The sequence below is a fragment of the Allobosea sp. P2_A10 genome (genome assembly GCF_056405115.1).
This window is the reverse complement of sequence record NZ_JBFUCS010000007.1, coordinates 116832-174502: the sequence shown is the minus strand read 5'-3', so window position 1 is coordinate 174502 and position 57671 is coordinate 116832. Positions and strand designations below refer to the sequence as shown.

Genomic DNA, 57671 nt, shown 5'->3' with positions numbered 1-57671 from the left:
GGTTGCTGATTTCAACGTGAGAGTCGAATCATGCTCGTTTCCGGATGTTTTCTTGTCCGTCTCCGCCGAAACAGTTCCTGATCGGCGTTCCGCACCAATCGGGCTGCAACAGTCTCGACAATGCGGGCGAGGCGGCCCCGTCAGGTCGGGAACGCGCGCTCGAGAGCCGTTCTCACGACCCCTCGCTGCATTCCGTCAGGGTCCGGTCGCCGATCCAGTGCGTGCGGCATCTGGCTTTCTCGATCCGCTGTCGAGGCGGTTCGACACGACGCTCGTCAGGCTGCCGCGCGGGCGTCTGCCGGGAGATGCCCGCGTCGTCGCCGGGCGATACGCAGCCGCCGATCGTCAGGATCGCGATCATCCCAAGGAAACGCTTCATCGGTTCCCTCTCACGGCAACGGACGGGCCGTTGGCTTCAATCCGTCCGGCGCGAGGCGGCCATCCCGACCTGCCACGAACAAGGTAGCAGCGCGCCCCGGCCTGCCTTTGCGCGGCGCAACTACGCCCGCAACAGACGATAACGGCGGTGCTCCATGCAGGCGTTGACGACGAGCACATAATCTTCCATCGCCCGCGCGCCAGCTTCAGCCGCATTGCCGGCCGTATTCGCCCCGGCCGACTGAACCGCGTTCGATGCGCCCGCCAGAATATGAGCCTGCCGAAAGCCGGGAACCGGAATCAGGCTGGCGATTGCGCCTGCCGCCTGAATGGCAGCGCCCGTCGCCTGTTGTTGCTGCGCACGCCGGGCGGCCGCCTCCTGCGGGGCCGCCTGCCCCCTGCATTCCTGGAGATCCTTCCTGAGCTTGGCCATGTTGACACGATTGGTATCGATCAGCGGCTCGTACAGTGGAGCAACGGCCGGCTCGTCGGGAAGATCGGATGGCGCAACGCGCTGCCCGGATGACGCAAGGACAGGCGGCGATTGCGGCGCCAGAACCGTTTCCGCTGTCTGGCTCGTCTGGTTACAGGCAGACAGAGCAACGCCCAGCAGAACTACCGTGATCGATTTCATATTCGCTCCCCCGAGGACCGCCGCATATTTGCGTGCGCGGGGCGTGATCAAGCATGACCAAGCGGAATCCGCAAGCGTTATTGCGCAAGGTCCTCCACTCACGCCGCGCCCTGACAATACCACAAGAATTGGTCATCGGTGGTACGAATTTCTGCTGGTGAGACGCGCTGGCTAATACGACGAAGTTGCCGCACTACTTGGGTTGTCTGTCAGGGAACGATCCGACCGTGAACGCGGCTGCCGTGAACCGTCGGGCATGAGCAACTCGCACCGATAGGCATCGCGCTCCTGCTCACGCAGATCTGCTTGCGCACCCGGCAATGCCGGCCCTTCGCTCTGCGTTCCATGACCCTGTAGCCCGGCGCGGGCCTGGCGTCGGGCGGTGTCCGCGCTCCATAGCCGCCGCCATTGCCCACAGGTGCTCCGGCGCCTGGAATGCCCGCGCCATCCGAACGCAATCGAAGGTCCGGCACATTGTCTGTGATCGAGGGAGGGCCAAGTCCCTGTCTTGGACCACCAGGCGTAAGCGGGCCGTTTCCAGGCGTTCCGACGATCTGCGCGACAGCAGGAAGCGCGAAAAACGCGAATAGCAGGAGGGACAATCTGGCGGTCTGGCTATACATCGACATCCCTTGGTCCGCCCGCGCGAGACCGGTTTTGGAGCGGCTCGAAGGTGACGCTTCAGCGCTCCAACTCCGGGCGGAACCACAAGATCCGGCCCATCGCGATTTCCGGCTCAGAAACGCGTCATTCGCCATTTCGCATCTTGAGCAGCAAACCAGCTATTCGACCCTCGTCAAGCGAGCCTGCCGCATTGTCCAGAAGCCGGCCGCGATCAGGACGGCGCCCACGCCCAATGCCGGCAGAAATACGCGAAGGGAATCCGCGGACAAGTCGAGCCTGACAGTCGCGCATCCGGATGTATTCATCTCGCATCCGAAGCCGCCGAGCAGCCACCAGCGTCAGCGCGACAATGACCAGCCCAGGAGACAATGCGAGGCGGTTCCACATCGCGTGAGGCCATGATCGTCACGACGGCGAGACAACGCGGGAACGAAATCCAGCGAGCTCCAACGAGCAATCCGCAAGATTCGACGCCTACGGCGCAGGCCGCGCGAATCTCGGACGCTTCCAAGTTATCTTGTCGATTTAGCGAGGAGAGATGGTGGAGCCAGGCGGAATCGAACCGCCGACCTCTTGAATGCCATTCAAGCGCTCTCCCAACTGAGCTATGGCCCCACTGATGGACTGATTTGGGGATCAGTCCGGGTCGTTCCTGCCGGCTGCTCGCGCTCCGCAAGGCGGAGCATGTCGAAGCCGGCTCGCTGCCTTGGCAGCGGCGAAGCGCTCTATAGGCGGGCGGGCACCAAGACTCAAGCGCCGATTGCAGCCTTCGCGACATTCATTCCAGGCGCCCGCATTCACGGCGCCGTGGCTGCCGACGCGCGAAAGCGTCAGACGTCCTCGTCGCCCTCGATGTCGCCGTCGATCAGGTCGGCGACGTCGTCATCGCCTTCCTCGTCCTCTTCGAGGAACGTGTCGTCATCTGGCGCGACGTCGTCCTCGACCTCGATGTCGTCCTCGCTGGTGACGACGGCTTCCTTCTCGGAAGCCTCGGCGTCGGCCTCGTCGAGCGAAACGAGCTCGACGGCGCCGTCGGCGACCTCGGCCTCTTCCTCGTCATCGGCGGCTGCAGCGGCGGGCTTGGCCGCTGCGGCGGCCTTCGCCTGCGGCTCGAACACCGAGCGTGGATAGGACTGCCCCGTATAAGGCGAGACGATCGGATCCTTGTTCAGGTCGTAGAATTTGCGACCCGTCGTCGGGTCGACACGTTTTGTACCAAGTTCCGGTTTCGCCACTGCGTCGGACCTTCAATCATTCATGTTCTGAAAAGCAGGCGCGTCCGTTAGTCGGGGCAGGCGGCGCTGTCAAATGTTGATTTCATCGCTGTGCGCGGGTGACGCAGGCGAAGCGCTCATGCTAGGCAGCCTGCCTCCCTGTCGAGCAGCCGATCGAGTCCGTTTCCGTGTCGCATCATGACAACCCGCTTCCCGTCACGGCCCGCGCCAGAGGCGCGCTGAAAGGCCGCGTCCGCGTTCCCGGCGACAAATCGATCTCGCACCGGGCAATGATCTTCGGCCTGCTGGCGATCGGCGAGACGACCGTGTCGGGGCTGCTCGAGGGCGAGGACGTGATGCGCACGGCCGCCGCGGCGCGGGCGCTCGGCGCCATCGTCCACCATGACGGGCCAGGCGCCTGGCGGATCAGGGGCGTCGGCGTCGGCGGCTTGCGCGAACCGGCAAGCGTACTCGATTTCGGCAATGCCGGCACCGGCTCGCGCCTGATGATGGGCGTCTGCGGCGCGCACCCGATCACCACGACCTTCGACGGCGACGCCTCGCTGCGCAAGCGCCCGATGCGGCGCATTCTCGATCCGCTCGAACTCATGGGCGTCACGATCGTCTCGCAGGAAGACGGTGGCCGCGTGCCGCTGACCCTGCGCGGGCCGAAGGAGGCCGTGCCGATCACCTATCGCACGCCGGTCGCATCGGCGCAGATCAAGTCCGCCGTGCTGCTGGCGGGCCTCGTCGCGCCGGGCGAAACGACGGTGATCGAGGTCGAGGCGACGCGCGATCACACCGAAAAGATGCTGACGCATTTCGGCGCCGATGTCCGCGTGACGCCTGAAGGCGAGCATGGCCGTCGCATCGTGCTGAAGGGCCAGCCCGAATTGCAGGCCGCGCCGATCGTGGTCCCGACCGATCCGTCCTCGGCCGCCTTCCCGCTGGTGGCGGCGCTGATCGTGCCGGGCTCCGATATCGTGCTGGAAAGCGTGATGACCAACCCGCTGCGCAGCGGGCTGCTGACCACGCTGCGCGAGATGGGCGCCGACATCACCGTCGAAGCCGAGGCCAATGAGGGCGGCGAGGCGGTGGCGACATTGCGCGTGCGGGCGTCCAGCCTCAGGGGCGTCACGGTGCCGCCCGAGCGCGCGCCGGCGATGATCGACGAATATCCCGTGCTGGCGGTGGCCGCGTCCTTCGCGACGGGCACGACGCGGATGCGCGGGCTGCAGGAGCTGCGCGTCAAGGAATCGGACCGGCTGGCGGCTGTCGAGGCCGGCCTCAAGGCGGCCGGCGTCACCTGCGCCATCGAGGGCGACGACCTCGTCGTCGAGGGCTCGGGCGGCGCGGTCGCGGGCGGCGGCATGGTCGCGACCCATCTCGACCACCGCATCGCCATGAGCTTCCTGGTGATGGGGCTGGCGACGCAAAAGCCGATGACAGTCGATGACGGCGCGATGATCGCGACGAGCTTTCCGAGCTTCATCGCCCTGATGAACGGTCTCGGAGGCGAGATAGGATGAGCCCCAACGACGGGCAAGGCCGGTACGTCATCGCCGTCGATGGCCCCGCCGCCTCGGGCAAGGGCACGCTGGCGCGCCGGCTGGCGACGCATTACGGCCTGCCCTATCTCGATACCGGCCTGCTCTATCGCATGGTCGCAAGGGCCATGCTCGACGCCGGACACGACATCCACGACACCGCCGCGGCAGCGGCGACCGTTGCCGGTTTCGACGAGACAGCGTTCAGAGAAGAGAGCCTGCGCGGGCGCGAGATCGGCGAGGCGGCCTCCGTCGTCGCGGCGATGCCGGCGGTGCGCAGCGGCCTGATCGCGAGGCAGCGCCATTTCGCGGCGCAGGCCGGTGGCGCGGTGCTGGACGGGCGCGACATCGGCACCGTGATCTGCCCGCAGGCGCGCGCCAAGCTCTTCGTCACGGCGACGCCGGAGGTGCGCGCCGCGCGCCGGCACCGCGAACTGGCGAGCCGCGGCGAGCCTGCCACTTTTGAGGGCATTCTCGCCGATATCCGGCGGCGCGACGCGCGTGATTCGGGCCGCAGCGATGCTCCCCTCAAGCGGGCCGACGACGCCGTCCTGCTCGACACTTCGGCGCTGACGATCGAAGAGGTCGTCGCCGCCGCGATCGGCATCGTCGAAGCCCGGCGCGCGGCCTGAGCCACGCAGGCACTGGAAACACCGCTCCAGCGTCACGCGATTGCGATGATTTCAGCCTCCACCTGCCCAGCTTTCGCCCTTGGCGGAACAGCAAAGCCGGCGCACACTGCCGTTGCGACAGGGTGATGGAGGTGACGATGCGGCGCTGGCTGTTCGGTCTCTTGAGTCTCACGGCCATGGGCCTGCTGATCGGCTCCGCGCCGAGGGCGCAGACCGTGGCGACGCCGGGCGAGGAGGTCGATGTCGCGCTCGTTCTGGCGCTCGACGTGTCCTATTCGATGGATCTCGACGAGCTCGCCTTGCAGCGCAACGGCTATATCGAGGCGTTCCGCTCGAAGCAGTTGCACGACGCCATCGCCAAGGGCGCGATCGGCAAGATCGCGGTCGCCTATTTCGAATGGGCCGGCAGCGACTTCAAGCACATCGTCAAAACCTGGACGATCATCGACGGCCCGCAATCGGCGATGGCCTTCGCCGAGGAACTGGGCGAAGCCCCGACGCGGCGGGGGCGACGCACATCGATCTCGGCGGCGATCGATCTTGGCGTGAGCATGCTCGAACAGTCCAACGTCCTGGCACTCCGCAAGGTCATCGACATCTCAGGCGATGGCGCCAACAATGACGGCCGAGCCGTCACGGCGGCCCGCGACGAGGCCGCCGCCAAGGGCATCAACATCAACGGCCTGCCGATCATGCTGAAGCAGGCCAGCTATTTCGACATCGACAATCTCGACGTCTACTACAAGGACTGCGTCGTCGCCGGCATCGGCGCCTTCGTCATCCCGATCCGCGAGCGGCATCAGTTCGTCGATGCGACCCGCACGAAGCTCGTGCGCGAGATCGCCGAGATGCCGCTGGATGGCGAGGCGGTCGTCCAGAAAGCTCAGTCCAGCGGCAACAACGCGAGTTGCCTCGCCGGCGAGCGGCAATGGCGCGACCGGATGGGGAACTAGGTTCCCCGCGGTTTCGCGCGCGTCGTCGGCAGGGCTGCGGCGGGGTCGTCGGGCCAGAGATGGCGGGGATAGCGCCCCTTCATCTCCGATTTCACCGCCGCCCATGAGCCGCGCCAGAAGCCCGGCAGGTCGCGGGTGATCTGGATCGGCTTGTGGCCGGGCGAAAGCAGCTCCAGCACGAGCGGCACCCGCCCGCCGGCCAGCGCGGGATGGACGCTCAGCCCGTAGAGTTCCTGCACGCGAACCGAAATCGTCGGGCCGGCCTCGGCGGCATAGTCGACCGCCAGATGCGAGCCTGTCGGAGCAGCAAAATGCGTCGGAGCCTCGGCGTCGAGCCGGCGCTTGAGATCCCAGGGCAACAGACCGGCGAGCGCGGCATCGAGATCGCCGGGCTCGATTGCGGCCAGCGATGCGCGGCCGACGATGTGGGGCGCGAGCCAGTCCCCGGGAGCCACCGCAAGGCCGGCGTCCGACAGGTCGGGCCATGGGCTGTCGACGCCGTCGGCCTGCCGCAGAAAGCCGGCGCGCTCGCGCAGTTGCGCCTGCGCCTTCGTCCAGGGCAGCAGGCCGATGCCGAGCCCGGCGATGCCGCCTGCGAGTATTTCGGCGTTGCCGGCGCTGGCAGCGGCGGGCAGCGGTCGCTCCGACAGCGTCAGGGCGCCATAACGCCTGACGGCGCGGGCTCGCAACGCACGGGCTGCCCGGTCGAACAGCGTTTCGACGCGTTCCTCCAGGCCAAACGGCGCCAGCCCCTGCGCCACCAGCCAGAGCAGATCGTCCTCGGCAATGGCGGTGGCCGCCATGATGCGGGCCTGCTGGGCCGCGCCGGTCATCTCGGCGATGACGAGCCAAGGCTCGCGCACCAGACGCTGCGACGGCTCCAGCCCCGCGCCCCGGCCATTGGCGAGGAGATACTGGCCCGAGCCGGGGTTGCGCGCCTTGGCGACGCGGTCGGGATAGGCCAGCGCCAGCAGCAGACCGGGCGACAGCGCCATCTTCTGCTGAGCCGAGATCGTGCGCTCGGCCGAGCGCGCCCAGCCTTCGGCGAGACGACGCATATCGGCGGCGCGCCCGCCACGTTCGCGGCCATAGCGCTCCAGCCGCTCGGCGACATCGATCATGTCGCCGCCGAGACCGCGCTCGACCAGCAGCGCCGCGAGGTCTGCAGCCGGGCCGGCCTGTCCGAAACCTGCGGCCACCACGACCATGCGCGCCAGACGCGGCGGCAGCGGCAGGGCCTGGAGCGCCTTGCCCTGCGGCGTGATGCGGCCGTCGGCGTCGAGCGCCGTCAGGCTCGCCAGCAGCGCGCGCGCCTCCTTCAGGGCAGGCGCGGGCGGCGGATCGAGGAAGGCGAGGCTGGCGGGATCGCTGACGCCCCAGGCGGCGCAGTCGAGCAGCAGGGGCGCGAGATCGGCGGAGAGGATTTCGGGCCGCGCGAAGGCTTCGAGCGCGCCGGTGCCGGCCTCCTCCCAGAGCCGGTAGCAGATGCCGGGCTCGGTGCGGCCGGCGCGGCCGCGACGCTGATCGGCGGCGGCGCGGCTGACACGACGCGTCTCCAGCCGGGTCACGCCGATATCGGGCTCGTAGACCGGCACGCGGGCAAGCCCTGAATCGATCACAACGCGGACACCCTCGATCGTCAGCGAGGTCTCGGCGATCGCGGTCGCCAGCACGACCTTGCGCCGGCCATTGGCCGCCGGCAGCACGGCGCGATCCTGCTCGGACTGATCGAGCGCGCCATAGAGCGGCGCGATCTCGACGGAGGCATCGCGGATGCGCTCGCGCAGGCGCTCCTCGACGCGCCTGATCTCGCCCTGCCCCGGCAGGAAGACGAGAAGCGAGCCGGGCTGCTCGTTCAGCGCCTGCAGGACGGCATCGGCAACCTGATCCTCGATGCGCTTGAGCGCGTCGCGGCCGCGATAACGCGTCTCGACGGGAAAGGCGCGGCCCTGGCTCTCGATGACGACAGCGTCGCCGAGCAGTCTGGCGACGCGCGCGCCGTCCAGCGTCGCCGACATCACGAGGATGCGCAGATCCTCGCGCAGGCCAGATTGCGCGTCGAGCGCCAGCGCCAGCCCGAAATCGGCATCGAGCGAGCGCTCGTGGAATTCGTCGAACAAGACGGCTGCGACACCGTTCAGCGCGGGATCGTCGAGGATCATGCGGGCGAAGACGCCCTCGGTGACGACCTCGATACAGGTTTTCGGCCCGATCTTCGAGCCGAGACGGACGCGCAGGCCGACGGTGTCGCCGACGCGCTCGCCCAGCGTCTGCGCCATGCGGTTGGCCGCGCCGCGCGCCGCAAGCCTTCGCGGCTCCAGCACGATCAGCTTGCCACCTTGCGTCCAGGGTTCGTCGAGCAGCGCCAGCGGCACGCGCGTGGTCTTGCCCGCGCCGGGCGGCGCGACGAGGACGGCGTTGCTCGACGCGCGCAGCGCGGCGGCAAGCTCGGGAAGAGCCGCGTCGATGGGCAGGACTGTGTCGAAGGCGCGCATGACCTGGCGATGTGGCTCACGCTGCGCCGAGGCGCAAGCGCTCACGCCGCCTGCTTCAGCCCGACCTCGAAGGGTGAGAGCGCGACCGTGCCCGCCTTGACCGTCACCAACGTGTTGCAGGGCAGGGCCTGCCAGCAATCGCGCGCCGCATCGACGGGTTCGGACGCGATGACGACGCTGTCGCCGCGATCGCAGAGATAAAGCGTCGGTGGCTTTGCGTCCGACGACCAGCGCACGGCGTGCATCGTCTCGCCATCGGCGAGCGCGGCGGCGCAGCGCAAGGGCTCGCGGATGCCGGCCGCCCGCATCAGGGACAGCGCGTCGGTCAGCGCGCCGGCGAGCGCCGCGCCGGGCGAGGCGCCTTCAGCCATCCGCGCCAGAACGAGCAGGAAGATCGCTTCCGAATCGGTCGTGCCGACGCGCGCGTCGTAGAGCGCGTCTGGGATCAGCGCCTCGAGCTTGCGGCGGATCAGGCCGTAGCCGCCGATCTGGCCGTTATGCATGAACAGATGCCGGCCATGGGAAAACGGGTGGCAGTTCGCCCGCGTCGTCGCCGTGCCGGTCGCGGCGCGGACATGGGCGAAGAACAGATGCGAGCGGACCTGACGCGCGATCGAGAGCAGGTTCTCGTCCGACCATGCCGGCCTGATCTCGCGGTACTGGCCGGGCTCGGCCTTCTCGCCATACCAGCCGACGCCGAAGCCGTCGCCATTCGTGCCGGTCTTGGTCTCCTCGGCATGGAGAGACTGGTGGATCAGCGAATGGACGGGCGCGGCGACGAAGTCTTCAAGAAAGATCGGCGCGCCGGCATAGGCGAGAAAACGGCACATGGTCGGTCCCGAATCAGGCTGCGGGCGGGACGCCGCAAGGAGGAGATTATTCTACAAGGATGAATGGCGCGATAACGGGACCGCCGGACGCTTAGGCCGCCGGCTCCTTGCAGGCGAAATCGACCTTCGCATTCTTGCTGCTCTTGCCGACCCTGACCTCGATCGAGAGCGGCGCGCAGGTGGCGTTGTCGAGCAGGAAAGCCTTGTGGATCCGGCCGGTCTCGCCGAACAGGAAGCCGCCATAAGGCCGGCTGAGCAGGACCTTCTCGCCGGTCTTGCTCTTCTGCCTCACGGTCACGACGACGAGATCGCGGGCGATCTTGACCGATGACTTGGAGTTTTTGGGGCCGGTCATGACCAGCGTTATCAGGACAGCGTCGGCAGGCTCGGCGATTTCTCCCTCGCCGGTGAGCGTGTCCTGGAAGGTCCTGTCGGCTCCGACGAGATTGTCCGACAGCTTGCCCGAGCGCTCGAGCACGAGTTGTGCCCTGATCTCGGCGATGGCGACCTGCGCCTGGGCTGCTCCGCCGAGCGCCGGAAGCAAAATCAGGCCGGCCAAAGCGGGAACGGCGCGCAGGCCGGACAGGAGCAATCGCGGCATCGAATTTCCCTTCGATTTTTTATCGTTCAAGCCGCAGCTAGACCGATTTGGCCGGCGGTTGCTAGCCCGGCGGGCATCGTTTACCCAGCGATATGAACCGGGCATGACGCGCGCGCGCCGGACAGGCGGGAGATGGAGCCTTGAAGACGATTTTGACGCGGATCGGCGTGGTTTTCGCGCTGTGTCTGGCTTCGAGCGCGGCGCTGGCCGCCGGCGATATCGGCGGCGCGACCCTGAGCGCCGCATGGGCTCTGCCGTTTGCCGGGATGCTGCTCTCGATCGCGCTCGGGCCGGTGCTGTTCCCGCATTTCTGGGAGCTGAACTACGGCAAGTTCGCCGCCTTCTGGTCCGTGCTGACGCTGGCTCCGCTGATGCTGTCGCGCGGTTTCGATCCGACCTTTGGCGCGCTGCTGCATACCGGCCTGCTCGACTATGTGCCCTTCATCATCCTGCTGTTTGCGCTGTTCACCATCGCCGGCGGCATCCTGATCATGGGCAATCTGCACGGCACCCCGCTGACCAACACGGTGCTGCTGGCGATCGGCGCGTTCCTCGCCAGTTTCGTCGGCACGACGGGCGCCTCGATCATCATGATCCGCCCGGTCCTGCGCGCCAATGATTCCAGGCGCCACAACGTCCATGTCGTGGTGTTCTTCATCTTTCTGGTTTCGAACATCGGCGGCGCGCTGACGCCGCTCGGCGATCCGCCGCTCTTCCTCGGCTTTCTGCGCGGCGTCGATTTCTTCTGGACGACGACGCATCTCGCCCATGAGACCGCCTTCGTCTTCGCCGTCGTGCTGGCGGTGTTCTACGTTCTCGACGTCTGGTTCTACCGCAAGGAGGAGGGCATGCCTGCGCTGAAGGACCCGACGCCCGACCGTGCCATCAAGCTCTACGGCAAGATCAATATCGCCCTGCTGGGTGGCGTCATCCTCGCCATCCTGCTGTCGGCGAACTGGAAGCCGGGCATCGCCTTCGAAATCCACGGCATCAGGCTCGAACTCCAGAACATCGTGCGCGACGCGATCCTGCTCGGGCTCGCCGGTCTCTCGCTGAAACTGACGCCGGGCCCGGTGCGCGCCGGCAACGAGTTCTCCTGGGGGCCGATCAAGGAGGTCGCGAAACTCTTCGCCGGCATCTTCATCTGCATGATCCCGGTGCTGGCGATGCTGCAGGCAGGTAAGGCCGGCGCGTTCGCCTCGCTGGTGGCGCTGGTCAGCCAGCCCGACGGCAGCCCCAACATCGCCGCCTATTTCTGGCTCACCGGTGCGCTCTCGTCCTTCCTCGACAATGCGCCGACCTATCTCGTCTTCTTCGAGCTTGCCGGCGGCGACCCCCAGAAGCTGATGAACGCTGGCGCATTGACGCTGGCCGCGATCTCCTCGGGCGCGGTCTATATGGGCGCGAACTCCTATATCGGGAACGCGCCGAACTTCATGGTCTACGCCATCGCCAAGGACCGGAAGGTCGCGATGCCCAGCTTCTTCGGCTACATGCTCTGGTCGGGCGCGGTGCTGATCCCGACCTTCGTGCTGGCGACGTTCGTGTTCTTCAGATGAGATTGCGCCGTTATTCTCGGGCTTGACCCGAGGATGACGCGACCGGACGCTGGTTTTCGAGATGGTCGGGGCAAGCCCGGCCATGACGCGGCTGTTACGGCCGCCCTGCCAGGACGCCCTCGCGAATCTTCCGCGAAAACTCCCGATCATCCGGCGAAATCGCCCGCGCCTTCTCGCTGATCTTGCCCTGCCGCACCAGTTCGTCGAGTGGGATGTCGCCGCGCAGAGCGCCGATACGCTGTAGATAACCCGGCAGATAGCCAGAGAGCACCACGCGCGGATCGAGCGGCAGCGAAAAGCGCCAGCGCGGCGCGACCGAGCCGACGAGGTGATAGACCACCGTCGTGCAATTGGTCGTCAGCGTGTTGTACCAGCGCGGTTTGGCGGCGAGCCGGTTGATGTCGGCTGCATAGGCGAGCAGCACGTCGCGCGCCTGCTGGGGCGTCGCCGCCAACCGGAACAGCCGAACATCCTCCTTGCGGGCGTGGCTGCGCAAGGCGACGATATCGCGCTCGTCGGCGGCGACATAGGCCATCTCGTAGATGCGGAAGAAGCCGGCGAGCGACGACCAGTCCTCGCCTTTTTCGCGGCGGACCTCGATCGAGAAGGTGAGCGGGAGCTGATCCCTGAAGGTGAAGCTGACCAGGAGATGGGCGATCGCCTCGCCCGACCAGTAGGACAGGAACAGGTCCGCGCCCTCGATCCCGCCAAGATCGTAGCGCCGCGTCTCCCAGTTCTGGTCGTAGTCGGCCTCGCTTCGCCAGCGGAAGTTTCGGAGATTGGTGACGGCGATGGTCTCGCCCTCGCGCGCAATCTGCGGCAGGCGGGCGAGTTCTGGAATCCAGTTGCGGTCATGCGACGGTGACAGGCCGTTCCACCAGCCGAGCAGGCCGAGGAAGATGATGGCGAAGGAGAGCGGAAGGCGCGCGGCGCCTGTCCAGATACCGATCGCGCCGGCAAGGCCCGCGAGCCCGAAGCCGATCGCGGCGACCATCGCGATCGTGCCGGACAAACGGAAGAACAGCAGGCCAGCACCCCACAGGCCCGCCGCCACGACGGCAAGCGTCGCCAGAATCTGCAGCGCAACGAAAAAGAGGCGGCTCATCGCCGCCTCTCGTAACAGATCGCGATGCCTACGCCAGTCACGCCGCCAGGGAATTCGTCGGCGCGGCGGCCTTCACCGCATCGTCGACATGACCCTCGAAGCGCTTGAAATTCTCGCGGAACATGCCGATCAGGTTCTTTGCGGTCTCGGCGAAAGCCGCCTTGTCGGCCCAGGTTTTCACCGGATAGAGGATGTGCGGCTCGACGCCGGGCACCGAGGTCGGCACCGCGAAGCCGAAATAGGGGTCGCGGCGGAAATCGGCGCGGTTGAGCGAACCATCCAGCGCAGCGGTCAGCAGGCGGCGGGTGACGCGGATCGGCATGCGCCGGCCGACGCCGTATTTTCCGCCGGTCCAGCCGGTGTTGACCAGCCAGCAATCGACGTGGTGCTTGGCGATGAAATCGCGCAGCAGATTGGCGTATTCCGACGGATGGCGCGGCAGGAAGGGCGATCCGAAGCAGGTCGAGAATTCCGGTTCGACGCCGACGAGGCCGCGTTCGGTGCCGGCGACCTTGGCGGTGTAGCCGGACAGGAAGTGATACATCGCCTCGGCCGGGGTGAGCTTGGCAATCGGCGGCATCACGCCGAAGGCGTCGGCGGTGAGCATGACGATATTCTTGGGAACGCCGGCGCGGCCGGTGCGCGAGGCATTGGGGATAAAGTCGAGCGGATAGGCCGAGCGGGTGTTCTCGGTCTTGGTCTGGTCATCGAAATCGACGACGCGGGTGTATTCGTCGAGCACGACGTTCTCGAGCACCGTGCCGAAGCGCTGCGAGGCTGCGAAAATCTGCGGCTCGGCCTCGGCCGAAAGCTTGATCGTCTTGGCGTAGCAGCCGCCCTCGAAATTGAAGATGCCGTTCTTCGACCAGCCATGCTCGTCGTCGCCGATCAGCGTGCGGTCTGGGTCGGCCGAGAGCGTGGTCTTGCCGGTGCCCGACAGGCCGAAGAAGATCGCCGAATCGTCCTTCGAGCCGACATTGGCCGAGCAGTGCATCGGCACCACGCCCTTGGCCGGCAGGGTGTAGTTCAGATAGGTGAAGACCGATTTCTTCATCTCGCCGGCATAGGCCGAGCCGCCGATCAGCACGATCTTGCGGGAAAAATCGATCGCGATCACGGTCTCGGAGCGGCAGCCATGGCGCTTGGGGTCGGCCTTGAAGCTCGGCAGGTCGACGATGGTCAGCTCAGGCACATAACCCGCGATATCCTCGGCCTCGGGCCGGATCAGCAGGTTGCGGATGAACAGCGAGTGCCAGGCGAACTCGGTGAAGACGCGCGCCCTGACGCGGTGGGCCGGATCGGCGCCGCCATAGAGATCCTGCGCGAACAGCTCCTTGCCCTCGGCATGGGCGAGGAAATCGGCGAGCAGCGTCTCGAAATGCTCCGGCGACATCGCGCCGTTGTTCTCCCACCAGACCGTGCCCTCGGTCAGGGCGTCGCGGACGACGAACTTGTCCTTGGGCGAGCGGCCGGTATGGGTGCCCGTGTCGGCGCAAAGCGCGCCACCGGCGGCGAGCCCGGCCTCGCCACGCTGCAACGCCTGCTCGTAGAGCTGCGGCGCCTGCAGGTTCCAGGCGACCGATTTCAGCTTGCGGAAGCCGAAGCTCTCGACGCCATGCGCTGTGTTGAACTGACCGATGGTCTGCACTGGAATCCTCCCGACGCGCGCCAGAACTAAAGGCGCGGCGTTATGTTGAAATCACACGGCATGAATCCGATGCCGCAGACGAGATGGGTCTTAAAAATTCAGTGGCAGGGTCTTTAGGCCGATGATGACGCCGGCTCAAGCGTCCGGAAAGGCGCGGGGACGAAGAAACTCCTTTAAATCGGTTGAATAAGATCGACGTAGTGAATCGGCGATCAGACCAGGGCGCGCGCCTGTGCGGCGAGTTCGGCAAGCGTCTTGCGCAGGGCTCCGGGGCTCGTCACCCGCTCGGGAAAGGCCAGCCGCTCGGAGCGATCGCCGCAGACGAGGTCAATCCCGTCGGGATCAAGCCCCGACGTCCGCCAGCGCCCCTCGGCTGCGCCGAGCAGGCGCGTGGCATAAAGCGACAGCGCGTCGGCGTGATCCTCGTTCATATGCGCGACCGCGCCGCCTTCAGCCTCGATCAGCGCTTCGCAGCCGGCGAGATCGAGCAGAATGTCGCCGGTCTTCAGATCGGCGGCGCGGGCAAAGCCGCCATTGGGATGGAAGCCCTCGACCGCCAGCCGGAACAGGTCGAAATCGGGGAAGTCGGCGTAAAGCTTCGATTTGGGGTGGCGGGCGAGAAAGCGCCGGCGGGCATTTGGATCATCGCTTCGCTCGATGCGCCCGACCACGCTGAGCCGGCGCGAATTGGCCATCGGGTCACCCTTGCCCAGCGCCGCAAACAGGATCGAAGCACGTGGATCGGCCTCGAAATTGCGCCGGTGCAAGGACAGCCGCGACGCCAGCAACAGCGGCGTGCCGTCGACATCGGTCGCGACATTGACGAGCGTCGCGAGCGGAAAACCGCTGGCCGGATCGAGCGTCGCCAGCGCGCCGGTGCGGCCGGTCCGCAAAACCTGCCGCGCCATCGCCACCGCGTCGAAGGCTGCCGGCGCCGAGCCGCCGAGTTCGAGGCCCCGCGGCGTGATCGCCGGTTCCGACACGACCTCTGACATCCCGTTGCCTCCGGCTGTTCGCGATCAGGATGGCGGCCCGCAGATGGCGGTTCGAGGCGCGGGAACAGCCCGCAGGGAGCTTTTGCGAGCGCGCTACGTTAAGCCATAGCGAAACCGCCACGCCGCCGCTAGATTGCAGCCATGCTTTGGCCGCTCTCTGACCCGAGTGGACATTTCATTGCAACGAGCCGAAGAGGCCCCGACAATTATGCCAACCATTGCGCTGGTCGATGACGACCGCAACATCCTGACTTCGGTCTCCATCGCGCTTGAGGCCGAGGGCTACCGGATCATGACCTATACGGACGGTGCATCGGCGCTCGACGGGCTGAAGCAGAACCCGCCAGACCTGGCGATCTTCGATATCAAGATGCCGCGCATGGACGGCATGGAGCTGCTGCGCCGCCTGCGCCAGAAGTCGGATCTTCCCGTGATCTTCCTGACCTCGAAGGACGAGGAGATCGACGAGCTCTTCGGCCTGAAGATGGGCGCCGACGATTTCATCCGCAAACCCTTCTCGCAGCGCCTGCTGGTCGAGCGCGTCAAGGCGATCCTGCGCCGCGCCGGCGCCAAGGACCCCGGCGCCGCCCCACGCAGCGAGGACGCCAAGGCGCTGGAGCGCGGCCTGCTGCGGATGGACCCCGAGCGCCACACCTGCACCTGGAAAGGCGAGCCGGTGACGCTGACCGTGACCGAGTTCCTGATCCTGCAGTCGCTGGCGCAGCGGCCGGGCGTGGTAAAGAGCCGCAACGCCCTGATGGACGCCGCCTATGACGACGAGGTCTATGTCGACGACCGCACGATCGACAGCCACATCAAGCGCCTGCGCAAGAAGTTCAACCAGGTCGATGTCGACTTCGACATGATCGAGACCTTGTACGGCGTCGGCTATCGCTTCAAGGAAGGCTGAAAATTCAGGCGCTCTGGTTGCAGCCTCAGCCCTCATCCTGAGGAGAAGCCACCGGCTTCGTCTCGAAGGATGTTCAGTGTGCGCTGGTGCATCCTTCGAGACGCCGCTTCGCGGCCCCTCAGGATGAGGGCTGAGGGAAACCGACGAGCAGGACAGGGCGCTCCAGGACCAGATGGCGACGATCGAGGACGAGCGGAGAGCGGAGGCCCGTCCGCAGCGCCTGACGCCGGCGCTGCGCAAGCGGCTGTCCGCGTTCGGCCGGCGCAGCTTGAGGGCGATCTCCTCGCGCGCCGCCTCCAGCCTGACGCGGCGCATCGTCGTGCTGAACCTCGCCGGGCTCGTGGCGCTGCTGCTCGGCTTCCTCTACCTCAACCAGTTCCGCGAGGGGCTGATCGAATCGCGGGTGCAGAGCCTGCTGACGCAAGGCGAGATCATCGCCGGCGCGATCTCGGCCTCGGCCACGGTCGAGACCGACACCATCACCATCGACCCCGACAAGCTGCTGCAATTGCAGGCAGGCGAGAGCGCCGGCATTGCCGAGGACCCGCTCGATTTCTCGATCAACCCGGAAAAGGTCGCCCCGCTGCTGCGCCGGCTGGTGACGCCGACCAAGACGCGCGCCCGGGTCTACGACAAGGACGGGCTGCTGACGCTGGATTCGCGCAATCTCTATTCGCGCGGCGACGTGCTCCGGCTCGACCTGCCGCGCGTCGGCGAGCCCGACGAGCCGCCTTTGCTCGAGCGCACCTGGAACCTGCTGCGCAACCGGCTCGGCCGCGCCGATCTGCCGACCTATGACGACTTCGAGAACGCCAACGGCAAGTCCTATCCGGAGGTCGCCCGCGCGCTCAATGGCATCGCCGCAAGCGTCGTGCGCGTCAACACGCGCGGCCAGACCATCGTCTCGGTTGCGGTGCCGGTGCAGCGCTTCCGCGCGGTCAAGGGCGCGCTGCTGCTCTCGACGCAAGGCGGCGACATCGACGCGATCATCGCCTCCGAACGCTACGCCATCTTTCAGGTCTTCGCGGTCGCCGCCGGCGTGATGATCGTGCTGTCCGTGCTGCTGGCGGGTACCATCGCCGAGCCGATCCGCAGGCTGGCGGACGCTGCCCAGCGCGTCCGCAAGGGCGTGAAATCGCGCGAACAGATCCCCGATTTCGCCAGCCGGCACGACGAGATCGGCCATCTTTCCGGCTCGCTGCGCGACATGACCAAGGCGCTCTACAGCCGGATCGAGGCGATCGAGAGTTTTGCCGCCGATGTGGCCCATGAGCTGAAGAATCCGCTGACCTCGCTGCGCAGCGCGGTGGAGACGCTGCCGCTCGCCAAATCCGACGATTCACGCGGCCGCCTGCTGGCGGTGATCCAGCACGATGTGCGCCGGCTCGACCGGCTGATCTCCGACATCTCCGACGCCTCGCGGCTCGACGCCGAGCTTGCCCGCGACGAGGCTGCGCCTGTCGACATCGCTCAGGTGATGGAGACGGTCGTGTCCGTGCAGAACGAGACCCGCCGCAAGGAACAGCCCCGCATCGACCTTGTCACCGAGCGGCGCGGCCAGCGGGCGGGCGGGCGCGACGGCTTCCTCGTGATGGGCCATGATTCCCGGCTCGGCCAGGTCATCGTCAACCTGATCGACAATGCGCGTTCGTTCTCGGCGGCGGACAAGCCGGTCAGGGCGATGCTGTCGCGCGATGGCGGCGACGTCGTCGTCACCATCGAGGACGAGGGGCCGGGCATCGAGCCCCACGCGCTGGAGCGCGTCTTCGAGCGCTTCTACACCGACAGGCCCAATGAGGGCTTCGGCCAGAATTCGGGGCTGGGACTCTCGATCTCGCGCCAGATCATCGAGGCGCATCGCGGCACGATCCTGGCCGAGAACCGGCTCGGGCCAGCCGGACCCGACGGCGAACAGCCGCGGCTGGGCGCGCGCTTCGTCGTGCGGCTGCCGGCCGTGCAGCAGACCTCGTGACGCGGATGGACGCCGCCGGCGACGGAGCCGCCGACCGAATCCACGCGAGCACGGTCGCGGTCGGCGAGGCCGGCATCCTGATCCGGGGCGCGTCGGGCGCGGGCAAATCGACGCTGGCGCTGACGCTGATCGCGGCGGCGACGCAAGGCGGGCGCTTCGCCAGGCTGGTCGCCGACGACCGCAGCGAGATCGAAGTCCGCTCGGGACGGCTGCTGGCGCGCCCGGTCGCGCCGCTGGAGGGCATCATCGAGCGGCGAGGACTCGGCCTGACGCCCGAGCCCCATCTGCCGGCGGTCGTGGTTCGGCTGATCGTCGATCTCCTGGGCGAGGAGCCGGCGCGCATGCCGGAGCCCGAGGATCTCGTGGCGCAGCTGGCGGGAATCGCGCTGCCGCGTCTCGCGCTCACCGGCCGCGCCGGCGACGAGAGGCTGGTGCTGGCGGCGCTGCGATTGTTTCTGGATGAGACTTGAGTCGCGATTTCGACAAGTTTTAAGCGAGCCGGCTTGCGCATATCTCGCACCTGCCGCATAAACCGCGACCTTTCCGGGCGCAAAGCGCGCTCTCCAGGCGCCATAGTGAATGATTGGACTCGTCCTCGTGACGCATGGGCATCTGGCGACGGAATTCCGCGCCGCGCTCGAACATGTCGTCGGACCCCAGAAAAACCTCGCCACCATCGCCATCGCTCCCGATGACGACATGGAAGGCCGCCGCCGCGATATCATCGCCGCGGTCGAGGAGGTCGAGGCCGGCAAGGGCGTGATCGTGCTGACCGACATGTTCGGCGGCACGCCCTCCAACCTCGCCATCTCGGTGATGGAGCCCGGCCGCATCGACGTCGTCGCCGGCGTCAACCTGCCGATGCTGATCAAGCTCGCCAGCGTGCGCGAGGAGAAGACCCTCGACGAGGCCGTGACCAGCGCGCAGGATGCCGGCCGCAAATACATCACCGTCGCCAGCCGCGTGCTGGCGGGGAAATGAAGGCAAGCGCGGTGGGCGACGGGCAGGATGCCGAGGATTGCGACTGCCCGGAGGTCGAGGTGCCCGCTGGCGCGCTCTATGGCGAGTTCCAGATCGTCAACAAGAAGGGGCTGCACGCCCGTGCCACGGCGAAATTCGTGCAATGCGCCTCGAATTTCGACGCCGACATCACCGTGACCCGCTGCGGCGAGACCGTCGGCGCGACCTCTATCATGGGCATCCTGACGCTGGGCGCCGGCATCGGCTCGACGATCACCGTCGTCGCCACGGGCCGCGAGGCGAAGGAAGCGCTGAAGGCGCTGGAGACCCTCGTCGCCGACAGGTTCGGCGAGGGCGAATAGGGCGCAAACGCGGCCTGCGGATCGCGGCCGGCATTCACCGGAACCGCAGATCATGCGCAGGTTCCATGCGCCCGGCAGATGGCTGCACCGCTCACGCCGGGTGTTGATTATTCTCATTCCAGGGAAGAGCCTCGCACTCGTCCGCAACGACGCCGGCTGATCCGACCGGCGATGCGGACGATCGAGGCCGGCATGACACCCATCCCCCCGTTCCGCCCGAGCCGCCGGCACTTTCTTTCATCGACAGGCATGACGCTGCTGGCGGCCTCGATCGGCGGCGCCAAGGCCGCCGAGCATTCCGGCAAGCTGCCGTGGAAGCCTTTCGCGGCGCTGCCGCCCGAGCCTTTGCCAGGCGGGCGCTGGTACGTCTTCACCCCCGACGAAGCCCGCATGGTCGAGGCGGTCGTCGACCGGCTGATTCCGGCCGACGAGCTTAGCATCGGCGGCAAGGAGGCCGGCTGCGCCAGCTTCATCGACCGCCAGCTTGCCGGCAGCTACGGCACCTCGGACCGGCTCTATATGCTGGGCCCATTCCTGCCGGGCCTGCCGACGCAAGGCTATCAGGGCAGCGAGGGGCCGCTCGCGCGCTACAAGGCGGGGCTTGCCGCGCTCGGCCAGCATGTCCGCGCGCAGTTCGCCGGCAAGGGTTTCGCCGATCTCGCACCCGCCGACCAGGACAAGGTGCTGGCCGATTTCGAAGGCGGAAAGGTCGGCTATCCCGCCGCCACCGGCTTCTTCAACCTCATGCTCCAGAACACGATGGAAGGCTTCTTCGCCGACCCGATCTATGGCGGCAACCGCGACATGGCCGGCTGGAAGTTCATCGGCTTTCCCGGCGCCCGCTACGATTACCGCGACTATGTCACGGCCCATAACCAGCCCTTCCCCCTGCCGCCCTTGTCGATCGCCGGGCGGCCGGAGTGGAAGATCGGCAGCAAGTAAGGCGGGACCGGACCCCATGGCGAAGAAACTGCCCCGCAAGGATGTCGTCATCGTCGGCCTCGGCTGGACCGGCGCGATCCTGGCGCAAGAACTGACCGATGCCGGCCTCGACGTCGTCGCGATCGAGCGCGGACCCTGGCGCGACACGGCGACCGATTTCAACGTCGCCTATGCGCCTGACGAACTGCGCTACGCCGTCCGCAAGGACCTCTTCCTGCAGCCGGCGCAGGAAGCCATGACGATGCGCAACAATACGTCGCAGACGGCGATGCCGATGCGCGACTATGGCTCGTTTCTGCCCGGCACCGGCGTCGGCGGTGCGGGCACGCACTGGAACGGCCACACCTGGCGCTTTTTCCCGAGCGATTTCGTGCTCAAGACGCATCTGACAGAGCGCTATGGCGCGGGCCGGCTCGGCGACCTCCAGATTCAGGACTGGGGCGTGACCTATGACGAGCTCGAACATTCGTTCGACCGCTTCGAGTATCTCGCCGGCATCTCCGGCAAGGCCGGCAACCTGAACGGCACGATTCAGTCCGGCGGCAACCCGTTCGAGGGGCCGCGCAAGCGCGAATATCCGCTGCCGCCGATGCAGATGACCTATGCGCCGACCTTGTTCGCCGAGGCCGCGCGCTCGGTGGGCCTACATCCGTTCCCGACGCCCTCGGCCAATCTCTCCAAGGCCTATGTCAACCCGCTCGGCATCGCCATGGGCCAATGCACCATGTGCGGCTTCTGCGAGCGCTTCGGCTGCGCCAACTATTCCAAGTCGAGCGCGCACACCACGATCCTGCCGGTGCTGATGCGCAAGTCGAATTTCGAGGCGCGCACCGAATGCGAGGTTTTGAAGATCGACCTCGCCTCCGACGGCAAGACCGCCAAGGGCGTGACCTATGTCGACGTCACCGGCGAGACCTTCGAGCAGCCGGCCGACATCGTGCTGCTCAACGCCTATGGCCTGCACAATGTCCGGCTGATGCTGCTGTCTGGCATCGGCAAGCCCTATGATCCGGCGACGGGCGAGGGCACGGTCGGGCGCAACTACGCCTACCAGACCAATGCCGGGGCGCAGGTCTTCTTCGAGGGCAAGAACCTCAACCCCTTCATCGCTGCGGGCGCGCTCGGCCAGTCGCTCGACGACTACAACGGCGACGCCTTCGACCACGCCGCGCTCGATTTCGTCGGCGGGGCCGGGATCAACTGCATCCCGACCAATGGCCGCCCGATCACCTACCGGCCGGTGCCGCCGGGCACGCCGCGCTGGGGTTCGGCCTGGAAGAAGGCGACCAAGGCGCATTACGGCAATACGCTGGGCTTTTCCTCGCAGGGCAGTTCCTACGCGACCCGTGGCAACCATCTCGACCTCGACCCGACCTACAAGGACCGCTTTGGCCGCCCGCTGCTACGCGTCACCTTCGATTTCCCCGACAACGACATCCGCATGTCCAACTGGGTCAGCGACCGCATGCAGCAGATCGCGACGGCGCTCGGCGGCAAGCAGATCGTCAACAACAAGCTGCGCAAGGGCTGGAACTCCGTGCCCTACCAGAGCACGCACAACACCGGCGGTGCGATCATGGGTACCGACCCCAATACCAGCGCGGTCAATCGCCATCTGCAGAGCTGGGACGTGCCCAATGTCTTCGTCGTCGGCGCGTCCGCCTTCCCGCAGAATGCCGGCAAGAACCCGACCGGGCCGGTCGGCGCGCTCGCCTTCTGGGCGGCGGATGCGATCCGCAACCACTATCTGAAGAACCCCGGCAAGCTGGTGCAGGCATGAAGAGAGCAGCGCTTCTCGCCGGCCTGCTGGCCGCTACGGTCGTCGGAGCCAAGGGCTACGCCTCCGACCTGTTCGACCGGATCAATGCCGGACGCTACAAGGCGGTGCTCGCCGATTGCTCGGCCTGCCATACGACGCCGGGCGGCAAGCCCTTCGCCGGCGGCGCACCGCTCGACACGCCCTTTGGCAAGCTGATTCCCTCCAACATCACGCCCGATGCCGCGACCGGAATCGGCGGCTGGAGCTATGACGATTTCCGCGGCGCGCTGAAGCAGGGCGTCGGCAAGGACGGCAAGCGGCTCTATCCGGCGATGCCCTACCCGGCCTATTCGTCGATGACCGAGGCCGATATCGCCGATATCTGGGCCTATCTCCAGAAGATCGAGCCGGTCTCCAACCGCGTGGTCTCGAACCAGCTGCCGTTTCCGTTCAGCATCCGCAGCGTGATGATCGGCTGGAACCTGTTGAACTTCTCGCCGAAGGAGTTCGCGCCCGACGCCAGCAAGTCGGCCGAATGGAACCGGGGCGCCTATATCGTCAACGGTCCGGGCCATTGCGGCACCTGCCACACCCCGAAGAGCCTGACCGGCGCGGACAAGACCGACCAGTTCCTGCGCAGCGGCAATCTGCAGAGCTGGGTCGCACCCGATATCAGCAGCGACGGCCACAGGGGCATCGGCAGCTGGTCGCCGGAGGATCTCGTCGCCTATCTCAAGACCGGCGCGAACCGCTTCGACATTGCGTCGGGTCCGATGGGCGAGGTCATCACGAACTCGACGCAATACTGGACCGACGCCGACCTGAAAGCGGTCGCCAGCTATCTCAAGGAGGTGAAGGGCAGCGCTGCGCCCGCGCCGCAACCACTGGCTGCCACCGATCCGATGATGGTCGCGGGCAAGGCGGTCTTCCTCGACCGCTGCTCGGCCTGCCATGTCAGCACAGGCGAGGGCCAGCCCTCGCTGTTCCCGAAGCTCGCCAAGGCGCCGGTGGTCAATGGCGACGACCCGACCTCGCTGATCCGTGTCGTGCTGCAGGGCAGCCAGGCCGTGGCCACGGCCGCCCGCCCGACGACGCCGGCGATGCCATCCTTCGGCTGGAACCTCGGTGACGCCGAAGTCGCCAACGTCCTTAGCTATGTCCGCAACAGCTGGGGCAATGCCGCGCCACCAGTGACGGCGGGCCAGGTCAAGGACATGCGGGCGAAGCTCGCGCGTTAGGCGTCGGACCCTACGCAGGTCATTGCCGCCAGCCTGTTTACCAGGACGCGCGTCGCCTGCATGAAATCCGCGATCGTCATCGCCTCGTGAGGGTTGTGACTGCCCTTGTCGTTGCGGACGAAGACCATCACGGCGGGAATGCCGGCGTCGGCGAAATCCTGCGCGTCGTGTCCGCCGCCGCTCGCCATCGTCAGATAGGGGATTGCAAGTCCGTCCGCACTCGCCTGCAGACCCGCGACGAGCGCGGGCGCCATCTTGCCCGGCATGGCGCGGTCGATCGGATTGAGCTCGAAGGACACGTGGCGGCGCGCGCCGATCTCGCCTGCGCTCGTCCGCAGGAAAGCCTCCATGCCGTCGAGCGTGCCGGCATCCTGGCTGCGGATATCGAGCGTGAAATCGACATGGCCGGGGACCTTGGTGAGCGAATGCGTCTCGGCCAGTGTGGAAAACCGCCCCACTGTGACCACGAGATCCTCGCCCGCCGCGCGACGGCGGCTCCATTCGCCGTCGAGCGCCATGACCAGTTCGGCGAGCGCGAAGACGGCGTCCTGCCGGTATTCATGCGGCACCGCGCCGGAATGCGACCAGGCGCCGACGACTTTGGCGTTGCGGGCACGATAGGCGCCGCGAATGCCGGTGACGACCCCGACAGGTATGGCGCGGTTCTCCAGGATCGGACCCTGCTCGATATGCAGCTCGATGAAGCCCGCGATCCCGGCCGGCGACAGGATCGGCGGCCCGGTCTCGATCAAGCCGGGGTCGAAGCCTGCCTGCGCCATCATCGCGCGCAGCGACAATCCGGTCGCGACATGGATCGCACTGTCGAGTTCGCCGTCCCAGAGCAGGCCGAGCGCTGCGCGGCTGCCGAGATGGCCGCCATGGCGGCCGGCAAACCAGGTGCTGCTCTCCTCGGCGCGGAACGCCATCACAACGATGTCGCATTCCGGTTGCAGGCCGGCGTCACGCAGCGCGGCAAGCGCAACCAGCCCCGCGACGACGCCGGCTGCACCGTCGAAATTTCCCCCGTGATGCACAGAATCGAGATGCGAGCCGGTAATCCAGACCGGCCGTTCCCGGTTGCGGCCGGCGAGACTGGCCGAGAGATTGCCCGCCGCGTCGACCGAGACGTCGAGACCGAGATCGCGCGCGAGCGCGGCGACGATGTCGTGGGCGAGCTGCTCGCCCTCCATGTAGGAAGCGCGGGTCACGCCGGGGGCATCGAGCGTCCGGGCGCGCAGGGTGTCGAAGACCGAGGCGGCATAGGCCTCGCGCGCCAGAACGGCCGCATCGAGTGCCGGGAACGGACGGAACGGGCTGGAAGACGCGGGCAAATCACTCTCCAATCGGTTGGTCTGGCGCAGCCAGGCCGAGTCGTCGAACCAAGGCTCGCCTCTGAACCAGGGATATAAAGACATCTTTATATCTTTGATTGCCTTTCGCCGCGCACGCTGCTAGAGACCCGGCCGTCATTACAGAACGAGCCAGTGGAGCACGCCCCGTGTCGAAATCCGATTACATCGTCAAGGACATCAGCCTCGCGGAATACGGCCGCAAGGAAATCAATATGGCCCAGGACGAGATGCCGGGCCTGATGGCCATCCGCGAAGAGCACAAGGGCAAGTTCCCGCTCAAGGGCGCGCGCATCGCCGGCTGCCTGCACATGACCATCCAGACCGCCGTGCTGATCGAGACGCTGACGGAACTCGGCGCCGATGTGCGCTGGTCCTCCTGCAACATCTTCTCGACCCAGGACCATGCCGCCGCCGCGATCGCCGCGACCGGCGTGCCGGTCTTCGCCATCAAGGGCGAGACGCTGGAAGAGTACTGGGAATACGTGCTCAAGACCGCGAGCTGGGGCGATGGCGGCACGCCCAACATGATCCTCGACGATGGCGGCGATCTGACCATGCTGATCATCCTCGGCGCGGAAGCCGAGGCCGGCAAGGCCGAGTTCCTCGACAAGCCGGGCAATGACGAGGAGACCATCTTCTTTGCGCTGATCAAGCGCGAGCTCAAGGCCAATCCGGGCTGGTTCACCAAGACGCGGGCCGCGATCAAGGGCGTCTCGGAAGAGACCACCACAGGCGTTCACCGCCTCTATGAGCTGGCCAAGGCCGGCCGCATGCCGTTCCCGGCGATCAACGTCAACGACAGCGTCACCAAGTCGAAATTCGACAACCTGTATGGCTGCCGTGAATCGCTGGTCGACGCCGTGCGTCGCGGCACCGACGTCATGATGTCGGGCAAGGTCGCCTGCGTCGCCGGCTATGGCGACGTCGGCAAGGGCTCGGCCGCCTCGCTGCGCCAGGCTGGCTGCCGCGTGATCGTAACCGAAATCGATCCGATCTGCGCGCTGCAGGCGGCGATGGAGGGCTACGAGGTCGTCACCATGGAGGACGCCGCCCCGCGCGCCGACATCTTCGTGACCGCCACCGGCAACCTCGACGTCATCACCGTCGACCACATGCGCGCGATGAAGCACCGCGCCATCGTCTGCAATATCGGCCATTTCGACTCGGAGATTCAGGTCTCCGGCCTGAAGAACTTCAAGTGGGACAACGTCAAGCCGCAGGTCGACGAGATCGAGTTCCCCGACGGCAAGCGCATCATCCTGCTCTCGGAAGGCCGCCTCGTGAATCTCGGCAACGCGACCGGACACCCGTCCTTCGTGATGTCCTGCTCGTTCTCGAACCAGACGCTGGCCCAGGTCGAACTCTGGAACCACCACGCCAAATACGAGAACAAGGTCTACACGCTGCCCAAGCACCTCGACGAGAAGGTCGCGGCGCTGCATCTGGCCAAGGTCGGCGCCAAGCTGACCGTCCTCAACGATGCGCAGGCCAAGTATCTCGGCCTGGCTCCGACCGGCCCGTTCAAGCCCGAGCTGTACCGCTACTGACATTCGGCAACGCCGAAATATCGACGAGGCCCGGTGTTCGCACCGGGCCTTTTTCTTTGCAGCAATGCGAGTCCTTTTGGCATCAGCCACTACTAATAGACTCGCAAAGGAGAACGGCTTCTACCTCTTGTTGCCTTCAGCGACTTCCGAGGGCGGATAGCAGAATCGCTCGATTTACAATCGATTAAGCACTTCCTGCCGGACTCCTCGGATGATTAGAGTGAGGCTGATTCGGGCCGGGCGCCTTTGCGCCGGCCGGATCGATGCTCTGATGTGATTGGCGTGGTGGCGGGCGTGCGTCGAGTCCAGAAGGGCGGCGTATCGACCGGTTCCGGGCTTGGTTTCTCCGATCTGCCCGGGTCACCGGGCAGCCCGACCCGCTGATCGATGATGATGGAAGCAAGGATGACACGGTCGAGGCGACAAGAACGAAGCGGCGGCTGGCGCGGCCGCGCCATGCTGCCTGGCCTCGCCGTCGCGCAGGCGCCCTCGGCCAGCCTTGCCCAGGCCGAATGGCTCGCCCCGATCCGCCCCGACCTTTTGAGCACCGGCACGTTATCGCTGCTGCTGGCCGGCCTCACCGTCTTCGCCGCGACGACCTCGCTGATCTATGTCCGCGAGCGCACGCGCTGGCACCGCCGCGAAAGCGAACTCGCCGGCGAGCTCGAAGCCGCGCGCGGTCATCAGGAGCGGCTGGCGGCCCTGCTCGCCGCCGACCCGCAGGTGGTGGTGAGCTGGAACGGGCGCGGCGCCGAGCCGATCTTCGAGGGCGACAGCGGTTTCCTCGGCGCGCCAGGCGCGGCGCTGGCTCTGGCCTATGGCTCCTGGGCGCCACCCGCCGACGCCAAGAAGCTCGAACTGGCGACCGATGCGCTGAAGGAGCGCGGCGAGGCCTTCGGGTTTACCCTGCGCGCCAAGGCCGGCGCCTTCATCGACGTCGAGGGCCGGCCCGTGGCCGGGCGCGCCGTGATCCGCTTCCGCGAGGTGACCGGCGAGCGCGCTGAAGTGATGACCCTGCGCGGCGAGCTGGAACGCGTCGGCTCCGACCATGCGGCGCTGAGCGGCCTGCTCGCCGGCCTGCCGCACCCGGCCTGGACGCGAACTCCGGATGGACGGCTGAACTGGTGCAACGCGGCTTATGCCCGCGCGGTCGAGGCCGCCGACGGCAGCGACGCTACCAGGAACGGCCTCGAACTGCTCGACCGGACCGAACGCGAGGACGCGGCGAAGGCCAGGCGTCAGAATCAGAGCTTCTCGGTGCGCGCGCCTGCCGTCGTCGCCGGCCAGCGTCGCACGCTCGACATCCTCGAATTGCCGACGGCGGTCGGTTTTGCCGGCATCGCGACCGATATGAGCGAGCTCGAGGCGGTGCGGGCCGATCTGCAGCGCCAGATGGATGCGCATGTGCGCACGCTCGACCGGCTGAAGACCGCGGTCGCGGTCTTCGACACAACCCAGCATCTGGTCTATCGCAACACCGGCTTCGATACGCTCTGGTCGATGGATTCGACCTTTCTCGACGGCCATCCCAGCGACTCGGAAATCCTCGACCGGCTGCGGGCCGAGCGCCGCCTGCCGGAACTCGGCGATTATCGCAGCTGGAAGGCCGGCGTGCAGGCGGCCTATACCTCGACGCGCGCCAATGAGGACTGGTGGTATCTGCCCGACGGGCGCACCGTCCATGTCGTCGCCAGCCCCAACCCTCAGGGCGGCGTGACCTATCTCTTCGACGACGTGACCGAGCGTTTCACGCTGGAATCGCGCTTCAACGCCCTGTCGCGCACGCAGCGGGAAACGCTCGACTCGCTGCGCGAGGGCGTCGCCGTGTTCGGCTCGGACGGGCGGCTCAAGCTCTCCAACCCCGCCTTCGCGCAGGCCTGGCGGATCCAGCCCGACCTCGCCAGCGCCGCGCCCCATATCGACGAGGTCGTCAGGCTGTGCCGGCCGCTCTTCCCGCAGGACGAGGTCTGGAGCGAGTTGCACAGCACCGTCACCGGCGTGCGCGACGCCCGCGAGGACTATGGCTGCCGGATGGAACGGCGCGACGGCACCGTGCTCGACTGCGCGGCCGTGCCGCTGCCGGACGGGGCGACGCTGATCTCGTTTGCCGACGTCACCGCGAGCGTGAATGTCGAGCGCGCCCTGACCGAGAAGAACGAGGCGCTGGAGAAGGTCTCGCGGCTGCGCGAGGATTTCGTCCATCACGTCTCCTACGAGCTGCGTTCGCCGCTGACCAACATCATCGGCTTCGCGCAATTGCTCGGCACCGAGACGATCGGCGCGCTGAACGAGAAGCAGCGCGACTACACCTCCCACATCGTGCGCTCGTCGGGCGCGCTGCTCGCCATCATCAACGACATCCTCGACCTCGCCACGATCGACAATGGCGCGCTGACGCTCGACCTCACCGAGGTCGACGTCGCCGAGACAATTTCGCAGGCCGCGGCCGGCCTGCATGACCGACTGACCGACAGCAAGCTGACGCTGCATGTCGATATCGCGCCGCAGACAGGGCCTCTGCGGGCCGACGGCAAGCGCCTGCGGCAGGTGCTGTTCAACCTGATCTCGAACGCGATCGGCTTCTCGACGCCGGGCCAGACCATCACGGTCTCGGCCGGCCGCGTCGGCGGCGATGTCCGCATCACCGTCGGCGACCAGGGCCGGGGCATTCCCGCCGAGGTCAAGGAGAAGGTGTTCGACCGTTTCGAGAGCCATTCGCTCGGTTCCAGCCATCGTGGCGTGGGCCTGGGCCTCTCGATCGTGCGCTCGATCGTCGAACTGCATGGCGGACGCGTCGAGCTCGATTCGGCGCCGGGACAGGGCACCCGCGTCACCGCCGTGTTCCCGTCGCAGGGCCTGCCGTTGTCGGACGCCGCCGAATGAGCCAATCGGGTGCGCAGCGTCTCGTGCTGCCGGATGAGGCGGCGACCGCGCGCCTTGCGGGTGATCTGGCCGCGATCCTCAAGCCCGGCGACATCATCGCCCTGTCGGGCCATCTCGGCGCCGGCAAATCGGCGCTGGCGCGCGCCATCCTGCGCGAACTCGCCGATGATCCGGAGCTGGAGGCGCCGAGCCCGACTTTCACGCTGGTGCAGAGCTACGACACGCCGCGCGGCCCCGTGCTGCATGCCGATCTCTACCGCGTCCGCTCGCCCGACGAGCTCGACGATATCGGGCTCGTCGAGGATCTCGACGCGATCGTGACGCTGGTCGAATGGCCCGACCGCGCGGGAACGCGGCTCCCAGCCGGCCGGCGGCTCGACATCGTGCTCGACGTCGACCCGGAGAATCCCGAGACCGGGCGCATCGCGACGCTTGCCGGCGGCGTGCTCTGGCGCCAGCGGCTGACGATCGCGCTGGCGACGCGCCGCCTGCTCGACGAGGCCGGTTGGGGCATGGCCAGGCGCGATTTCATGCAGGGCGACGCCTCGAGCCGCGCCTATGAGCGGCTGACCCGGCAGGATGGCTTGAGCGCCGTGCTGATGATTTCGCCGCCGCGTCCCGACGGCCCGGCAATCCGCCAGGGCAAGCCCTATTCGGCGATCGCCCATCTGGCCGAGACGGTCGACGCCTTCGTGGCGATGGATCGCGGGCTGGCCTCGCTTGGCTACTCGACGCCGGAGATCATCGCCGAGGACCTCTCGACCGGGCTGCTGCTGATCGAGGACCTTGGCCAAGAGCCCGTGATCGACGCGGACGGGCCGATCCCCGAGCGCTATGAGGCCGCGGCGCGCCTGCTCGCCGATCTGCACCGCCACACCCTGCCGACGATCCTGCCGGTGGCGGAGGCGCGCGACCATGTCGTGCCCGAGTATGACCGGGGCGCACTCGCGATCGAGACCGAGCTGATCCTCGAATGGTATGCGCCCCATATCGCCGGAATGACCCTGCCGGCGGTGACGCAGGCTGAATTCGGTCGGATATGGAACCGGCTCTTCGACGAAATCCTGGAAGCGCCCGCGACCTGGACGCTGCGCGACTTCCATTCGCCGAACCTGATCTGGCTGCCCGGACGGGCAAGCCACGCCAAGCTCGGGCTGATCGACTTCCAGGACGCGGTGCTCGGCCACCCGGCCTATGACCTCGTCTCGCTCGGACAGGATGCGCGAGTCGATGTGCCCGCCGGGCTGGAACTGCGGCTGCTCGCGGCCTATGGCGCGGCGCGGCGGGCCGAGGATGCCGGGTTCGACCTCGCGGCCTTCGCCCGCGCCTATGCGATCATGGGCACGCAGCGCAACACCAAGATCGCCGGCATCTTCGCCCGCCTCGACAAGCGCGACGGCAAGCCGGCCTATCTGAAGCACCTGCCCCGCATCGAGGGCTATCTGCGCCGCAACCTCGAACACCCCGCGCTCGAGGAGCTCAAGGGCTGGTATCAGGCGCATCTGCCCAAGCTGTTCGAGACCGGTTGATCGACCCGGACATCGGGCCCTCGTTCACACTCTCCCCGTCGTCCCGGACAAGCGGCGAAGCCGCGCCGATCCGGGACCCATTCCTGAACCTTTCCGGCAAGCGTTCCGGAATGGGTCCCGGGTCTCCCTTCGGTCGCCCGGGACGACGGCGCGAATGCGGAATCGGCAACAAGGACTTGGCCCAGCGCCACTCGCTTCTGATAAGTTGCGCCGACAATCAGGGAGATTCGCGTGACGCAAGCTGCTTCGCCTCCGATCCGCCACGCCATGGTGCTGGCGGCGGGACTGGGCCAGCGCATGCGGCCGATCACCGACACGCTACCCAAGCCGCTGGTCAAGATCGGCGGCAAGGCGATGCTCGACCATGCGCTCGACCGGCTGGCGGAAGCCGGCGTCGAGGACGCCGTCGTGAATGTCCACCATCTCGCGAGCCTGATCGAGGCGCATGTCGCCAGCCGGGCCCGCCCGCGCGTCACGATTTCCGATGAGCGGGCGCTCCTGCTGGAGACCGGCGGCGGTGTGAAGAAGGCCCTGCCACTGCTGGGCGAGCAGGCCTTCTTCCACGTCAATTCGGATTCGCTCTGGGCCGAGACCGGCGTGTCCAACGTCGCCGCGATGGCGCAGGGCTGGGATGCCGACCGCATGGACATGCTGCTGCTGCTGGCGCGCCGCGAGGGCAGCATCGGTTTCGACGGCCGGGGCGATTTCTTCCGAGACGAGGCCGGACTGCTGACGCGGCGTGGCGCGGCGGCCAGCGCACCTTATGTCTATGCCGGCGTCGCCATCATGAAACCCGAACTGTTCGCGGACACGCCCGACGGGGCGTTCTCGCTCAATCTCCTGTTCGACCGCGCCATCGCGGCGGGCCGATTGCATGGCCTCGTGCTCGAAGGCCAGTGGCTGCATGTCGGCACGCCCGAAGCGATCGCCCCGGCGGAAGCGGCCTTCGCCTCCGCGCAGGCTGTGCATGCCTGAACTCAACCTTTTCACGATTCCCGCCGGCGCGTCGTTTCTCGACACGCTGGCGCAGGCGATGGTGGAGGGGCGCTTCGGGACGGTCCATGACCCGGCCGACCCTGCGGCGATGGCGCGGACCACGCTTTATCTGCCGACGCGGCGCGCCGCTCGCGCCTTTACCGCTTGCCTGGCAGGGCGGCTCGACGGCAAGCCGCTGCTGCTGCCGCGCATCGTGCCGCTCGGCGATGTCGACGAAGCGGAGACGGCGCTGATTGGCGCGGGCGGATGGGACGGACCAAGGCTGGCGCCGATCGACCCGCTGGTTCGGCGCATGCTGCTGACACGGCTGGTCGAGGCGTGGGGCAAGACAGCCAACCGCAGCCATCTGAAGCTCGACCCGTCCGAACCCTCGCTGGTGCCCGCCACGTTGGCCGAGGCCTACGGGCTCGCGGGCGATCTCGCCGCCCTGCTCGACCAGATGCAGACGGAGGGCGTGGAGGTTGCGGCGCTCAAGATGCTGGAGGCCTCCCGCTTCGACAGGATCTGGCAGCTCAACGCGAGCTTCCTCGCGATTCTCGGCGAAACCTGGCCCGACATCCTCGCAAGCCACCAGGCCTGCGATCCCGCCGCCTTTCGCAACATCATGCTGGCCGCCGAACGCGAGCGGCTGATGACTGGGGGCGCAACCGGCCCAATCATCGCGGCCGGCTCGACCGGCACGATCCCCGCAACCGCGAGGCTGCTTTCGGCGATCGCAAGGCTGCGCAACGGCGCCGTCGTGCTGCCGGGGCTCGATCTCGATCTGGACGAGCGGGCGTGGGCGGCGATCGGGAAAGACCCGGCGCCGTCGCATCCGCAGGCGGCGCTGCATCACCTGCTGGAAACGATGGCGGCGACGCGGGCCGATGTCCGCACGCTCGGCGAGGCCGACGCTGCGCGCGCCGCCCGCGCAGGCCTGCTGCGCGAGGCGCTGCTGCCGGCCAGCGTTACCGACGCCTGGGCCGGCTTGAAGGCGCGAGGCGTCGATGAGGCGCTGGCGGCGGGCTTCGCCGGGCTGCGGCTGATCGAAGCCGGCAACGAGCGCGAGGAGGCGCTGACCGTGGCCATCGCCCTGCGCGAGACGCTGGAGACGCCGGGCCGGCAGGCGGCGCTGATCACGCCAGACCGGGGTCTGGCCGAGCGCGTCGCGGTCGAATTGCGGCGCTGGGGCGTCGAGGTCGACGATTCCGCCGGGCTGCCTTTGGCGCGCTGGCCAACCGGTGCGCTGCTGCGGCTGATTCTGGAGGCCGCGCTGGCCGATGCCACGCCGGCGAGCCTCGTCGCATTGCTGGCGCATCCACTGTGTCGGCTCGGGCTGGCGGCGGAAACGGTCCGCATGGGGGCGTCCTCGCTGGAAATCGGCTGCTGGCGCGGGGTTTCCGTGAGCGCCGGGCTCGATGGCCTGCGTACGGCTCTGACTGACTTGCCGGATCTGAAAAAGGATTCGCATGCGCCGGGGCCACGTCGGCGGTTGTCGGCGCAGGACGAGCAGGCCGCGGCGCTGGTTCTCGACCGCGTCTCCACGGCGCTCGGCCCGCTGATCGCGGCGCTTCATGCGGCGGACGCCTCGCTGGCGGGCGTCATTTCCGCCGCGAAAGCCGCCGTAACCGCGTTCTCGCGCGACGAATATGGCAACGAACGCGCCTTCGCGAACCCTGATGGCGAAGCCCTGTCGGGGCTTTTCGACGATCTGGCGGGCGCGGAGGCCGAGATGTCCGAGGGCGGCCGGGCCGCCGATTTCGTCGCGATCCTCGAAGGCTTGCTGGCCGAGCGCGTCGTCCGGCGGCCGGGAGGCGGCCATCCGCGCGTAAAAATCTGGGGGCTGCTGGAAGCGCGCCTGCTGGAGGCCGACCATGTCGTGCTCGGCGGCCTGAACGAAACGGTCTGGCCGCCGGAGGCAAAAACCGATTCCTTTATCAACCGGCCGATGCGGGCCGAGCTCGGTCTGTCGCCACCGGAGCGGCGCATCGGCCAGACCGCGCATGATTTCGTGCAGGCGCTGATGGCGAAGCAGGTGACCCTGACACGGGCGCGCAAGGCCGGCGAGGCGGAGACGATCGCCTCGCGCTTCTGGTTGAGGCTTCAAGCAGTGACGCCTGAGCCTTTGTGGACGAAGGCCAGTGCGGCCGGGGCGACCTTGCTCGGATTGGCGGAAGCGCTCAGCAGGCAAGCCGACGCCAAGCCGCTCAGTCGGCCCGCGCCAAGACCGCCGCGCGCGCTGCAGCCGCTTTCGCTGAGCGTCACCGATGTCGAGACGCTCTATCGCGACCCCTACCAGATTCATGCGCGGAAGATCCTGAAGCTCGATGCGCTCGACGACCTCATCGAGGATCCCAGCGCCGCCGATCGCGGCAGCCTGCTGCACGACATCGTCGCGGAGTTCGCGCAGACCTATCCCGAGCAGCTTCCGGCCGATGCCTATGGCCAGTTGATCGCCATCGGGGCGCGGCAATTTGCAGCCTTCGACGCGACGCCGGAGGTGCGCGCCTTCTGGTGGCCGCGCTTCCGCGTCACCGCCGGGCACTTCATCGGCTGGGAGGAGAAGCGGCGCGGGATGCTGGCGCGGGTCGCCGTCGAGCGCGGGACGTCGGCGCGTTTTGCGCTGGCCGATGGCGCGGAATTCAGGCTGAGCGGCCGGGCCGACCGCATCGAGATCACCCGCGAGCCACAGCTCCGGATCATCGACTTCAAGACCGGCGCGCCGCCGAGCAGGGCGCAGGTGGACAAAGGCTTTGCGCCGCAGCTAACGCTTGAAGCGGAGCTGGCGGCGCGCTCCGGTTTCCACGAAGTGATCGGCCCGACACCGGTCAAAAGCGTGATCTATCTCAAGCTGCATCACGATCCCAAGGGCTGGGCGAAGGACAAGCCGCTCGATTTTGGCGGCGAGACGCTGGCCGATGTCGCGGCTCGGCATCTGGAGCGCCTGCTCGGCCATCTCGATGCGCTTCGCACCGGCCGCGAGGCCTATGTCTCCCGGCGCGCGCCCGATTACATCAAATATGCCAGCGCCTATGACCACCTCGCCCGCGTCAAGGAGTGGGCGGCGGCCTCGGGCGGCGACGACGAGGGCGAGGCATGACGGCGGTTCGGATCGTTCCCGAGCTGACCAGACAGCGCCAGGCGCTGGCGGCAGACCCGCGCCTGAGCGCCTGGGTCTCGGCCAATGCCGGCTCGGGCAAGACCCATGTGCTGGTCAACCGGGTGCTGCGGCTGCTGCTGGCCGATATCGAGCCCGGCCGGATGCTCTGCATCACCTATACCAAGGCCGCCGCCGCCAATATGGCCAACCGCATCTTCAGGGCGCTCTCGGCGTGGGCGACGATGTCCGACGAGGATCTCGCGAAGGCGCTGGCCGAGCTCACCGCCGCGACCCCCTCGCCGGAGCGGCGCGACAAGGCGCGGCGGCTGTTCGCGCAGGCGCTGGAGACGCCGGGCGGGCTGAAGATCGAGACCATCCACGCCTTCTGCACGCGCGTGCTGCAATCGGCCCCGTTCGAGGCCAATGTGCCGCCGCGTTTCGAGGTCGCCGACGACCTCGCCCAGGCCGATATGATGCGGGAAGCCCGCCGCGAATTGCTGGCGCGCGTCGCCGACCACCCCGAAGGCGAGGAGGCCCGGGCGCTCGACCTGCTCGCAAGGCAGGCGGCGCAGGACACCTTCGACGCCGTGATGCAGGAGGCGCTGCGCCAGCGCGCGCTGTTTCGCGATGCCGACGGCCGGGCGCGGCAAGCCGGCGCGATGCGCCGGGGCATGGCGGCGTTCCTGATGATCTCGCCGGACCTCGCCGCCGAGGAGGTCATGGCAGGCTTCCGGCGCGAACTTTCGGCCGTCGACGGGCTGGCTGCGCTGATCGACGCGCTGCATGCCGGAAGCGCCACGCGCCAGACCCTTGCCGCGACATTGCGCTCGCTGCTGGCGGGACAGGATGACGGCGATCCGGTCGCGTTCTGTCGGCGCGGCTTCATCACCGAGGCCGGGACGATCAACGCCAATATCCGCGGCAAGGGCAAATCCGAGTTCGAGCCGGGACTGATCGAGACGCTGGAGACGCTCGCCGCAACGCTGCTTGCCGCGCAGGACCAGCTCAACGCGATCGCCATCCGCGATCGCAGCCATGCGCTGGCCGTGCTGGTGACGGGGATGCTCGCCTCCTACCAGCGCCTCAAGAGCGAGCGTTCGCTGCTCGACTATGACGACCTGATCGCGAAGACGCGCTCGCTGCTCTCCCGCGTCGAGGCGGCCTGGGTGCTCTACAAGCTCGACGCCGGCATCGACCACATCCTGCTCGACGAGGCGCAGGACACCAGCGAGGCGCAATGGGCGATCCTGCGCAAGCTCGCCGAGGAGTTCACGACGGGGCTGGGCCAGCGCGAGGAGAGCCCGCAGCCGCGCACGGTTTTCGCCGTCGGCGACGAAAAGCAGTCGATCTACGGGTTTCAGGGCGCCGCGCCGGCCGCCTTCGGCGAGGAGCGCCGGCGGCTTGAGCGAGGACTTGACGAAGCCGGCCAGCGCTTCGAGTCGGTGAGCCTCAACACCTCGTTCCGCTCGACATCGGACATCATGGCGGCTGTCGACGCCGTCTTCGCAATCCCTGAGCATGCGCGCGGCCTCGTCTTCGACGGGGCGGAGCGCCCCGAACTGCACGACACGGTCTGGCAGGACAAACCCGGCTGCGTCGATCTCTGGCCGCTCAGCGCCGACGATGATGGCGACAAGCCCGATGCCTGGACGACGCCGGTGGATGCGGTGGCGCGGCGCAGCGGCACGGCCAAGCTCGCCCTGCGCATCGCCGCGACGCTGGGACGCTGGACCAAGCACCGTCGCGACGATCTCGGCAATCCCTTCCAGCCCGGCGACGTGATGATCCTGCTGCGCAACCGTGGCGCGCTGTTCGAGCAGATCGTCAAGGCGCTGAAGGACGAAGGCGTGCCGGTGACCGGGCGCGACCGGCTGACGCTGGCCGACCACCCCGCCGTCGAGGATCTGCTCGTGCTCGGCCGCACGCTGCTTCTGCCCGAGGACGACCTGACTTTGGCGACGGCGCTGAAGACGCCGCTGATCGGGCTCGACGACGACGACCTGCTGCGGCTTGCGCCGGGGCGGGCGGGTTCGCTGCGGCAGGCACTGCGGCAGGCGGGCGAGAGCGAGCCGAAATATGCCGCGATCGAGGCCCGGCTGGTCGAGCTTGCCCGCAGGGCCGGGCGGGACGGCCCGTTCCGGTTTTTTGCCGGGCTGCTCGGACCCGGCGGCGGGCGCAATCTCGCGCTGGCGCGGCTGGGCAGCGAGGCCGGCGATGCGCTCGACGCCTTCCTCAGCGCCGCGCTCGACCATGAGCGGCGCCATGGCCCCTCGCTTGCGGGCTTCATCCAGCACATCGCCGGCACGGCGGCCGATGTGAAGCGCGATCTCTCGGCCAGCGCCGGCGAGGTCAGGGTCATGACCGTGCATGGCGCCAAGGGGCTGGAGGCGAAGATCGTGATCCTGGCCGATCTCGCGCCGGAGCCGGGAGCCCGGCGGCTGCCGAAGATCATGATGGTCACGCCACAACGCGGCGCACCTGTGCCGATCTGGCCGCCGGCCGGCGCCGAGGACAGCACCGTCACCGCCGCCGCCAAGGCCGCGATCATCGCGCAATCGGTCGAGGAGCATCACCGCCTGCTCTATGTCGCGATGACGCGGGCCGAGGACCGGCTGATCGTCTGCGCCGCGCAGCCCAAGGGCGAAGCACCCGAAGGCAGCTGGTACCAGATGATCGCGACCGGGCTTTCCGCGTCTGAGCCGGGCTTGCAGGAGGTTCCGGCGCCCGATGGCGAGGGCACGACCCAGCGTTTCATGATCTCGACGCCGCAGCCGCCGGAGACCGCCGAGGCGCGACAGGACAGCCGGGAAAAGGATGCGCCGGCCTGGCTGACCTGCCCCGCACCCGCCGAGGCCGAGCCTGCGCCGCCCCTGAAACCGTCGAGCGCGCTTTCCGCCGCTGACGGCTTGGAGCGGCCGGCCGACGGACCTTTTCTCGCGGCCGCCGCTGCCGCCGGCCGGCTGGCGCATCTGCTGCTGCAGATCCTGCCCGACGTTTCACCAGCACGCCGCAGGGAAACCGCGCAGGCGCTCGCGGCGGTGCGTGGCAAGGCCTTGCCAGCCGCGCGCCGCAACAGAATCGTCGACGATGTGCTGGCGCTGCTCGCCGAGCCCGATTTGTCCTTGCTGTTTGCGACGGGTTCGCTGGCCGAAATCCCCTTGACCGGCGCGATCTCGCTGCCAGACGGGCAAAGGCGCGCGATTTCCGGGCAGATCGACCGGCTGGCGGCGACGCCCGATGAGGTCGTCATGGTCGACTTCAAGACCGCTGCCAACCCGCCCCGCAATGCTGCGGACATCCCCCATGCGACGCTCGCCCAGATCGCGATCTACCGGGCCCTGCTCGCGCAAATTTATCCAGGCCGGACGATTCGCGCGCTGCTGGTCTACACGGCGACACTCGGCGTTCTGGAGCCGCCGCCAGACCGGCTCGACGCCATCCTCGCCGAGTTGTCGTGACAACGCCTCCGCCCCGGCCTAGATCGGGTTGATGAAACTGCTGCCGCAACCCCTGCTGGTCCGGCCCCGGCTCGCCATCGCTTTGGCCGCGATCGTCCTGCTGGCCGTGGTGCTGCCCGGCGACTGGCGTTGGACGACGCGGCTGCTGATCGCCTGGGACGCAGGCGCGGTGCTCTATCTCGGACTGATCGCGGCGACGCTGTTTCGCGAGGGTCCCACGGAGATCAAGGCCCGCGCCGACCAGCAGGACGAAGGAGCAGCCGCGATCCTCGTCATCGCCTGCCTTGCGGCGGGCGCAAGCATCGCCGCCATCGGCGTCCAACTCGCGGGGCTGAGCAGCGTGCCGGTCGGCGAACGCAGCCTGCATCTGGCGCTGGGCGGGTTCACGATCCTGTGCTCGTGGACGCTGCTGCACGCCTTCTTCACGCTGCACTATGCCGGTGCGTATTATTCCGGCGGCGCGAAGACGCCGTGCCTCGACTTTCCGGGAGAGAGCGACCCGGACTATGTCGATTTCCTGTATTTCGCATACACGATCGGCTGCACCTCGCAGACCTCGGACGTCGCGGTGACGACGCGGGCGGCGCGCGGGATCGTGCTGGCCCATTCGATCCTGGCCTTCGTCTTCAACACCAGCATTCTGGCGCTCGGCATCAATGTCGGAGCATCGCTCGTTTCAGGCGGTTCATGAGGCCTCGGCCATGCATCGCGCGCGCCTTGACCCCGGCCCTGCGCATTCATAGCTTCGGGTCCGAATGCAGCGGATGCTGCGCGATTTTTTGAAAGGCTGCACGCCATGGCGACGATCAAGGTGACCGATGCGAGCTTCGAGGCCGATGTCCTCAAGTCCGCCGAGCCGGTCGTGGTGGATTTCTGGGCCGAGTGGTGCGGCCCGTGCCGGATGATCGGCCCGGCTCTCGAGGAGATCGCCGGCGAGATGAACGGCAAGGTCAAGATCGTGAAGATGAACGTCGATGAGAACCAGGCGATTCCCGCCCAGTTCGGCATCCGCTCGATCCCCACATTGATGCTGTTCAAGGACGGAAAGCTGGCTTCGCAGAAGGTCGGCGCCGCCCCCAAGAGCGACCTCTCGCGCTGGATCGCCGGGGCCGTCTGACGCGTCTTCGTCAAACATGAAAAAGGCCCGCCATCCCCCGGGATGGCGGGCCTTTTTCGTTTTCAAAACAACGCCATCAGGCCTTGTCGACGCTCCACGCGCCGGGGCCGGCGAAGAACAGGTAGAAGAAGACGAAGCAATACAGGATCGCCGCATCGCCGCCGTTCAGGACGGGATAGAGATTGCGCGGGTGATGACCCATGAAATAGGCGAAGGCCATCTCGCCGCAGAGAATGAAGGCGATCGGGCGGGTCAGGAAACCGAACAGGATGGCAAGACCGCCGACGAGTTCCAGCGCTCCCGCAAACCAGTATATCGTGAACATGGCGGGCAAACCGCTCGGCGGAGCGGCGGGGAAGCCGAGCAGTTTCTGCGTGCCGTGCGCGATGAAGATCAGCGCGGCGACGATACGCAGCACGGCAAGCGCCTGCGGGGCGTAGCGCTGGAGGGAATTCAAGGCCTGCATGGTGTCTCTTTTCGTGAGGCTGGTGATTTCGTGGCAAAACGCCGCGTAATTGCGATGTTTGTCTCGAGGCGTCTCGACCTGAGTACGGCTTTTGCGGGTGTGATGACAAATTGACGCGTGCAGCGCAACATAGACCGGATGGCGATCCGTGCTTGCAGGATTGCAACATCTTCACGTTTGCGCGACGCCGATCAGGCTGCGTGGTCGCCCGAGGCTTAACTACCCCTTAAAAGCGCCATGTTTCACTCCTGTCTGACGCTAGGGACGCAGTTGGCCCGCCAAGTGCGTGCTTTCGGGTGTGATCGGGGCCAATGAACGACAAGACCAGACGGGCTGAGCGGCGCGAGCCGTCTTTCGAACGCGGGCGCAGCGAAAGCCGCGACGATTTCGACATGCGCCTGTCGGCCGACGACCGGCCGGGTCGCGGCCAGCGCGCGCCGTCGCGCCAGGACGAACGCCGCGAGCCGCCGCGGCGCGACAAGCGCAGTGGTGGTGGCAATGGCGGCAGGCGGCGCGGACGCAAGGGCCGTTCGCTGCTCGGCGGGCTGTTCTACTGGACGATGGTGATGGGCCTGTGGTGCGCCATCGGCGTCGGCGGTCTGATCGCCTATCACGCCTCGCAGCTGCCGCCGATCAACCAGCTGACCGTGCCCAAGCGCCCGCCCAATATCGCGATCCTGGCGGCGGACGGCTCGCTGCTGGCCAATCGCGGCGAGACCGGCGGCCGCACCATCACCATCGGCGAGGTGCCGCCCTATCTGCCCAAGGCGTTCGTGGCGATCGAGGACCGGCGCTTCTACCAGCATTTCGGCATCGACCCGGTCGGCGTCGCCCGGGCGATCGCGGCCAACCTGTCGCGGCGTGGCGGCGTGCAGGGCGGCTCGACCTTGACCCAGCAGCTGGCCAAGAACCTGTTCCTGACCCAGGAGCGCACCGCCGCGCGCAAGATCCAGGAGGCGATCCTGGCTCTCTGGCTGGAGCGGACCTATTCCAAGGACCAGATCCTCGAGCTCTATCTGAATCGCGTCTATTTCGGCTCGGGCGCCTATGGCGTCGAGGCCGCGGCGCAGCGCTATTTCAACAAATCGGCGCGCTCGGTGACGATCGCGGAAGCCGCGATGCTCGCTGGTCTCGTGCAGGCGCCCTCGCGGCTGGCGCCAAACCGTAATCCGGAAGCGGCCGAAAAACGTGCGCAGCTCGTCGTCGCCGCGATGGCCGAGCAGGGCCTGATCTCGCAGGCCTCGGCAAAAACGGCGGTGACCGCGCCGGCCGAGGCAGCCGAGCGCATCGGCGCGGGCTCGGTCAACTACGCCGCCGACTATGTCATGGACGTGCTCGACGATTTCATCGGCGCGGTCGAGGGCGACGTGACCGTGCTGACGACGATCGACCCGAAGCTGCAGGCCTCGGCCGAGACGATTCTGGTCGAGACGCTCGCGGCCCAAGGCGTCAAGCAGGGCGTCGGGCAGGGCGCGGTCGTCTCCATGGCGCCAGACGGAGCTCTGCGGGCGCTGATCGGAGGGCGCGACTACACCAAGAGCCAGTTCAACCGGGCGACCGCCGCCAAGCGCCAGCCCGGTTCGGCCTTCAAGCCCTTCGTCTACCTGACCGCGCTGGAACAGGGCCTGACGCCCGACACGATCCGCGACGATTCGCCGGTCTCGATCAAGGGCTGGCAGCCGGAGAACAACGACAGGCGCTATCGCGGTCCGGTGACGCTGCAGACCGCCATGGCACATTCGCTGAACACGATCGCGGTCAAGCTCACCCAGGAAGTCACGCCCAAGGAGGTGGTGCGGACGGCGCAGCGGCTCGGCATCTCGTCGGGGCTGCTGGCCAATCCCTCGCTGGCGCTGGGAACGTCCGAGGTGACGCCGGTCGAGCTGACGACGGCCTATGCGACCTTCGCCAATGGCGGGCAGGCGGTGCTGCCCTATGTCATCCGCGAGGTGAAGTCAGTCTCCGGCAAGGTGGTCTATGCCCGCAAGGGCGCCGGCTTTGGGCCGGTGGTGCAGCCGCAGACGCTGTCGATGATCAACGCCATGTTCCACGAGGTCATGGTCAGCGGCACCGGATCCAAGGTGAACATTCCCGGCTGGGAGGTCGGCGGCAAATCCGGCACGACCCAGGATTTCCGTGATGCCTGGTTCGTCGGCTTTACGTCGAAACTCGTCACCGCCGTCTGGCTCGGCAATGACGACAACAGCGCGATGAAGCGGGTCTTCGGCAGCGGCCTGCCCGCCGAGGTCTGGGGCAAGTACATGAAGGCCGCCCATGTCGGCCTGCAGCCTGCGCCACTGCCGGGCGGGCTGTGGCGCAGCGGGCCGAAGTCGATCTTCGACAGCGGCACGCCGGTTGCGGGCGCAAGGCCACCCGCCAACACGCAGACCGCCGACAGCGATCGCGGCTGGGTGCCCCCTGCGCCGCAGGAGAAGAACCTGCTGCAGAAGCTGTTTGGCGGCTGAGATTGCGAGCCCTCATCCTGAGGAGGCCCGGAGGGCCGTCTCGAAGGGTGCTTCAGGAGGCTCCGCCGACCACTGGACCATCCTTCGAGACGCCGCTTCGCGGCTCCTCAGGATGAGGGCTGTGGGTGGCGGTGACGGCTACGCTTTCGCGGCGCGGACCGCGCCGCTCAGGCGAAACAGCGTGAAGGCGGCGACGCCGATCACCGACATGACCGCAGGCAACGGCAAGGCCGAGCCCTGCAGCAACCGGCCGACGAGCAGCCCGACGCAGGCCGAGAACAGCATCTGGCAGAGCCCGGTGAAGGATGAGGCCGCGCCGGCGCGCTCGGGAAACGGCATCATCGCCGAGGCCTGCGCCTGCGGCATGGTCAGCCCGACGCCGCAGGCATAGATCGCCATCGGCACGGTGACGCCGAGCGGACCGCCGAAGCCCGTGGCGACGCAGGCCAGCATGGTGAGGCCTCCGGCGGCGAGACAGCCGACGCCGAGCGCGATGACGCCGTCGAGCCCGCGCCGGCCGACGAGGCGCTGGGCGATGATCGTGCCCAGTATGAAGCCGAGCACGCCGAAGCCGAACGACAGGCCGTACTCGACCGGCGACAGCCCGTAGACGCCGATCAGCACGAAGGATGAGCCGGAGATGAAGGCGAAGAGCCCGCCATAGGCCAGCGCCGTCAGCGCGACATAGACGCGATAGGCACGGTTCTGCAGCAGGACGCCGAAGCCGCGAAAGATCGCCGGCAGCGAGAGCCCCTGCGGCGAGCGCGCCCGCAAGGTCTCGGGCATGATGAAGGCGATCACGCCGACGAGCACGAGCGCGAAGACCAGCGTCGCGATGAAGGTCGAGCGCCAGCCGAACGCGTTCTGCAGCACGCCGCCGAGAACCGGCGCGACTGCCGGCACCAGCCCCATGATCATGCCCATGCGGGCAAGCTCGCGTCCGGCGCGCGGGCCCTCGTAAAGATCGCGCACCATGGCGCGGCCGAGCACGATCGGCCCCGACGCGCCGAAGGCCTGGACAGCGCGGGCTGCGGTCAGGGCCCCGATCGAGGGTGCAAGCGCGCAGGCCAGCGTCGCCAGCAGGAAGAGACCAAGACCGCCGAGCAGAATCGGCCTGCGCCCGAGCCTGTCCGAAAGCGGGCCCCAGATGATCTGGCCGCCGGCGAAGCCGAACAGGAAGGCCGAGAGCGTAGCCTGCGCGCCTGCGACGTCCGTACCCATGACCCGGACGATTTCGGGCAAAGACGGCAGGTAGAAGTCGGTCGAAAGCGGCCCGAGCGCCGTCAGCATGGCGAGGACGGCGGTCATCGCCAGCGTATCGGGGCGGAGCTTCATGGCGATGGCGGCCTATCCTGGCTCGGAAAAACGCCGTCATCCCGGGCGTAGCAAAGCGGAGACCCGGGATGACGGCATGTTTGCGGGCGTAAAACAGCCCTCTCCTAGGCCCGGCGCTTCACGCTGTCGAGGTCAGCCGAAGCCGTGCAGCCCGGCCCCGTGCCGCTTCAGCCAGGCTTCCGCCTCCTCCGTGCGGGGGCAGAGCTTGTGCGTCAGCGCCCAGAAGCGGTGCGAGTGGTTCATCTCCCTGAGATGGGCGACCTCATGGGCCGCGAGATAGTCCAGCACCAGCGGCGGGGCCAGGATCAGCCGCCAGGAGAAGTTCAGATGGCCCTTCGACGAGCACGAGCCCCAACGGCTGGTGGTGTCGCGGATCGTGATCTTGCGGGCGGGGATGCCGAGCGCGGCGGTGTGAGCCCGAACCGCCTTCTCCAGATCGTCGAGCGCGGCGCGGCGCAGGAAATCCTTGACCCGGCGCGGCACATGCACCGCCTCGCCGGAGACCGCGATGATCGGGAGCCCGTCCTTGTCGGTGGTCGCATGGGTGATGCCGCGCACCTTCGACCAATGCACGATGCGATGCGGCACGCCGCGAAAGGGGACGGTCTCCCCGGGCTCGAACGGCACGCTGAGCGGGCGTTTGGCGACGCGCGCGGCGATCCAGCCGCCATGCTTGTCGGCGAATTGCCGGCCGGCGGCGAAATCGGCCCGGTCGGGCAGGGTCAGCGTGATCTCGCCCGTCGCCTGCGAGACGCGCAGGGTCATCCGGCGCGCGCTTGCCCGTCGCTTCACCGCGACCGGGTAGAGCGTGCCGGCATGGGCGACTTCGATCCGGTCGGGATCGGGCTGGCGCTTGAACAGTGAGAGCCGCATCGCCCGCGATGGTGCAGGATTCGCGGGGCTGAAGGAAGAGCCCTCAGCTTGCGATCTTCAATGCCTTGCGGGCCTGTGCCGCGCTGGCGTCGCGCCGGCTTTTCGCCGCATCCATGTCGAGGCTGACCATGAAATCGGAGATGCGCGGCGCGATTTCCGAGCGGAAGCGCGAGCCGTTGAAGACGCCATAATGGCCGACGCCCTTCTGCAGATAGTGCACGCGCATCTCGGCGGGGATGTTCGAGCAGAGGTCATGGGCGGCCTGGGTCTGGCCGACGCCGGAGATGTCGTCGTTCTCGCCCTCGACCGTCATCAGCGCGACGCGGCGGATCGCCTTGAGATCGACCGGCTTGTCGCGATGCATCATCGTGCCGTTGGGCAGAGCGTGCTTCACGAAGACGGTGTCGACGGTCTGGAGATAAAACTCGGCGGTCAGGTCCATCACCGCCAGGTACTCATCGTAGAAGTCGCGGTGCTTCTCGGCGGAATCGCCATCGCCCCGGATCAGGTGCTTGAACATGTCGTAATGGGCGCTGACATGCTTATCGAGGTTCATCGCCATGAAGCCCGAAAGCTGCAGGAAGCCGGGATAGACCTCGCGGAAGGCGCCGGCATGCGGGAACGGCACGGTGGTGATGCAATTGTCGCGGAACCAGTCGATGCCGCGGTCCATGGCGAGCTTGTTGACGCCGGTCGGCGACCGGCGGGTGTCGATCGGTCCGCCCATCAGCGTCATCGAGCGCGGAGCGCAGGGGTCGTCCTCCGCTTCCATGCGGGCGATTGCCGCGAGCACCGGTACCGAGGGCTGGCAGACGGCCATGACATGGGTGTCGGGGCCGAGCTTCTGCAGCATGGCGATGACGTAGTCGACATAGTCGTCGAGATCGAAGCGGCCAGCGGCGGCCGGCACCAGCCGGGCGTCGACCCAATCGGTGATGTAGACCTCATGGCCAGGCAGGAACGCCTCGACCGTGCCGCGCAGCAGGGTGGCGTAGTGGCCCGACATCGGCGCGACGAGCAACACCTTCGGCTGGGGCTTGCGCCGGCCCTCGATCTTGCGGTCGAAATAGACCAGCTTGCAGAAGGGCCGCTCCCAGACGACGCGCTCCTCGACCGCGACCTTGACGCCGTTGATCGTGGTTTCGGCTAAATCGAAGGCGGGCTTGCCATAACGGCGCGTGGTGCGCTCGAACAGCTCGGCGGACGCGGCCATGGTGCGCCCGAAGGGCGTGTAGGTCAGCGGGTTTGCCGGATTCTTGAAGAGGAGCTGCATGGCGTCGGAGAAATTCCGCGCCGGGCTGGCCATCATGTGCATCGCTTCATAGGCATGGTAGGCGAACGACATGGGAGCTCCTGACGCGCGATCACGATCTTTACCGCAGCGCGACATCCTGTTGCGCCGCAGCAAGAGAACGCACCGTATGCCTAATTTGTTCTCATTCAATCCGGCTAAAGGCTAAGATTTCGCTGAGATGCCGAAATACCACGCTTTATCCCTGACAAAGCCTTGCGCACGGCGCTCCGCAGGCGGCGCCGTGCCATGATGCCGTTCGACCTGTCGGCCCCGGTGCTGGAGCGCTCCAACCGGCATTTGCGGCTGGACACGCTGGTGCGGCTGCGCTGGCTTGCGATCTCCGGCCAGAGCCTTGCGGTCGCGGGCGTGCATTTCGGGCTCGGCTTCGTCTTGCCCTTCGGCTGGTGCTTTGCCGTCATCGCCGTTTCGGCCTGGCTCAACATCGCGCTGCGGATCCGCTTTCCGCTGAGCCACCGGCTGCGGGCGGGCGCGGCGACCGCGCTTCTGGCCTTCGACATCATCCAGCTCGCGGCGCTGCTCTATTTGACCGGGGGGCTGCAGAACCCGTTCTCGATCCTGTTCCTCGCGCCGGTGATGATCTCGGCGACCGCGCTGCCACCGCAGCGCACGCTGCTGCTGGGCCTTCTCGCGGTGGCGCTGGCGACCGCCGTGAGCTTCACGCATCTGCCTTTGCCATGGGCCGGCGACAACCAGCCCGTGCTGCCGCCATTCTACCAGGCCGGCAACTGGATCGCGCTCGTCCTCGGCATCGGTTTCACCGGCATCTATGCCTGGCGCGTCGCCAAGGAGGCGCGCGACCTCTCGGACGCCCTGACCGCGACCGAACTCGTGCTGGCGCGCGAGCAGCATCTCTCGCAACTCGACGGGCTCGCCGCCGCCGCCGCCCACGAACTCGGCACCCCGCTCGCCACGATCGCGCTGGTGGCGCGCGAACTCTCGCGGCTTGCGCCGGCCGAGGGTGAAATGGCCGAGGACATCACCCTGCTGCGCGAACAGGTCGAGCGTTGTCGCGGCATTCTCGGCAAGCTCGCCTCGCTGCAGGACGACGACGGCAGCCCGCTCGACCAGCTTTCGCTGACCCTGCTGATCGAGGAAGCGGCCGGGCCGCAGCGGCCCTTCGGCGTGCCCTTCGAGATCGAGATGCTCGGCGACAGGCCCGAGCCGGTCTGCCGGCGCAATCCCGGCATGATCTACGGGCTCGGCAACATCGTCGACAACGCCGTCGATTTCGCCCGCTCGGCGGTAGCGATCACGGCGCGCTGGACCCCGACCCATGTCACGCTGACCATCGCCGATGACGGGCCGGGCTTTCCGCCCGACGTACTGATGCGGGCAGGCGAGCCCTATCTGTCGCGCGGGGCCAGCGAAAGCCGGGCCGGCGGCGGCCTCGGGCTCGGGCTGTTCATCGCCAAGACGCTGCTGGAGCGCGGCGGGGCGGCGCTGGAATTCTCCAACCTGCCGGCCCCGGCGAGCGGCGCCTCGATCCGGATCGTCTGGCCGCGCGCCATCTTCGAGGCCGACCTGCGACAAGCCGGGACTACCAACCCGGAAGCCGCGGCCCTAAATAGGGTTAGCTGACCGCTTGCGCCTGCAGGGTGCGTTCGGGAGGCAGCCGCGCTACAATTCCGGCGGGACAGGCCCGGCGGAAGGAGAGTTTCGATGCAAGACGTCCTGAGCGAAGCCGCCCCGACGGCGATCGTCGCCGATATGAGCCTGTTGCTCGTCGACGACGACAAGCCGTTCCTGACCCGGCTCGCCCGCGCCATGGAAGGCCGCGGCTATTCCGTACGCACCGCCGAGAGCGTGCAGGCGGGGCTCGCCGCCGTCGAGGAGGCCGCGCCGGCCTTCGCGGTGATCGACCTCCGGCTTGGCGACGGCAATGGCCTCGACGTCATCGCGCGGCTGAAGGAGCGTCGCCCGGATGCGCGCGGGATCGTGCTGACCGGCTATGGCAACATCGCCACCGCCGTCAGCGCGGTAAAGCTCGGCGCGTTCGATTTCCTCGCCAAGCCGGCCGATGCCGACGAAATCCATTCGGCGCTAGCCGCCGCGCGCGATTCGCGCCCGATGCCGCCGGAAAACCCGATGTCCGCCGACCGGGTGCGCTGGGAGCACATCCAGCGCGTCTATGAGCTCTGCACCCGCAACGTCTCGGAGACGGCGAGGCGGCTGGGCATGCATCGGCGCACGCTCCAGCGCATCCTGGCGAAGCGCGCGCCGCGCTAAAACCCCGGATCCTCCAGCGTCGCCAGCCGCGTAGCCGCGAGCTTCGCGAATGCGATCGTCAGCGCCTTGCGGCGTGCGCCGCTGAGCGGATGGCGCGGCGGCGCGCGCAGCATCTCGCCGCCCCAGGCGTCGGCGACGATCAGGCCGACATCGTCGGGCAGGATCTCCAGCGGGAATTCGGGCGCGACCGCAAACAGGAAGCCGTCGCAATAGTCGCGGTAATCCGGCCATTTGCCATCGACCCGATAATCCTCGATGCCCGACTTGACCTCGACCACCAGCAATTCGCCCGAAGGCGACAGCGCGACGATGTCGCCGCGGCGGCCATTGGCGAAGGTCATCTCCTTGACGATGGCGTAACCGAGCGCGCGCAGATGCCGGCCCGCGCCACGGCAGACGGCGCGGGTGATCTCGGGCCGCGCCGGCGGCGGATTGAGACGGGAATCGGCTGGAGACATCGCCGGCATGTTCACTTTTTGTGCCGGAGAGGGCAAGCAGGTTGTCAGTGACGAAAGCATGCGGGTGAAGGCACCGTCATTCCGGACAAGCGGCGAAGCCGCGCCGATCCGGAACCCATCATCGAGCGCCGTCTTCCCTTACGATGGATTCCGGGTCTCCGCTTCGCTGCGCCCGGAATGACGGCGCGTGGGATGAGCGAAGGCGGCGACTACGCAACGCCGCCCCTAGCCAATTCGCCGCGCTCGACTATGGTGCCGCCGCCTTGGAACGTCTCATTGCCCCACTCCTGATCGCCCTTGCCGCTGCCGCCGTCTCGGCGGCGCTGTGCGTCGCTTTGCGGCCGCTGCTCGTGCGCTATGCGCTGGCACGACCCAATGCGCGTTCGAGCCATACGGTTCCAACGCCGCAGGGCGGCGGCATCGCGGTGCTGGCCGGCGCGTTCGTCACGCTTGGGCTGGCGACGCTGGTGACGACGCTTCCGATGGGCGCGGGGCGCGATCTGGCGCTCGTGGCGATGGCTGCGACCCTGCTAGCCGTCGTCGGAGCTTGGGACGACATCAGGCCGCTGCCGGCAAGCCTGCGCCTGATCCTGCAGGCGCTTTGCGTCGGGCTGGTGATTTTTGGGACAGCGCCCGAGCTGCGGCTATTTCCAGACCCCGTGCCGCTCATGGCAGAGCGGACGCTGGCGATGCTGGCCGGAATCTGGTTCGTCAACCTGGCCAATTTCATGGATGGCATCGACTGGATGTCCGTCGTCGGCATCGTGCCGCTGGCGGGCGCTCTGGCGCTGGCGGGGAGCCTCGGCGTGATCGACCCCGCGAGCGGCTGGCTCGCGGCGGCCCTGTGCGGCGGCCTTCTCGGTTTTGCGCCGTTCAACCGGCCGGTGGCGCGGCTTTTCCTCGGCGATGTCGGCTCGCTGCCGATCGGTCTCGTCAGCGCCTATCTGCTCTACAGGCTGGCCGGAACCGGTGTGTTTGCCGCCGCGCTGATCCTGCCGCTTTATCACATCATGGATTCGACGATCACGCTGCTGCGCCGGCTCGCGCGCCGCGAGCGCGTCTGGGAGGCTCATCGCAGCCATTTCTACCAGCAGGCGACGACGAACGGCTTTGCCGTGCGCAAGGTGGTTGCCGAGGTCGGCGTTCTGAACATCGGGCTCGTGGCGTTGGCTGGGCTCAGCATCGCCTCGCCTGCGCCCTGGATTCAATTCGCCTGCCTCGTCGTGGCGCTCGCACTGACCGCGCTGCTGCTGCGCCGCTTCTCGCGAAAGCGGGCCGGCCATGGCTGAACCTCTCGTCCTCGTCACCGGCGCGAGCGGCTTCGTCGGACCCCATGTCGTCGCGGCGCTTCGCGAGGGGGGTTACCGGGTGCGCGTCGCGCTGCGCCGGCCGACGGCCATGCTCGACGGCGTCGAAACCGTGCCGATCGGCGATCTTGTCGGCCCGGTGGACTGGCTGAAGGCGCTCGACGGCGTCGATCACGTCGTGCACATGGCCGGGCTTGCCCATGCCGGGCCGGGACTCGACGAGGCGCTCTACCGGCGGATCAACACGCAGGCGACGCTCGACCTCGCGCGAGCCTCGCGGCAGGCCGGAATCTCGCGCTTTATCTACCTGTCCTCGATCAAGGCGCTGAGCGGCGCCTTCGACGGCCCGCCGCTGGGCGAGGACGACACGCCCGCCCCCGACGATGCCTATGGCCGCTCCAAGCTTGCCGCCGAGCAGGGGCTGGCGGCGCTCGATCTCGATTGGGTGAGCCTGCGGCCGGTGCTGATCTACGGGCCGGGCGTCAAGGCCAACATGGCGGCGCTGATGAAGCTGGCGCACCTGCCCGTGCCGCTGCCGCTGGGCGGGTTGACCGCTCCGCGCTCGCTTCTGGCGGTCGAGAACCTCGCCGGCGCGATCCTGTTCGCGCTGGCGCCGGCCTGCCCGGCGCGGCGCTGCTACATCGCAGCCGACCCCGAACCGATCAGCGTCGCGCAGATCATCGCCGCGCTGCGGGAGGGGCAGGGACGACCACCCGGTCTCATTCCCGTGCCGGCGTCATGGCTGGGGTTCGCGGCCCGTCTTGCAGGCAAACATGACGCCTTCGTCAAGCTGAGCGGCAGTCTCGTCGCCGCGCCCAACGCCCTGCTCAGGGCCGGGTGGCGGCCACAAGTGGCGACGCCGGCGGCGCTGGCGCGGCTGGCGGCGTCGAGCGCAGCCTGAAATCGGGKATCGCCTCGTCGAGCACGGCCTCGGCGGTGGCGCGGTCATCCGCCTTCAGCCCGGCTTCCAGCCGGGTGAGCCAGCCCTGCATCCGGGCGCGGCCGGCGAAGATCGGCTTGGCCGCCATCACGCCGTCGAGCCCGGTCTCGGCCTTGGGCTCGTCCTTGGCGAAGAGGATTTCGTTCAGGCGCTCGCCGGGCCTGACGCCGGTGACCCTGATCTCGATGTCGATGCCGGGCTCGAAGCCGGCCAACCGGATCATGCGCTCGGCCAGATCCAGGATCTTCACCGGCTGGCCCATCTTGAGGATATAGACCGCCGCGCGCTCGGCTTCGGGCTCGTCGCCTTTGGCGTGGGACGCCGCCGTGAGCACGAGGTCGCAGGCCTCGCGGATGGTCATAAAATAGCGGATCATCTCCGGGTCGGTGACCGTGACCGGGCCGCCGCGCTCGATCTGCGCCTTGAACTTCGGCACGACCGAGCCGACCGAGCCCAGCACATTGCCGAAGCGCACCGCGACCAGCCGCATGCCGGCGGCGGCGGCGACGAATTCGGCGTCGCGCGACTGGGCGTACATCTCGGCGAAGCGCTTGGTCGCACCCAGCATCGAGACCGGCTCGATCGCCTTGTCGGTCGAGATCAGCACGAAGATCTTCGCGCCGGCCGAGATCGCGGCGTCGGTGACGTTCACCGAGCCGAAGATGTTGGTCTTGATGCCCTCGGTCCAGTCGGCCTCGAGATAAGGCACATGCTTCAGGGCGGCAGCGTGGATGACGATGTCGGGCGCAAAGCCGCTGAACAGCGGTGTGATCCGGGCGCGGTCGCGGACATCGGCGAGCGCGCCGGAGACGATGGTCGGAAGGCCCTGGGCGATCAGCTGCTCGGTGATCTGGAACAACGCCGGCTCGGAGCTTTCGACGATCAGCAGTTCGGCCGCCCCAAAAGCCGCGCAGCGCAGGCAGATCTCGGAGCCGATCGAGCCACCGCCGCCGGTGACCAGTACGCGTTTGCCTTTGAGGAAAGCGCCGAGGCGCTCGCGGTCGATCGCCACGGTCGGGCGGACCAGCAGATCCTCGATTTCGAGCGGGGCGAGCTCGCTGTCGCGCATGCTCTCGCCTGACGTGTCGATGCGCGAAATCGGCAAGGCGAGCTTGCGGGTGCGGGCGAGCCATTTGTCTGGCTCGGCCTCGGGCAGGAGCGCGCTGCCGGTCGCGACGATGCGGCGGAAGGCCTCGCCGCGCTCGGCGGCGTCGGTCGCGATCGTCTCGATGTCGGCGAGCAGCCCGAGCACCGGCACGCCGCGGATCGACTGGCCGAGATCGTCGACGCGGGGCGTCAGGATGCCGGCCGGGCGCATGTTGCGCATGGTGCCGGCTTCCATCGCCCGGATCACCATCTCGACCTCGACGCCGCGCCCGAGCAGCAGCGCCGGCAGGGCGTCGCTGCGCACGGCCTGATGCCGCGAGCGGGAGTATTTGAAATAGCGATAAGCCAGGCGCGGGCCGCCCAGCAACGCGATCTGCACCAGCCAGTAGAGCGCGATGGTGATCTTGCCGAAGAAGAACGCGCCGTAGAAATTCGGCGCGACCAGCACATAGTCGACCACGAGCAGGGTCAGCGTCAGGATCGACACCGCCCTGACGATGTTCGACAGGTCCGGCAGCGAGGCGAAGCGCCATTTCGAGCGGTAGAGCGAGAAGAACCAGTAGACCAGCCCGGCATAGGGCACGAAGAAGGGCAAAACCTGCGGCAGATGGCGCAGATGCTCATCGAACTGCGCATTCTCGAAGCGGATGACGAAGACGAGCCAGATCGCCACCGCCGTCATCACGAGGTCGTGGACGATGACGGCGAGCTTCTTGAAACTCTGCTTGGAGAATAGGGCCATGGCAGGCGGGGTATCCCGCTCCCTTACCGGCTTGTCAACGCGCCGGGGCGTCGGCTGTCAGGCGTGCGGCGACGCCGGCTTCAGTCCGGCCAGAACGAAAGTGACAAGTTCCTCGGGCGTCGGCCCCGGCATGCGCGCGCATTGTTCCATGAGCAGGGGGTGATGAAAGCGGATCAGCGCCGTGCGGATGCAGCGCGTCGCAGCAAGTGGATCGACCGGCCGGAACTCGCCGCTGGCGACGCCATCCGCGACGACCCGGCAAAGCAGCGCATCGAAACGGGCTATGTGGCCGAGGATCGCATCCCAGCTTTCCTCCATCGCGGCGCAGACCATTTCGTTCATGTGGAGCTGGTCCCTGAACCGCGCCGCATTGATGCGATGGGCGGTCAGAAGCATCTCGGTCAGCCGATCCGCAGCCGTGCCCGGCGCATCGGCGATCGCAGCCAGCGCGGTTTCCAGCTCGCCCTTGAAGCGCTCGAGCACGGCCTCGTTGATCGACTTCTTGGAGTCGAAGAACCGATAGACGTTCGCGGGGCTCATGCGCAGCGATTTGGCGATGTCGGCGACCGTCGTTTTCTGGTAGCCGATGTCACGAAAGAAGCGCTCGGCCGTATCGACGATGCTCAGCCTGGTATCGCGCTCAGGATAGCTCAAAGCGGTTTCCCGTTTCAGTGTCCGGCGGTTTCGGGAGCGAATATTTGACTATGACGAATTTCGTCATTCGTCAACTTCATGACGGATAAAGACTTTAGCCAGAAGTTGCTGCCAACTGCGGACGCGGCATTTTATTGCAGCGCGGAAACTCAGGCTGGTGTAATGCATATATGCATATGCACAGGAGGCGCGAGATGCAGAAGCGCATGACGATAAGCATCGACGAAAACGTCTATGACGGCCTCGTCAGGGTCGTCGGGCGGCGCAAGATCAGCCGGTTCCTCGAGGAGTTGGCGCGACCTCATGTCGTCGGAGAGGATCTGGAATCCGCTTACAAGGCGATGGCCGCCGATACCACGCGCGAAATCGAGGCGTTGGAGTGGAGCGAGGCCCTGATCGGTGATGGCGGCGATGCGGCGCGGTGAAGTCTGGTGGATCGACTTCGACCCGGCTCGGGGCGGCGAAATCAGGAAAACACGACCAGCCGTCATTCTCAGCAACGATGCCGCCAATGCTGCTCTCAATCGTCTTCAGGTGGTGCCGCTGACCAGCAGCACCGGCAGGCTTTACCCCAGCGAAGCCGTCGTGACGGCAGGAGGCAAAAGCAGCAAAGCCATGGCCGACCAGATCACCACGGCCGCAAGGGAGCGTTTCAAGACAAAGCTTGGAACGCTTTCCGCCGAAGACCTTCGGGCTGTCGAGCAGGTCGTCAAACTTCAGCTTGGCTTTCGCCTCTGAGCGATAATCTCAGGCTTCGCCTCGACCTCGCGCCAGCCTGAGAATCGCCTCGATGTCGAGATGCCCGGCCATATGCGCGGCAAGCCGGTCGAGCGTCGCCTCGACCTCGCTGTCATAGGCCAGCGTCGAGGTCAGCCCGCCTTTCGCCAGCGTGGCCAGCAGTTCCAAGCGCACCGCATCCGACGCGAACATGCCGTGCAGGTAACTTCCCATGACGCGGCCGTCTTTGCTGATTGCGCCGTCCATCCGCGCGCCGATGCGAAAGGGTGCGCGCGCCGTATCGGGGCCGTCGGTCGCGCCGAGATGGATCTCGTAGGCATTGCCACGCGCCGCGCTCGGCGCATGGCTGAAATCGACCTCGCGAACGGTCTTGTCGCGGTCGAGTACAGTCTCGACATCGAGTAGGCCGAGGCCGGGCGCATCGCCGGCTGGTCCCTCAAGCCCGAGCGGATCACGCACAACGCGCCCCAGCATCTGATAGCCACCACAGAGGCCCAGCACGTGACCGCCGCGCCGATGATGGGCGAGGATGTCGATATCCCAGCCCTCGCCGCGCAGGACCGCGAGATCGCGCATCGTCGTCTTGGATCCCGGCAGGATCACAAGATCGGCGTCGCCCGGCAAAGCCTGCCCGCGCGGGATCAAGGCCAGATCGACGCCCGGTTCGAGCTTCAGCGGGTCGAGGTCGTCGAAATTGGAAATGCCGGGCAGGACGGGGACGACGACCCTGAGCGCCGCATCGGGGCGCCGCTCAGTGGAGCGCAGATCGAGCCCGTCCTCGGCCGGCAGCCGCGCCGCCTCCGCGAACCATGGCACGATGCCGAGGCACGGCCAGCCTGTCGCCGCACGGATCGTCTCGACGCCATCGGCGAAGAGGCGCGTGTCGCCGCGGAAACGGTTGATCGCGAAGGCTTTGATCATCGCCCGGTCGGCCTCGTCGAGCACCGCATGGCTGCCGACGAGGCTGGCGATGACGCCGCCGCGATCGATGTCGCCGATCAGGATCGCCGGGACGCCGGCGGCCCGCGCAAAGCCGAGATTGGCGATGTCGCGCGCACGCAGATTGGTCTCGGCCGGCGAACCAGCTCCCTCGACGATGACGAGATCGGCCTCCGCGCCGAGACGTGCGAAGCTCTCCAGGACCTTGGGCAGGAAATCGCCACGGCGGGCATAGTCGCCTGAGGAGAGATGGCCGGCGACGCGGCCCTGCAGCACGACCTGGCTGCCGGTCTCGCTTTCGGGCTTCAGAAGCACCGGGTTCATGTCGACATGGGGCGCGATCCGCGCGGCGCGCGCCTGCAACGCCTGCGCCCGGCCGATTTCGCCGAACGCGGTCGCGGCCGCGTTGTTGGACATGTTCTGGGGTTTGAACGGCGCGACCTTCAGCCCGCGATCGACTAAAAGCCGGCACAACCCGGCGACGATCAGGGATTTGCCGACATTCGAGCCGGTTCCAAGGATCATCACGGCAGGGGTGGGGGCAGTGGCCATGCGCGCTGATTAGGCGCTGGGCCCGGTCGCGGCAACCCGGGGACGCGGCCAGACGAGGACGCGAGGGTCACCGGTTCACGTCAGTATCCTGCAACGTCAAAGGGGCGAAGCCGTCGCAAGCGCCTGTCGTGAACCGGCGTGGACAAATAAGCACTGAGCTCTGATGAATGTCAACATTCATCACTTGATATTTTGCGCCGACGATTCGCCGCCGGCACGGATGCGCATCGCCGGCTGGCATGGTAGAGCGGCTGCCCTGTCCGCCAGCAACGACGTGCCTTGCCGATGAACCCGATCTTCTCCGCCCTACAGACCAGTGTGTTCGAGGTGATGTCGCGTCTTGCGCGCGAAACCGGAGCCGTCAATCTCGGCCAGGGCTTTCCCGACGATCCCGGCCCCGAGGATGTCAGGCGCAAGGCCGCCGACGCGGTGATGTCGGGCTGGAACCAGTATCCGCCGATGATGGGGCTGCCCGAGCTGCGCCAGGCGACGGCCACGCATTTCAGGCACTGGCAGGGCCTCGATCTCGACCCCGACAGCGAGATCATGGTGACCTCGGGCGCAACCGAGGCGATCGCGGGCGCGCTGATGGCGCTGATCACGCCGGGCGACGAGGTCGTGCTGTTCGAGCCGATGTACGACGCCTATGTCCCGCTCGTGCGCCGCGCGGGCGGCATCCCAAAATTCGTGACGCTGACGCCGCCGCATTTCGGGCTGAGCGAGGACGCCCTGGCGCGGGCCTTCTCGCCGAAGACCCGGGTCGTGCTGTTCAACAATCCGCTGAACCCGACGGCGACGATCTTCAGCGACGCCGATCTCGACCTGCTGGCGGATTTCTGCATCCGGCACGATGCTATCGCGATCTGCGACGAGGTCTGGGAGCATGTCGTCTTCGACGGCCGACGGCACAAGCCGATGCTGTCTCGCCCCGGCATGCGCGAGCGCACCGTGAAGATCTCGTCGGCCGGCAAGATCTTCTCGCTGACCGGCTGGAAGGTCGGGCTGGTCATGGCCGCACCGAAGCTGATGCGCGTTCTGGCCAAGGCGCATCAATACATCACCTTCACCACCCCGCCGAACCTGCAGACGGCGGTCGCCTACGGGCTGGGCAAGGACGACGGCTATTTCGAAGGGATGCGCGCCGATTTCCAGCGCTCGCGCGACCGTTTCGCCGATGGCCTGACGGGGCTCGGCTTCTCGGTTTTGCCCAGCGTCGGCACCTATTTCCTGAACGTCGACATCGCCCCGCTCGGCGAGCAGGACGACGTCGCCTTCTGCCAGCGGCTCGTGACCGAGAACGGCGTCGCGGCGATCCCGGTCAGCGCCTTCTATGCGGAAGGGGCGGTCAAAACAGTCGTGCGTTTCTGCTTTGCAAAGCACGATGCAACGCTGGATACGGCGCTTGAACGCCTCGCCAGCCGAGCGCGCGCAGCCTGAAACGCGCGACTCAGCCCTTGCGCAGGCTCTCCGCCAGCGCGGCTGCCTGGATCAGCTTCTTTTGCAGCTCGGCTGCGTTGGCTGCGTAGCCTGCAGCCCGCATCGCCTCGACCGCCGCCATGATCTGCGCCAGCGCCTGCTGGGCGACCGCTAAATCCTTGCGGCGCCGGGCGAGCTCCATCGTCGCCAGCGCCTGATTGGCGGAACTCGTGGCCCAGAGCAGCGGAACGGCCTCGCGGCCGCGTTCCTCCAGCGCCCGGCCGAAAGCGGCGACCGCCTCCTCAAGCACCACGGGCTCGCTGTAGCGCTCGCCCATGGCGCGCAGCACCTGGCCCATCCGGTCCTGCACATCCGACCAGAGCTCGGGCCCGGCCTCGCGCGACCAGACATCCAGCGCAAACTGAAATCCGTTGAAGGCAGCCTCCAGGCTGGCCATGCCGCCGCTGCGCTGGCCAAGTGCGGCGTTGGCCCGGCCGATATCGTATTGCACCCGCGCCCAGCCCTGCGGGTCGCCCGCGCGGTCGGTTGCCGCGAGCACCGCGCGAAAAGCGTCCACGGCCTCCTCGATCAGGCCGATATCGCCGCTGGCTTCACCGATCTGGAGCACCATTGCGCCGAGATGACGCTGCAGCCGAACCCACAGCGGCGCAGCCTGCGGCTTGCGCAGGTCTTCCAGCGCCGTGCGGTAGCAGGCGGCGGCCTGGTGCAGCAGCTTGGGCTGGGACGTCAGGCCGCCAAGCCCGGCAACCGCCAGTCCGAGCCGCTCCTGCGCTGCAGCCCAGCGCACCGTGTCGTCGA

Annotated in this window: 47 protein-coding genes and 1 tRNA gene (1 of these 48 only partly in view); 28 read left to right on the top strand and 20 right to left on the bottom strand. The window is 67.5% G+C overall.

Annotated elements, in window-relative coordinates; all coding sequences use genetic code 11:
- Positions 1–172: 172 nt before the first annotated feature.
- The 4 genes from AC1DZY_RS12605 to AC1DZY_RS12590 all read right to left on the bottom strand — a co-directional run bounded on the left by AC1DZY_RS12605 (position 173) and on the right by AC1DZY_RS12590 (position 2871).
- Positions 173–361, bottom strand: coding sequence for a hypothetical protein (locus AC1DZY_RS12605; protein ID WP_476820452.1), 189 nt, complete (start codon positions 359–361; stop codon positions 173–175).
- A 138-nt stretch (positions 362–499) separates the two neighbouring features.
- Complete coding sequence (locus AC1DZY_RS12600; protein ID WP_476820451.1) at positions 500–1012, bottom strand: hypothetical protein; 513 nt, start codon at positions 1010–1012, stop codon at positions 500–502.
- A 1163-nt stretch (positions 1013–2175) separates the two neighbouring features.
- Positions 2176–2251 (bottom strand) — tRNA-Ala (locus tag AC1DZY_RS12595).
- 215 nt (positions 2252–2466) lie between these two features.
- Positions 2467–2871: a TIGR02300 family protein gene (locus AC1DZY_RS12590; RefSeq protein ID WP_476820450.1), complete on the bottom strand. Its 405-nt coding sequence runs from the start codon at positions 2869–2871 to the stop codon at positions 2467–2469.
- A 167-nt stretch (positions 2872–3038) separates the two neighbouring features.
- On the opposite strand from AC1DZY_RS12590, the gene aroA reads away from it, so the two are divergent.
- The 3 genes from aroA (at position 3039) to AC1DZY_RS12575 (ending at position 5982) form a co-directional block, all read left to right on the top strand.
- Positions 3039–4379 (top strand): 3-phosphoshikimate 1-carboxyvinyltransferase, encoded by a 1341-nt coding sequence (gene aroA, locus AC1DZY_RS12585; protein ID WP_476820449.1) that lies wholly within the window; start codon positions 3039–3041, stop codon positions 4377–4379.
- Positions 4376–5029 carry a (d)CMP kinase gene (gene cmk, locus AC1DZY_RS12580; protein ID WP_476820448.1) on the top strand — a complete coding sequence of 218 codons (654 nt, stop codon included), beginning with the start codon at positions 4376–4378 and terminating at the stop codon, positions 5027–5029. Before aroA ends, cmk begins: the two co-directional genes overlap by 4 nt.
- Positions 5030–5166: 137 nt before the next feature.
- Positions 5167–5982, top strand: coding sequence for a DUF1194 domain-containing protein (locus tag AC1DZY_RS12575; RefSeq protein ID WP_476820447.1), 816 nt, complete (start codon positions 5167–5169; stop codon positions 5980–5982).
- On the opposite strand, the gene hrpB is transcribed toward AC1DZY_RS12575, so the two are convergent.
- From hrpB to AC1DZY_RS12560, 3 genes are all read right to left on the bottom strand, one after another.
- Entirely contained in the window at positions 5979–8477 is a 2499-nt protein-coding gene (hrpB, locus tag AC1DZY_RS12570; protein WP_476820530.1) for an ATP-dependent helicase HrpB, read from the bottom strand. The genes AC1DZY_RS12575 and hrpB overlap by 4 nt on opposite strands.
- 41 nt (positions 8478–8518) lie before the next feature.
- A complete protein-coding gene (locus AC1DZY_RS12565) occupies positions 8519–9307 on the bottom strand; it encodes a class II glutamine amidotransferase (protein WP_476820446.1) in 789 nt (262 codons plus the stop codon).
- Positions 9308–9398: 91 nt separating this feature from the next.
- Positions 9399–9908, bottom strand: coding sequence for a hypothetical protein (locus AC1DZY_RS12560; protein ID WP_476820445.1), 510 nt, complete (start codon positions 9906–9908; stop codon positions 9399–9401).
- 140 nt (positions 9909–10048) lie between these two features.
- Between AC1DZY_RS12560 and AC1DZY_RS12555 the strand changes: the two genes are divergently transcribed.
- Positions 10049–11467, top strand: coding sequence for a sodium:proton antiporter (locus AC1DZY_RS12555; RefSeq protein ID WP_476820444.1), 1419 nt, complete (start codon positions 10049–10051; stop codon positions 11465–11467).
- A 94-nt stretch (positions 11468–11561) separates the two neighbouring features.
- Here the strand turns inward: AC1DZY_RS12555 and AC1DZY_RS12550 are convergent, their stop codons facing one another.
- From AC1DZY_RS12550 to AC1DZY_RS12540, 3 genes are all read right to left on the bottom strand, one after another.
- On the bottom strand, positions 11562–12572 hold the full coding sequence (locus AC1DZY_RS12550) for an Lnb N-terminal periplasmic domain-containing protein (RefSeq protein WP_476820443.1): 1011 nt from the start codon (positions 12570–12572) through the stop codon (positions 11562–11564).
- A 37-nt stretch (positions 12573–12609) separates the two neighbouring features.
- A complete protein-coding gene (locus AC1DZY_RS12545; RefSeq protein WP_476820442.1) occupies positions 12610–14220 on the bottom strand; it encodes a phosphoenolpyruvate carboxykinase in 1611 nt (536 codons plus the stop codon).
- 212 nt (positions 14221–14432) lie between these two features.
- The gene (locus AC1DZY_RS12540) at positions 14433–15215 is read right to left on the bottom strand and encodes a HugZ family pyridoxamine 5'-phosphate oxidase (protein WP_476820441.1); all 783 of its coding nucleotides are present in this window, start codon (positions 15213–15215) and stop codon (positions 14433–14435) included.
- 208 nt (positions 15216–15423) lie between these two features.
- On the opposite strand from AC1DZY_RS12540, the gene AC1DZY_RS12535 reads away from it, so the two are divergent.
- From AC1DZY_RS12535 to AC1DZY_RS12500, 8 genes are all read left to right on the top strand, one after another.
- On the top strand, positions 15424–16125 hold the full coding sequence (locus AC1DZY_RS12535) for a response regulator (RefSeq protein ID WP_476820440.1): 702 nt from the start codon (positions 15424–15426) through the stop codon (positions 16123–16125).
- A 172-nt stretch (positions 16126–16297) separates the two neighbouring features.
- Positions 16298–18097: a stimulus-sensing domain-containing protein gene (locus tag AC1DZY_RS12530; protein WP_476820439.1), complete on the top strand. Its 1800-nt coding sequence runs from the start codon at positions 16298–16300 to the stop codon at positions 18095–18097.
- 5 nt (positions 18098–18102) lie between these two features.
- Positions 18103–18567 (top strand): HPr kinase/phosphorylase, encoded by a 465-nt coding sequence (locus tag AC1DZY_RS12525; protein ID WP_476820529.1) that lies wholly within the window; start codon positions 18103–18105, stop codon positions 18565–18567.
- A gap of 109 nt (positions 18568–18676) precedes the next feature.
- Positions 18677–19078, top strand: coding sequence for a PTS sugar transporter subunit IIA (locus AC1DZY_RS12520; RefSeq protein WP_476820438.1), 402 nt, complete (start codon positions 18677–18679; stop codon positions 19076–19078).
- On the top strand, positions 19075–19419 hold the full coding sequence (locus AC1DZY_RS12515; RefSeq protein WP_476820437.1) for an HPr family phosphocarrier protein: 345 nt from the start codon (positions 19075–19077) through the stop codon (positions 19417–19419). Before AC1DZY_RS12520 ends, AC1DZY_RS12515 begins: the two co-directional genes overlap by 4 nt.
- 192 nt (positions 19420–19611) lie before the next feature.
- On the top strand, positions 19612–20361 hold the full coding sequence (locus tag AC1DZY_RS12510; protein ID WP_476820436.1) for a gluconate 2-dehydrogenase subunit 3 family protein: 750 nt from the start codon (positions 19612–19614) through the stop codon (positions 20359–20361).
- 16 nt (positions 20362–20377) lie between these two features.
- The gene (locus AC1DZY_RS12505) at positions 20378–22141 is read left to right on the top strand and encodes a GMC family oxidoreductase (protein WP_476820435.1); all 1764 of its coding nucleotides are present in this window, start codon (positions 20378–20380) and stop codon (positions 22139–22141) included.
- Positions 22138–23358: a c-type cytochrome gene (locus tag AC1DZY_RS12500; protein WP_476820434.1), complete on the top strand. Its 1221-nt coding sequence runs from the start codon at positions 22138–22140 to the stop codon at positions 23356–23358. Before AC1DZY_RS12505 ends, AC1DZY_RS12500 begins: the two co-directional genes overlap by 4 nt.
- On the opposite strand, the gene AC1DZY_RS12495 is transcribed toward AC1DZY_RS12500, so the two are convergent.
- Positions 23355–24689 carry a hydantoinase/carbamoylase family amidase gene (locus AC1DZY_RS12495; protein WP_476820433.1) on the bottom strand — a complete coding sequence of 445 codons (1335 nt, stop codon included), beginning with the start codon at positions 24687–24689 and terminating at the stop codon, positions 23355–23357. The genes AC1DZY_RS12500 and AC1DZY_RS12495 overlap by 4 nt on opposite strands.
- 167 nt (positions 24690–24856) lie before the next feature.
- On the opposite strand from AC1DZY_RS12495, the gene ahcY reads away from it, so the two are divergent.
- The 8 genes from ahcY (at position 24857) to trxA (ending at position 39319) form a co-directional block, all read left to right on the top strand.
- Positions 24857–26257, top strand: a complete 1401-nt coding sequence (gene ahcY, locus AC1DZY_RS12490; RefSeq protein ID WP_476820432.1) for an adenosylhomocysteinase — start codon at positions 24857–24859, stop codon at positions 26255–26257.
- Positions 26258–26713: 456 nt separating this feature from the next.
- Positions 26714–29140 carry a sensor histidine kinase gene (locus AC1DZY_RS12485; protein WP_476820431.1) on the top strand — a complete coding sequence of 809 codons (2427 nt, stop codon included), beginning with the start codon at positions 26714–26716 and terminating at the stop codon, positions 29138–29140.
- The gene (gene tsaE, locus AC1DZY_RS12480) at positions 29137–30669 is read left to right on the top strand and encodes a tRNA (adenosine(37)-N6)-threonylcarbamoyltransferase complex ATPase subunit type 1 TsaE (protein ID WP_476820430.1); all 1533 of its coding nucleotides are present in this window, start codon (positions 29137–29139) and stop codon (positions 30667–30669) included. Before AC1DZY_RS12485 ends, tsaE begins: the two co-directional genes overlap by 4 nt.
- A gap of 231 nt (positions 30670–30900) precedes the next feature.
- Positions 30901–31644, top strand: a complete 744-nt coding sequence (locus AC1DZY_RS12475; protein WP_476820429.1) for a nucleotidyltransferase family protein — start codon at positions 30901–30903, stop codon at positions 31642–31644.
- Positions 31637–34744: a double-strand break repair protein AddB gene (gene addB / locus AC1DZY_RS12470; RefSeq protein ID WP_476820428.1), complete on the top strand. Its 3108-nt coding sequence runs from the start codon at positions 31637–31639 to the stop codon at positions 34742–34744. Before AC1DZY_RS12475 ends, addB begins: the two co-directional genes overlap by 8 nt.
- Positions 34741–38202: a double-strand break repair helicase AddA gene (gene addA / locus AC1DZY_RS12465; protein WP_476820427.1), complete on the top strand. Its 3462-nt coding sequence runs from the start codon at positions 34741–34743 to the stop codon at positions 38200–38202. The genes addB and addA overlap by 4 nt, the downstream gene beginning before the upstream one ends.
- Before the next feature lie 31 nt (positions 38203–38233).
- Positions 38234–38893: a DUF1345 domain-containing protein gene (locus tag AC1DZY_RS12460; protein ID WP_476820426.1), complete on the top strand. Its 660-nt coding sequence runs from the start codon at positions 38234–38236 to the stop codon at positions 38891–38893.
- Between the two features lie 105 nt (positions 38894–38998).
- Positions 38999–39319, top strand: a complete 321-nt coding sequence (gene trxA / locus AC1DZY_RS12455) for a thioredoxin (RefSeq protein WP_476820425.1) — start codon at positions 38999–39001, stop codon at positions 39317–39319.
- A gap of 76 nt (positions 39320–39395) precedes the next feature.
- Here trxA and AC1DZY_RS12450 read toward each other — a convergent pair whose 3' ends face one another.
- Complete coding sequence (locus AC1DZY_RS12450) at positions 39396–39785, bottom strand: DoxX family protein (protein WP_476820424.1); 390 nt, start codon at positions 39783–39785, stop codon at positions 39396–39398.
- A gap of 311 nt (positions 39786–40096) precedes the next feature.
- Between AC1DZY_RS12450 and AC1DZY_RS12445 the strand changes: the two genes are divergently transcribed.
- A complete protein-coding gene (locus AC1DZY_RS12445; RefSeq protein WP_476820423.1) occupies positions 40097–42250 on the top strand; it encodes a transglycosylase domain-containing protein in 2154 nt (717 codons plus the stop codon).
- A 138-nt stretch (positions 42251–42388) separates the two neighbouring features.
- Here the strand turns inward: AC1DZY_RS12445 and AC1DZY_RS12440 are convergent, their stop codons facing one another.
- From AC1DZY_RS12440 to AC1DZY_RS12430, 3 genes are all read right to left on the bottom strand, one after another.
- Entirely contained in the window at positions 42389–43585 is a 1197-nt protein-coding gene (locus AC1DZY_RS12440) for a multidrug effflux MFS transporter (protein WP_476820422.1), read from the bottom strand.
- Between the two features lie 132 nt (positions 43586–43717).
- Positions 43718–44458 carry a M48 family metallopeptidase gene (locus AC1DZY_RS12435; protein WP_476820421.1) on the bottom strand — a complete coding sequence of 247 codons (741 nt, stop codon included), beginning with the start codon at positions 44456–44458 and terminating at the stop codon, positions 43718–43720.
- 43 nt (positions 44459–44501) lie between these two features.
- Entirely contained in the window at positions 44502–45803 is a 1302-nt protein-coding gene (locus AC1DZY_RS12430; RefSeq protein ID WP_476820420.1) for a polyhydroxyalkanoate depolymerase, read from the bottom strand.
- A gap of 198 nt (positions 45804–46001) precedes the next feature.
- Here AC1DZY_RS12430 and AC1DZY_RS12425 point away from each other — a divergent pair, with 198 nt between their 5' ends.
- Together AC1DZY_RS12425 and AC1DZY_RS12420 are read left to right on the top strand one after the other, a co-directional pair.
- A complete protein-coding gene (locus tag AC1DZY_RS12425) occupies positions 46002–47351 on the top strand; it encodes an ActS/PrrB/RegB family redox-sensitive histidine kinase (protein ID WP_476820528.1) in 1350 nt (449 codons plus the stop codon).
- A gap of 81 nt (positions 47352–47432) precedes the next feature.
- Positions 47433–47999 (top strand): ActR/PrrA/RegA family redox response regulator transcription factor, encoded by a 567-nt coding sequence (locus AC1DZY_RS12420; protein WP_476820419.1) that lies wholly within the window; start codon positions 47433–47435, stop codon positions 47997–47999.
- Here the strand turns inward: AC1DZY_RS12420 and mmcB are convergent.
- Positions 47996–48457 carry a DNA repair putative endonuclease MmcB gene (mmcB, locus tag AC1DZY_RS12415; RefSeq protein ID WP_476820418.1) on the bottom strand — a complete coding sequence of 154 codons (462 nt, stop codon included), beginning with the start codon at positions 48455–48457 and terminating at the stop codon, positions 47996–47998. The two genes, AC1DZY_RS12420 and mmcB, sit on opposite strands and share 4 nt — an antisense overlap.
- Positions 48458–48720: 263 nt before the next feature.
- Here mmcB and AC1DZY_RS12410 point away from each other — a divergent pair, with 263 nt between their 5' ends.
- Together AC1DZY_RS12410 and AC1DZY_RS12405 are read left to right on the top strand one after the other, a co-directional pair.
- Positions 48721–49746: an MraY family glycosyltransferase gene (locus AC1DZY_RS12410; protein WP_476820417.1), complete on the top strand. Its 1026-nt coding sequence runs from the start codon at positions 48721–48723 to the stop codon at positions 49744–49746.
- Positions 49739–50665 carry an NAD-dependent epimerase/dehydratase family protein gene (locus tag AC1DZY_RS12405; protein WP_476820416.1) on the top strand — a complete coding sequence of 309 codons (927 nt, stop codon included), beginning with the start codon at positions 49739–49741 and terminating at the stop codon, positions 50663–50665. The genes AC1DZY_RS12410 and AC1DZY_RS12405 overlap by 8 nt, the downstream gene beginning before the upstream one ends.
- On the opposite strand, the gene AC1DZY_RS12400 is transcribed toward AC1DZY_RS12405, so the two are convergent.
- A complete protein-coding gene (locus AC1DZY_RS12400) occupies positions 50592–52553 on the bottom strand; it encodes an SDR family NAD(P)-dependent oxidoreductase (protein WP_476820415.1) in 1962 nt (653 codons plus the stop codon). The two genes, AC1DZY_RS12405 and AC1DZY_RS12400, sit on opposite strands and share 74 nt — an antisense overlap.
- Positions 52554–52610: 57 nt before the next feature.
- Positions 52611–53207, bottom strand: a complete 597-nt coding sequence (locus AC1DZY_RS12395; protein ID WP_476820414.1) for a TetR/AcrR family transcriptional regulator — start codon at positions 53205–53207, stop codon at positions 52611–52613.
- A gap of 206 nt (positions 53208–53413) precedes the next feature.
- Between AC1DZY_RS12395 and AC1DZY_RS12390 the strand changes: the two genes are divergently transcribed.
- Positions 53414–53632, top strand: coding sequence for a hypothetical protein (locus AC1DZY_RS12390; protein WP_476820413.1), 219 nt, complete (start codon positions 53414–53416; stop codon positions 53630–53632).
- A complete protein-coding gene (locus tag AC1DZY_RS12385) occupies positions 53610–53945 on the top strand; it encodes a type II toxin-antitoxin system PemK/MazF family toxin (RefSeq protein ID WP_476820412.1) in 336 nt (111 codons plus the stop codon). Before AC1DZY_RS12390 ends, AC1DZY_RS12385 begins: the two co-directional genes overlap by 23 nt.
- Before the next feature lie 9 nt (positions 53946–53954).
- Here the strand turns inward: AC1DZY_RS12385 and AC1DZY_RS12380 are convergent, their stop codons facing one another.
- The gene (locus AC1DZY_RS12380; protein ID WP_476820411.1) at positions 53955–55436 is read right to left on the bottom strand and encodes a cobyric acid synthase; all 1482 of its coding nucleotides are present in this window, start codon (positions 55434–55436) and stop codon (positions 53955–53957) included.
- A 285-nt stretch (positions 55437–55721) separates the two neighbouring features.
- On the opposite strand from AC1DZY_RS12380, the gene AC1DZY_RS12375 reads away from it, so the two are divergent.
- The gene (locus AC1DZY_RS12375) at positions 55722–56873 is read left to right on the top strand and encodes an aminotransferase (protein ID WP_476820410.1); all 1152 of its coding nucleotides are present in this window, start codon (positions 55722–55724) and stop codon (positions 56871–56873) included.
- A gap of 10 nt (positions 56874–56883) precedes the next feature.
- On the opposite strand, the gene AC1DZY_RS12370 is transcribed toward AC1DZY_RS12375, so the two are convergent.
- Positions 56884–57671, bottom strand: the 3' portion of a protein-coding gene (locus AC1DZY_RS12370; RefSeq protein WP_476820409.1) for a hypothetical protein. 604 nt of this gene lie beyond the right edge of the window; only the last 788 of its 1392 coding nucleotides appear in the window; its start codon lies off the right edge, out of view; it ends in the stop codon at positions 56884–56886.

Excerpts from the sequence above, each read along its gene's own strand:
- AC1DZY_RS12605 (WP_476820452.1), bottom strand. The coding sequence starts at position 361 with ATGATCGCGATCCTGACGATCGGCGGCTGCGTATCGCCCGGCGACGAC.
- AC1DZY_RS12600 (WP_476820451.1), bottom strand. The coding sequence starts at position 1,012 with ATGAAATCGATCACGGTAGTTCTGCTGGGCGTTGCTCTGTCTGCCTGT.
- cmk (WP_476820448.1), top strand. The coding sequence starts at position 4,376 with ATGAGCCCCAACGACGGGCAAGGCCGGTACGTCATCGCCGTCGATGGC.
- AC1DZY_RS12575 (WP_476820447.1), top strand. The coding sequence starts at position 5,167 with ATGCGGCGCTGGCTGTTCGGTCTCTTGAGTCTCACGGCCATGGGCCTG.
- hrpB (WP_476820530.1), bottom strand. The coding sequence starts at position 8,477 with ATGCGCGCCTTCGACACAGTCCTGCCCATCGACGCGGCTCTTCCCGAG.
- AC1DZY_RS12565 (WP_476820446.1), bottom strand. The coding sequence starts at position 9,307 with ATGTGCCGTTTTCTCGCCTATGCCGGCGCGCCGATCTTTCTTGAAGAC.
- AC1DZY_RS12560 (WP_476820445.1), bottom strand. The coding sequence starts at position 9,908 with ATGCCGCGATTGCTCCTGTCCGGCCTGCGCGCCGTTCCCGCTTTGGCC.
- AC1DZY_RS12550 (WP_476820443.1), bottom strand. The coding sequence starts at position 12,572 with ATGAGCCGCCTCTTTTTCGTTGCGCTGCAGATTCTGGCGACGCTTGCC.
- AC1DZY_RS12540 (WP_476820441.1), bottom strand. The coding sequence starts at position 15,215 with ATGTCAGAGGTCGTGTCGGAACCGGCGATCACGCCGCGGGGCCTCGAA.
- AC1DZY_RS12535 (WP_476820440.1), top strand. The coding sequence starts at position 15,424 with ATGCCAACCATTGCGCTGGTCGATGACGACCGCAACATCCTGACTTCG.
- AC1DZY_RS12530 (WP_476820439.1), top strand. The coding sequence starts at position 16,298 with ATGGCGACGATCGAGGACGAGCGGAGAGCGGAGGCCCGTCCGCAGCGC.
- AC1DZY_RS12525 (WP_476820529.1), top strand. The coding sequence starts at position 18,103 with ATGGACGCCGCCGGCGACGGAGCCGCCGACCGAATCCACGCGAGCACG.
- AC1DZY_RS12520 (WP_476820438.1), top strand. The coding sequence starts at position 18,677 with ATGATTGGACTCGTCCTCGTGACGCATGGGCATCTGGCGACGGAATTC.
- AC1DZY_RS12515 (WP_476820437.1), top strand. The coding sequence starts at position 19,075 with ATGAAGGCAAGCGCGGTGGGCGACGGGCAGGATGCCGAGGATTGCGAC.
- AC1DZY_RS12510 (WP_476820436.1), top strand. The coding sequence starts at position 19,612 with ATGACACCCATCCCCCCGTTCCGCCCGAGCCGCCGGCACTTTCTTTCA.
- AC1DZY_RS12505 (WP_476820435.1), top strand. The coding sequence starts at position 20,378 with ATGGCGAAGAAACTGCCCCGCAAGGATGTCGTCATCGTCGGCCTCGGC.
- AC1DZY_RS12500 (WP_476820434.1), top strand. The coding sequence starts at position 22,138 with ATGAAGAGAGCAGCGCTTCTCGCCGGCCTGCTGGCCGCTACGGTCGTC.
- AC1DZY_RS12485 (WP_476820431.1), top strand. The coding sequence starts at position 26,714 with ATGCTGCCTGGCCTCGCCGTCGCGCAGGCGCCCTCGGCCAGCCTTGCC.
- tsaE (WP_476820430.1), top strand. The coding sequence starts at position 29,137 with ATGAGCCAATCGGGTGCGCAGCGTCTCGTGCTGCCGGATGAGGCGGCG.
- addB (WP_476820428.1), top strand. The coding sequence starts at position 31,637 with ATGCCTGAACTCAACCTTTTCACGATTCCCGCCGGCGCGTCGTTTCTC.
- addA (WP_476820427.1), top strand. The coding sequence starts at position 34,741 with ATGACGGCGGTTCGGATCGTTCCCGAGCTGACCAGACAGCGCCAGGCG.
- AC1DZY_RS12460 (WP_476820426.1), top strand. The coding sequence starts at position 38,234 with ATGAAACTGCTGCCGCAACCCCTGCTGGTCCGGCCCCGGCTCGCCATC.
- trxA (WP_476820425.1), top strand. The coding sequence starts at position 38,999 with ATGGCGACGATCAAGGTGACCGATGCGAGCTTCGAGGCCGATGTCCTC.
- AC1DZY_RS12450 (WP_476820424.1), bottom strand. The coding sequence starts at position 39,785 with ATGCAGGCCTTGAATTCCCTCCAGCGCTACGCCCCGCAGGCGCTTGCC.
- AC1DZY_RS12445 (WP_476820423.1), top strand. The coding sequence starts at position 40,097 with ATGAACGACAAGACCAGACGGGCTGAGCGGCGCGAGCCGTCTTTCGAA.
- AC1DZY_RS12440 (WP_476820422.1), bottom strand. The coding sequence starts at position 43,585 with ATGAAGCTCCGCCCCGATACGCTGGCGATGACCGCCGTCCTCGCCATG.
- AC1DZY_RS12435 (WP_476820421.1), bottom strand. The coding sequence starts at position 44,458 with ATGCGGCTCTCACTGTTCAAGCGCCAGCCCGATCCCGACCGGATCGAA.
- AC1DZY_RS12430 (WP_476820420.1), bottom strand. The coding sequence starts at position 45,803 with ATGTCGTTCGCCTACCATGCCTATGAAGCGATGCACATGATGGCCAGC.
- AC1DZY_RS12425 (WP_476820528.1), top strand. The coding sequence starts at position 46,002 with ATGCCGTTCGACCTGTCGGCCCCGGTGCTGGAGCGCTCCAACCGGCAT.
- AC1DZY_RS12420 (WP_476820419.1), top strand. The coding sequence starts at position 47,433 with ATGCAAGACGTCCTGAGCGAAGCCGCCCCGACGGCGATCGTCGCCGAT.
- mmcB (WP_476820418.1), bottom strand. The coding sequence starts at position 48,457 with ATGTCTCCAGCCGATTCCCGTCTCAATCCGCCGCCGGCGCGGCCCGAG.
- AC1DZY_RS12405 (WP_476820416.1), top strand. The coding sequence starts at position 49,739 with ATGGCTGAACCTCTCGTCCTCGTCACCGGCGCGAGCGGCTTCGTCGGA.
- AC1DZY_RS12390 (WP_476820413.1), top strand. The coding sequence starts at position 53,414 with ATGACGATAAGCATCGACGAAAACGTCTATGACGGCCTCGTCAGGGTC.
- AC1DZY_RS12385 (WP_476820412.1), top strand. The coding sequence starts at position 53,610 with ATGGCGGCGATGCGGCGCGGTGAAGTCTGGTGGATCGACTTCGACCCG.
- AC1DZY_RS12380 (WP_476820411.1), bottom strand. The coding sequence starts at position 55,436 with ATGGCCACTGCCCCCACCCCTGCCGTGATGATCCTTGGAACCGGCTCG.
- AC1DZY_RS12375 (WP_476820410.1), top strand. The coding sequence starts at position 55,722 with ATGAACCCGATCTTCTCCGCCCTACAGACCAGTGTGTTCGAGGTGATG.